Consider the following 57,671-nt stretch of genomic DNA (forward strand, 5'->3'; position numbering starts at 1 on the left):
GGGAAGCATTTGAGACTATTAGACGAGGTGCGGCTGAGGTTTGTATAACGGGTGGGGCAGAAGCCCCAATAACACCACTGTCTGTTGCAGGTTTTTGTGCGGCTCGGGCTCTTTCAACAAGAAACGATGAGCCAACCAAAGCAAGCAGGCCATTTGATGCAAAACGAGACGGATTTGTTATTGCAGAAGGTGCGGGAATAGTGGTTTTAGAAAGCTTTGAAAGCGCTGTAAACAGAGGAGCTCAAATTTATGCTGAGATAGTGGGTTATGGTGCTACAGGGGATGCCTATCACATGACGGCACCAGCTCCGTTTGGCGAAGGGGCAGCTCGTGCCATGCAAAAGGCAATTGATGGGTCGGGTTTGGACTTTAAAGAAGTGGATTATATAAATGCGCACGGAACATCAACTCTCTATAACGATGAATTTGAAACTTCGGCTATTAAAAAGGTTTTTGGGGAGCATGCCTACAATCTCTTAGTTAGTTCAACAAAATCTATGACCGGTCATACTTTGGGGGCAGCCGGGGGTATTGAGATGATTGCGTGTGCGCTTTCAATTGAAAAAAAAGTTATTCCTCCAACAATCAATTATGAATACGCCGATCCAAAATGTGACTTAAATTACGTTCCAAACAAAGCTATTAAAAAATCGGTTTCGGTTGTCATGTCGAATTCTTTAGGTTTCGGTGGCCATAACGCTAGTATAATAATGAAAGCAATTGAGTAACAGATTTAATGAATTTAGAAGATGATTTGCCGGGGATTGTACAGTATGTCTAAGAGCAGATTATTTAATTATAAAATTAAAATTCGGCACAGTGATTGATGAATTAAAAATTGAAAACTTAATCTTAAACAAGTTAAAATGAGATTTTTTTAATAATGGTGGTGGCAGATTGAATAACAACGAGGCAAGTAGGGCTGAGCAGTGCTTAGGCCTTGTTTTTTTTAATAAAAATTTACTCAAAGTTGCTTTAACCCACAAATCATTTACTGCAGAGACAAATGATGAAGTTGAAGTGAATGAACGATTAGAGTTTTTAGGCGACGCTGTTCTTGAACTTGTGATAACTGATTTTTTATACAATCACTATCCCAATCTTGAAGAAGGAAATTTGGCAATGCTTCGAGCTAATATTGTAAATGCAGAGGTATTAGCTAAATTAGCCAAAAACATAGGTCTCGGAAAATATATTTTTATGAGTAAAGGGACTGAACTTACAGGCGGTAGAAGACAGGTTTCAATTTTAGGTGATTGTCTGGAAGCAGTTTTGGGAGCTGTTTATTTAGACCAGGGGATAGAGAAAACTAAGGAGTTTATTTTAACGATTTTTCAAGAAGAAATAAAGAGGCAGGCTTCTAAGGAAAAATATTTAGATTTAAAAACAAATCTTCAGGAATATACAATGAAAAAATTTCAAATATTGCCTTTATATAAGATAACTCGAGAAGAAGGGTCTGTTCACGATAGAACTTTTTTTGCTGAAGTTGGTGTTGGAGATCATGTTTGGGGTAAAGGTAAAGGTAAAAGTAAAAAAAAGGCCGAACAAGAGGCGGCAAAAGAAGCCCTTCAAAAACTTCAGAAGCTACATGGTTAAAAACAAAAGAATGAAATTTGTTTTTAAGATATTGATTAGAGGATAGCGGACAATGTAAAGCAGAACAATGTTCTTGGTTTTTAATATTAATAACGATTGTTTTTTATACTGTTTGAGCAGGAATTTCGATGATTAAATCTCGTTATTATTTAATTTTTGCAGAAGTGTCATTATGTAAAAATAGTTTGAGATTAAAGGAGGAAGATATTTGTATCTTAAATCTCTTTCCATCAGGGGTTTTAAATCATTTGCCGATAAAACAACATTAAAATTTGAACCAGGAATTACAGTTATTGTTGGGCCAAATGGTAGCGGAAAAAGTAATATAAGTGATGCTATTTTATGGGTTTTAGGTGAGCAAAGCCCAAGGTCTTTACGTGGCGCTGCAATGGAAGATGTAATATTTACCGGGAGCTCGACACGTCCGCTACTTGGTATTGCAGAAGTTTCATTAACTCTTGATAACACAGATAAGCAGCTTCCAATTGAGTTTTCCGAGGTAACAATAACACGCAGAATGTCACGTTCAGGAGAGAGTGATTATTTTATTAATGGTTCTATCTGCAGACTTCTCGATGTTCAAGATTTATTGTCCGATTCAGGTTTGGGAAGACAAACTTACTGTATTGTAAGCCAGGGGAAGATTGAAGAAATATTAAACAGTAAACCTGAGGAAAAAAGACTTTTGATAGAAGAGGTTGCAGGTGTTTTAAAACATAGAAAAAGAAAAGAAAGAGCTATACGAAAGCTTCAGGCGATGGACCAAAATCTTTTAAGAATTCGCGACGTGCTTCGAGAAGTTGAGCGGCAACTTCGGCCCCTTCAAAAACAAGCCTCTGAAGCAGAAAAGTTCTTAAAATTATCACACCAGCTAAAAGACCTGAATATTGCTTTAGCTGCTACAGAGCTTAAAAAATTTCAAGACGATTGGAAAAGCGTAGCCAATGAAGATAATTGTTTAAACAACGAACTGACTGCTTTACGGAAAAGATTAAAGGATAAAAAAGAAGAAATTAATAAAATTCAGTTAGATCTTGAAGAAAAAGGCGACTACGTAGGCGATATTGGCGAATACCGACACAGGCTAAAAGGGATTATTGAAAGACTTAATACGGGGCTCTTGCTTTTGGAAGAGAAGGGTAAGCATCTTATTGAAAAAATGAGTGATATTAGAGGGCAAATTTACCAGGACGAGAGGCACAAAAACAACAAGTCTAAAGAGTTGGATGAAGTTATCTCTAGAATAAGCGAGATTAAGAAAGATATTGATGACGTTAGTGGTAAAATTATTCAAATAAAAAAAAGCAATGAGATATGGCAAAAAAATACAGAACAAACAGATAAAAAATTAATTGATTTTAAAAAGAAAAACGGTGAGAAAAATAAGCAGTTAGAAAGCAATGAGAAAGAAATCAAGGTTTTATCGGATTCACTTAACGCAAGTAAAATGGAAGACAAGTTTGTCATAGAAAAAGTAGCGGTTTTAGAAAACGAAAAGAACACTTTATTTAAGAGTTTGGAAAAAAAGGAAAAAGAAAAAGTTTCAATTGAATCTAAACTAACCGAATTAAATAATTTTCTTCATGAAACCGAAAACAGGGCTTCAAATTGTTTAGTTAATTTAAATGACCTTGAATCTCAGCTTAAAGAAAGAGAAGGGGATATTTACAAGATAAAAACAAAAATTTCCGCCTTAGAGGAAGTTGAAAAAAAATTAATTGGCTACCCGGAAAGTGTAACCTGGCTAATTCTTGAAAAAGAGACTTCAGGTTTAAACGGAATAGTGGGGGACCTGCTTGATATCGATAAAAGATACGAAAAAGCAATTGAGTCAGCGTTAAGTGAAAACATGTATGGTGTAATTGCAAATGATATTAGCGTAGCCAAGGATGTTATTAATGTTTTAAATCAGTCCGAGCAAGATATCGTTTCCATAATCCCTTTAAAAGGTTTTAAACGAGCCCCTGTGTCGCTGACTGGAGATTTTAAAGCAATTTCAGCGATGGATGTTGTTAAGTACCCAAAAAAGATAGAATCTGCGGTTCAAGCAATTTTAGGAAATGTGTTTATAGTTGACAATTTGGATATTGCAATAGATGCAGTCGAAAAATACTCTAACAACTCTCTGTTTGTTACTTTGTCTGGTGAAGTTGTTTCCCCTAAAGGAATAATAAAAGGTGGGAATCCACCTCGCACAACCCCACTTTACCGCAAAAGGATTTTAGCAGAATTAAAAAAAGACGAAAAAACTTTAGCAAACAGCTTAACGAAGATGAAGAAGAAAATACAACAGTCTCAATTAGACCTTGAATTGGCTGTTAATGAGAAAGGCAATCTCATAGAAGAGGTGCGGCTAGTAAAAGACAAAAGGCAAAATATGGTTAGCGATTTGTTGTATTTAAAAGAACTAATTACGAAGAAGACAAAAGAGATGGAAGATCTTTTATTTCAAAATGAGCAAGCGAAAAAGAAGATTTCTTTTGATATGAAAAAAATTGAGGTTTTGAAGGACAAAAATAAGTTGCTAAAGAAAGAAATTGCTGTTATTGAGTCCTCTATTAAAAAAGCAGAGGCCGATAAACAAAAGTACTTTGTTGAGAAAAATAAGCTTAGCAATGAACATGCAAGATTTAGAACTGAGAAAGAATCATTTTTAGAGCAGTTAACTTTTATTGAAAAACAATGCAAGGTTATTGTAGACGATATCAATGAATTTAATCAAACTCTTGAATCAAAGAATAAAACCGTTAAAATTATGGAGAATCTAAGGGAGCGGATTCAACCTCTTCACGAACTGTTTGTAACTTTATTTAACGAGGCTAAAAAATGGGATAAAAAACTTGAATCTCTTGTGCTTGACGAAAAAATGGATACTAAAAAATTACGTGAAAAATACAAGTTATTACAAACTGAAGTTATTCCATTAAGCAATGAAATTGATATTACTCAAAACAGAATTAAAGAAATTGAGGTTGAATGTGCTGAACTTAAACTCAAAATTACCGGATCAACCGATAAGATTGTTAATGAATATAATATCTCGCTGAAAAAAGCCTTAAAAGCTTGCCGGGAGAATTTAAATAAAAAAGAATGTAAAGAAAAAATAGAAAAAATTGAAGCAAAACTGGCAAGTTTGGGACCGACAAACCAAATTGCCGTTAGAGAATACTCAGCGCTTGAGGATAGGCATAAGTTCTTAAAAGACCAAATTTCTGACTTAAAAAAAAGTGGAAAAGCACTTGAAAGAGTAGTTAAAATAATTGAACAAAAAATGAAAGACAGATTTTTAGAAACCTTTAATGAGGTGAATGACAGCTTTCAAAATATTTTTTCATATCTTTTTTCGGGAGGAAGAGCCAGGCTTTTATTGACTGATGAAGAAAATCATCTAACAACGGGTGTCGAAATTGAAGTGCATCCTATGGGCAAACATCTTCAAAGGATGACTCTTTTATCCGGAGGGGAAAAATCGCTAGTTGCATTAACGCTTCTATTCGCGATTTATCACACGAAACCAAGTCCATTTTATCTGCTTGATGAAGTGGAGCCTGCTTTGGATGATGTCAATTTACAGCGTTTTATCGCTCTTCTTGATAAAGAGAAGAGCGATACGCAATTTTTAATAATTACTCATCAAAGAAGAACCATGGAGGTAGCGGATTGTCTTTATGGTGTTACCATGCAGGCAGATGGTGTTTCAAAACTTGTTTCTCAAAAAATGAATGATTTTGAAAGAGAAAACAAAGTTAGTTAAAGGATGGGAGAATTAAGTGTTCAACAAATTAAAAAACGGCTTAAAAAAGAGCAGAGAGGGCTTGCTGGGACAATTTACCGGCCTGTTTAGCCGGGCTTCAATTGATGAGAATTTTTGGGAAAATATAGAGGAAGCACTAATCCGAGCCGATATAGGAATCGGAGCAACTACAAAAATTCTAAATGAACTAAAAAATCAGGCTAAAAAACTAAATATAAAAAACCCGGAAGAATTGAAGGACTTATTTAAAAGAGAAATAGTAAAAATTTTAACTGTAAAGAATGATGGTGTTATAAATAAAGGCTCTTTAAATATTTTGCTCCTTGTTGGGGTAAATGGGGTTGGAAAAACCACCACCTTGGCTAAGATGGCAAACAAATTTATTAATTCCGGAGATAAAGTAATTTTTGCCGCAGCTGATACTTTTAGAGCAGCTGCAATTGAGCAGCTGCAAGAATGGGGAACACGATTGGGCGTAGACGTTATTAAGCACCAAAGAGGCGGCGATCCGGCGGCAGTTGTGTTCGATGCAATAAGTGCGGCGCGGGCCAGGGAAGCCGATATTGTTTTAGTTGATACAGCTGGAAGATTACATACTAACATTAACTTAATGGAAGAGTTAAAAAAGATAAAAAAAGTTACCTTGAGAGAGGCTTCTGATGGCACAGTTAAGACAGTTTTAGTTATGGATGCTACAACTGGCCAGAATGGAATCTCGCAAGCTAAACTTTTTAATGATGCTCTTGACCTTGATGCCATAATATTGACAAAGTTGGATGGTACCGCTAAAGGTGGTATAGTTGTAGCTATAGAAGAGGAACTTAATATTCCAATTTGGTTTATAGGGGTGGGAGAAAAACCTGAAGATTTGCAAGATTTTAATCCTCAAGAGTTTGTAGATGCCTTCTTTGAATAAATAATTTTGTTTGACAGACACCTTATCCTTTTGTAATATTTCAAGTTTGATAGCCAGGTAATTTTAATTTTTAGGAGAGTTAATGTTTGAAAGTTTATCCGCGAAATTGCAGAACATATTTTATAAATTAAAAACACATGGACGGCTTAATGAAAAACAAGTTGAAGAAGCTTTAAGAGAGATTAAGCTTGCTCTTTTGGAAGCAGATGTAAACTTTAAAGTCGTTAAAGACCTAATTGCAAAAATTAAAGAACGAGCTGTTGGGACTGAGGTTATGAAGAGTTTAGCTCCCGGCCAACAAGTTATTAAAATTGTTAATGAGGAGTTAACGGAGTTAATGGGTGGAGTACCTAGCAAAATTACTTTTGCCTCAAAATCGCCCACGATATATATGCTGGTTGGGCTTCAGGGTTCTGGAAAAACTACTTCGGCTGCAAAATTAGCCAGTTATTTAAAGAATATGGGTAAAATCCCCTTTCTTGTGGCTGCCGACATTTATCGTCCTGCGGCCATTGACCAATTAGAGAGTTTAAGCAAAGAACTGGGTGTTTTGGTTTATTCTGATAAAAAAAGTCGTAAATGTGAGGAAATTGCTCGTTCCGGTATAAAACAGGGAATTGCTCAGGGCAGTGATGTAATCATAATTGATACGGCCGGAAGACTTCACATTGATGATGGAATGATGGAAGAATTAAAAACCGTAAAAAAGACAGTGCGTCCACATCAAATATTGCTTGTTGTTGATGCTATGACAGGCCAAGATGCTGTAAATATTGCCGTATCTTTTCAAGAAAAGATAGATTTTGACGGATTAATTTTAACAAAACTTGACGGCGATGCCCGAGGTGGAGCAGCCCTTTCCATAAGAGCGGTAACGGGCAAGCCTATAAAATTTGTAAGTTTAGGAGAAAAACTTGATAGTCTTCAAACTTTTTATCCTGATAGAATGGCAAGCAGGATTTTAGGCATGGGCGACGTTCTTACTTTAATTGAAAAGGCGGAGACGACTTTTAATGAGGAAGAGGCCGCATCCCTAGCTGAAAAAATTCGAAAACAGGAATTTACCTTGGACGATTTTTTATCTCAAATACAGCAAATTAAAAACATGGGCTCTTTTGACCAAGTTTTGAGTATGTTGCCAAAATCTCCGGGATTGCCCAAGAATGCACTTAGTGGGCTTAATGAGAAGCAAATTAAGAAAGTAGAAGCAATAATAAAATCAATGACTTTAGATGAGCGAAGAAATCCAAAAATAATGAGTGGAAGCAGGCGGTTGAGAGTTGCCAATGGAAGCGGGACAAACACTAGAGAAGTGAATCGATTATTAAAACAGTTCAACGAAACAAAAAAAATGATGAAACAATTTAGTAATTTTGGTTCTCGTGCTAAAATTGGTAAAAAAATATTGCCCTTTTTCAATGTTTAAAAGGAGGTGAAGATTTGTCAGTTAAACTAAGACTAACTAGAGCAGGAAGCAAAAAAAAGCCCTTTTATAGAATTGTAGCAGCTGATTCCAGAATGCCACGAGATGGCAGATTTATTGAAATCGTTGGTCGTTATAATCCTAGAAACGAGCCATCTTTAATAGAGTTAAATAAAGATAAGGCGTTGAAATGGCTTTCTCAAGGCGCGCAACCTACCAATACAGTCGAAAAACTTTTGAATATTACGGGGATTCGCGAGGAATTCGAAAACAGTAAGTCCAAGTAGGGGGTATTGTGATGAAAGAATTGTTAGAGATTCTTGCTAAAGCTCTTGTTGATAAACCGGAAGAAGTAAAAGTAAGCCAAATAGAAGGTGAAAAATCTGTGATATTACAGTTACGGGTTGCTCCTGATGATATAGGCAAGGTTATCGGAAAAGAAGGGCGAATTGCTAAAGCGTTGAGAACGGTAATTAAGGCGTCTGCAACAAAAGAAGGCAAGAAAGCAATGGTTGAGATATTAGATTAGGAAAACGAATTTTTGGTTAAGGGGAGCCATTGAAACCAACCTTTTTAACAATTGGCAAAATTGTTGGGGCGCATGGGTTAAGAGGCGAAGTAAAAATTTTAAGTCTTACAGATTTTCCTGCTCGTTTTAAAGCAGGTTTATCAGTTTATATTTATCCACCGTCACCTGAAATCGACAAGTTAAAAATCGAATGGACCAAAGGGACCTCTAAAAATATTATCCTTAAATTTAATGGGGTAGATAATCGTAAAGACGCGGAGAAGCTTAAAGGGTTATTGCTCCAAGTTTTAGAGGAAAATGCGTGCTCTCTTCCAAAAGGGACATATTGGCAACATGAAATAATCGGACTAAAGGTTATAACTTTAAATAAGAAATTTATTGGTTATATAACCGAAATAATAAAAACCGGCAGCAATGATGTTTATGTTGTCAAATTTAAAGGCAAAGAAAAATTTATTCCTGCCATTAAAGATGTTGTCAAGGAGATCGATTTAAAGAATAAGCGAATGGTGATAGAGCCGTTAGAAGGCTTATTGGAGTGACTGAAATTGCAAATTGATATAATCACCATCTTTCCTGAAATTTTTAACTGTGCATTGAGTGCCGGAATTATCCCAATAGCTCTTAAAAAAAATATTTTAAAAGTTAACGTTCATAATCTCCGCGATTTTACACATGACAAACACAAACAGGTTGATGATGTGCCATACGGCGGTGGTCCTGGGATGGTTATGAAACCAGAGGCCTTTTTCGAGGCCGTTCAAGCAATTGCAGGGTGCAATTTAAACGATTTAAAGAGATTTTGCAGAGTTATTTTATTTACCCCACAGGGCGTAACCTTAAAACAAAAGAAAATTGTGGAATTTTCCAAAGAGAAAAGGTTGATTTTGCTTTGTCCTCGTTATGAGGGGATAGATGAGCGTGTGCGGGAGAATTTAGTAACCGATGAAGTTTCAATAGGCGATTTTATAGTTTCCGGTGGTGAATTACCTGCAATGATTTTTATGGACGCGGTGACTCGTTTGTTGCCGGGTGTTTTGGGAAGCGAGATGTCACTTAAAGAAGAGTCTTTTACCGATGGACTATTGGAATATCCCCAGTACACTCGCCCAAATAACTTTATGGGACTTAATGTCCCACAAATTTTATTGAGCGGCAATCATGCAGAGATTGCTAAATGGCGAAGGAAAAAATCATTGGAAAGAACACTAAAGAAACGTTCAGATCTTTTGGAAAAAGTGGTTTTAACTGAAGATGATAAAAAATTGTTAAGTGAGATAAAGAAAGAAAACTTATAAAATGTTGACATGAAAACCAACGGTTGTGTTATAATTTTTTTTTATGATTTTGAGGAGGTAGAAATGGCGAACATAATTGAATCTTTAGAGAATGAACAAATGCGTACTGATTTGCCAAATGTTCGAGTTGGTGACACAGTTAATGTTCACGTTAAAATAGCTGAGGGCGGGAAAGAAAGAATCCAGGTTTTTAAAGGGATAGTAATTCGTAAGCAAAAAGGCAAATCTAGAGAAACCTTTACAGTGAGAAAAATTTCTTTTGGCGTAGGGGTGGAAAAAACATTTCCTGTTCACTCTCCAAAAATTGTAAAAATTGAATCGTTAAGCAAAGGGCACGTTCGTCGCTCCAAATTGTATTATTTGCGAAACAGGATAGGTAAGCGTGCTAGATTAAAAGAAAAAAGAATGTAATTTGTAAGTCAGAATAGACGTTTAAAAACGAATAGATGTTTAAAAAGAACTCGAAATTAGCCAAATTAGGTAGAGTTCTTTTTTATTTTTAGTTAAAGTTTTTTCATAAGTTATAATGTTGAATTTTTATAGACAATGAGCCAATTAGAAAAACTTATGATTTAAAGAAGAGAACATGAGTAATTATAGTTTCGTTAAAAATGAGAGTATTTTGGGAAGCGCGTTTGTTATTTATTGACCATTTTATACGGTAAATTTGATATATTAATATTGCATCGATTTTCAGAAGGACGTTTTTGATATATATCGAATTATCATAATTAATAAGGGAACAAAAGTAATAACCAAAAGAGATGGACAATTCTCAATTTAGCAACTACGAAACGGACAGAGGAATGCCTGAAAACTTTAACGAACTTTTCAAATTCGAAAAACAATTACAGAAAGAAGAATTTTCACTAATAGCTGGTGCGGACGAAGTAGGCCGGGGTTGTATGGCCGGGCCATTGGTGGCCGCAGCAGTTATCCTACCCAAGGACGTTTATATTCCAAATCTTAAAGAGAGCAAACAACTTTCTCATAAGAAAAGAGTGCTCTTTTTTAATGAGATTAAAAAAATTGCAATTGCTACAAGTATAATCATTGTTCAACCAGAAGAAATAGATAGATTCGGTGTTCATAAAGCGAACTTAAAAGCTCTCGGACAAGCTATTTTAAGTTTAAATCCGGAGCCCGAGTATTCGTTAATTGACGGTTTTTCACCTCTTGGTTTAAACGGTTCTTTTCTTGTACTTAAAAAAGGGGATGAAAGAAGTATTTCAATTGCGGCTGCTTCAATTATTGCAAAAGTTACAAGAGACGAGCTCATGTGTGAGTATCATGAAAAGTATCCAAACTACGGATTTGATCGGCATAAAGGTTATTGCACCAAAGAACACTTAAACGCCATAATGAATTATGGGCTTTGCGATATACATCGAAAATCTTTTGCTCCTGTTCGGAGAGTTATCCTTCAACGCAGAGCATAAGGGTATTACGGGTTTGCCTGTGGGACTCCATAAACAAATTTCAAAAGGAGGATTTTTGAGCTTTCTGGGCAATAAAGGGGAAAAATTGGCTTGCCGGTATCTTAAGCGTAAAGGATATAATATCTTACAATGCAACTATCGCTGCAAAATTGGCGAGATAGATATAATTGCTCAAAAGAACGAGTATTTAATCTTTATCGAAGTTAAGACGCGTTCAAGCCGAGAATTTGGTGAACCTTTTGAGGCGGTAACAATTTACAAGCAAGAACGTTTGCGGCGTCTTGCTGAAAGCTATATAGTCAATAATCAAGATGATAAATTAAACTATCGTTTTGATGTAATTTCTATCCTTTTTGAAGACAAGAAACCTGCAATTGAACATATTGAAAATGCATTTTAAGGAGAGGGGCAACATTGTTAGCAAAAATTGAGAGTTGTTCGGTTCTAGGAATGGAAGCTATGTCAATCAATGTCGAAGTAGATATTTCAAAGGGATTGCCTGCCTTCAGTATTGTTGGATTGCCTGACACAGCTATACAAGAATCGCGTGAGAGAGTAAGGGCCGGAATTGCAAATTCCGAATTCGAATTTCCATTAAAAAGAATAACCGTAAATTTAGCCCCAGCTGACATTCGAAAAGAAGGTCCTTCTTTTGATTTACCTATTGCCTTAGGGATTTTATCAGCAACAAAGCAACTTTCAAGTGAGAAATTATCGGATTATTTATTTGTCGGAGAACTTTCTTTGACTGGCAAAATAAGGCCCGTAAATGGTGTTTTATCGATGGCTCTTTGTGCAAGAGAGGAAAAAAAGAAAGGGCTTATCGTACCAAAAGAAAACGCGAAAGAAGCAGCCTTAATTAAAGAGCTTGAGGTAATTCCCGTTTCATCATTGCGTGAAGTTGTTGATTATTTTTCCGGCAAAAAAGAAATTGTACCCATGAATGAAGATTTTGATGAATTTTTCAAAAGTTCTTTACAGTACGAATTAGATTTTTCTGATATTAAAGGACAAGAGCAAGCTAAACGGGCTCTCGAAATTGCAGCCGCAGGTGGCCATAACGTTTTAATGATTGGGCCGCCTGGTTCGGGCAAAACTATGCTGGCCAAAAGAATGCCCAGCATAATGCCGAACATGACTTTTGAAGAAGCAATTGATGTAACTAAAATTTATAGTGTTGCCGGAGCGCTCTTGTCAAAACAGGCATTAGTGGCCACGCGGCCGTTTAGGTCGCCTCATCATACAATTTCTACGGCAGGATTAGTAGGAGGGGGACAATATCCCCGCCCGGGGGAGATAAGCTTAAGCCATAACGGAGTCTTGTTTCTTGATGAATTTCCAGAGTTTAGTAGAAATGCTCTCGAAGTTTTACGTCAACCCTTAGAAGATGGCCTGGTAACTATTTCACGTGCGTCATCTACTCTGACTTTTCCGGCAAGTTTTATGTTAGTGGCGGCCATGAACCCTTGCAGGTGCGGATATTTAGGCGATAAGGTGAGAGAATGTAAGTGTTTACCTTCTCATATTAGACAGTATGTCGGAAAAATATCAGGGCCATTATTAGACAGAATTGACATTCAAATTGAAGTTCCTCGTCTTACAAAAAAAGAGCTTGTCCAAACTTTGGCTGGCGAATCATCAGAAAAAATTAGAAGGCGAGTTCAAAAGGCACGTGAGCGTCAACAAGTGCGTGCTGGAAAGACAAACATCACATGTAACGCTCAAATGAACCCTCGTATTATAAAAAACCATTGTAAGCCCTCAGACGCAGCGCAGGATTTTTTAGAAAATGCAATTGATAAATTAGGTTTAAGCGGTCGGGCTTACGATAAAGTTTTAAAAGTAAGTAAGACTATTGCTGATTTAGCGGGGGAAGAAATGATTGAAATTGAGCACCTGGCAGAAGCATTGCAGTACAGAAGTTTTGATAATATAACCAACTATTATAGTTAATTTTAGAGGACAATGAGATGGAAAAAAAATATTGGCTTGGATTAAAACTTATGCCTGTGTTGGATTCGAGGGTTTCAAAAGTAATAGATTATTTTGGAACAGCAGAAGAAGTTTGGTCGGCCAAAAGTAGTGATTTTCTTAAGATAGAGGGGATAAATCTTAAAGTAGCAGAGGCAATAATAAAAGAGAGAGCAGAAGTTGATTTGGATTTTTGGTGGCAAAAATATAAAAATTTGGGAATTGATATTTTAACAATTTTTGATAAAGACTATCCCGCGCTACTTAAAGAAATACACAGTCCGCCACCTGTTCTTTTTTTTAAGGGTAATTTAATAAAAAGTTATTCGCAAGCTGTGGCTGTAGTTGGTTCAAGACGTGCTTCTGCTTATGGGAGAGCGTTTGCCGAAGAGCTGGCTTCAAATCTTTCAGAAATGGGCATAACTGTAGTGAGCGGGGTTGCGAGAGGGATCGATAGTGCGGCGCACAGAGGAGCCCTAAGGGGCAAAGGGAGCACGATTGGGGTTTTAGGGTGCGGGCTCGATGTTGTTTATCCATCTGAAAACAAATTAATTTATGAAGCCATCTCTAAACAAGGTAGTTTAATTTCGGAATATCGAATTAAAACTAAACCTTTAAAATGGAATTTTCCAGCAAGAAATCGAATAATTAGCGGACTAACGCGCGGGATAGTTGTGGTCGAGGCGTCTGAAAAAAGCGGCGCCTTAATAACTGCTGATTTTGCTTTAGAACAAGGTAGAGAAGTTTTTGCTGTTCCGGGAAATCCGAAAAATAATTTAGCTCGGGGTCCGCATAAGCTATTAAAAAGTGGGGCTTGCCTAATTGAAAGCGCAGAGGATATTGTTGAAGCATTAGGTTTAAATTATGTTTTAACTCCAAAAACAAAATCTGTTAAAGAACTTAGTGAAAAAGAAGAGAAGGTTCTGGGCTATATAGGTTGGGATCTAAAGCATATTGATGAGATAACAAGAGAGTTGGGTTTAAGTTCTTCTGAGGCAGCAATTGCGCTTACAACGTTGGAAATAAAGGGTTTCGTTAAACACGATATTGGGAAGAACTATCTTAGAATTTCGTGAGATCAGTTGTTAGACCGATACATGACAGTTGACATCAATTCCAAAAAATTGGGAGCTTATGAACAAATTAATTGATACTTTTTTACAATATCTTTCCGCAGAAAGAAATATGTCGAGGCACACGATAAGTGCTTACGAGGCCGATTTAAAACAATTTTTGAGCTATCTACAAAGAGGAGGGCTTTCAATAAAGCAGGTTAATTATCTTTCTTTAAGAAAATATTTAGCCTATTTACAAACCTTAGGTTACGCTAGAACAAGTATTGCTCGCAAGCTTACTGCGGTTCGTTCACTTTTTGGGTTTCTTCAACGAGAGGGTTTGGTACAATCTAATCCGGCACCTTTAATTTCTTATCCAAAACTAAATAAAAAACTTCCTAAGTCACTACGCATGGAAGTAATAGAGATTCTTTTAAATGCACCTAATAGAAATAAATCTTTTGGGCAAAGGGACAAAGCCTTGTTAGAGATTCTCTATGGAACAGGAGTAAGGGTAAGTGAACTGGTTGGGTTAGATGTTGATGATGTTAATTTTAGTCAGCAAGAAATTAGGGTATTTGGTAAAGGAAGAAAAGAAAGAGTGGTTCCCATTAATCAAACAGCGCTAAACTCTGTCAAATATTATTTATCAAATGGAAGAAAGGAACTTTTAAAAAACAAGGAGAAGAAGGCACTTCTTTTAAATCGGTTAGGAGAGAGATTATCGGATGGAGCAGTAAGGCGAATTTTAAAAAAATATGTTAAACAAACTGGGGTTGAAATTGGGATAACTCCTCATGTTTTGCGGCACACGTTTGCAACGCATCTTTTAGAATCTGGAGCTGACTTGCGTTCAATTCAAGAGCTTTTGGGTCATGTTGATTTATCATCTACTCAAATTTATACTCAATTAAGCAAAGCTAAGTTAAAAGAGATTTATTTACAAACTCACCCAAGAGCTTAAATTTTAAATGGAGGGGTACGGTGGAAAAAAAAGAAAATTCTGCCATAGATGAAATTTGGTTTAAATATAAAGAAGAAAAGTCTCGAGACATTAAAGATAAATTAGTCTTAAATTATGCACCATTAGTTAAATATGTTGCTGGACGTGTTTCTATGGGTCTACCTCGAAATATTGAGAAAGCTGATCTTATAAGTTATGGAATGTTTGGGCTTATAGATGCCATTGAAAAATTTGACCCCACAAAAAATATTAAATTTGAAACATATGCTATCTCGCGAATTAGAGGAGCAATGATTGATGAGCTGCGTTCAATTGACTGGGTTCCCCGCTCAGTTAGACGTAAAGAAAAACAACTTGAAAAAATATACATTGACCTCGAAAACAAATTTAAACGTATGCCAACGGATGAAGAAGTTGCCGAAGAGATGGGGTTTTCGGTAAAAGATTTGCATGATACTTACACCCAGCTAAGCTATACTTCACAGATTGCTTTAGAAGAATTCTGGCATATTGATGGAACGAAAGATGACCAAGTAAATTTAATTAACACATTAAAAGATACTAAAAGCAACGACCCCCTAAAGGTGCTTGAATTAGAAGAACTCAAACAAGTTTTAACCAAAGTTATTGAGGGTTTACCTAAAAGAGAAAAAACAATTATTGCTCTTTATTATTATGAAGGATTGACCTTAAAAGAGATTGGTGAAGTTATGAGGGTTACTGAATCTAGAATATCTCAAATTCACACAAAAACCATAATACGATTGAAGGCACATTTAAAAGACACACTACCCCTTCTCCACCAAGATGAATAATTAATTCTTATCTGTTTTTCCTATGTTTCCGGGATTGTTTTATCTCCTGCCCAGCTTGACTGTTTGTAAAAAATTTGGTACTGTTTTTTAAGTTAAAAAGAACTCTTATCTAGAGAGGTGGAGGGACCGGCCCTGTGAAACCTCGGCAACCTACTCAATGAGTGTGGTGCCAATTCCTACAGAGGAACCTGAGAGATAAGAGGGAATTAAAAATTTGTAGAATTTATACAAATTGACAAAACCCTCTTTTTCTTTTGGAAAAGAGGGTTTTTTAGTTAAAAAAATAAAAAAAACTGAGGGGAGATTTAAATGAAGAAAAGGCATTATTTATTTACTTCGGAATCAGTAACAGAAGGGCATCCTGATAAATTAGCAGATCAAATCTCAGATGCTATTTTAGATGGTATTATTTCCTCCGACCCGATGGCCAGAGTAGCTTGTGAAACATTTTTAACTACCGGCTTAGTTGTCGTAGGCGGTGAGATTACAACAAATACTTATGTAGAAATTCCGGAAATAGTTAGGAATACAATAAAAGAGGTAGGTTATACAAGAGCTAAATATGGATTTGATGGCGATACTTGTGGCATTATGGTGACAATTGACCCCCAATCACCCGATATAGCACAAGGGGTGAATTGTGCTTATGAAGAGAGAGTCGGGAAAGCTAACGATAATAACTTAAACGATGTTGGAGCAGGGGACCAAGGCATGATGGTTGGATATGCGTGCAAGGAAACCCCAGAGCTTATGCCTATGCCAATCATGCTTGCTCATAAACTTGCGCATAGGTTAGCAGAAGTTAGAAAGTCTAAAATACTTCCTTATTTAAGACCTGATGGTAAAACTCAAGTAACTATGGAGTACGAAGACGGGAAGCCGCTTATGGTTAACACGGTTGTTATAGCTGCTCAGCATCGACCAGATGTTGAAGTGGACACAATTTTAACACCGGACATAATTGACCATGTATTAAAACCTGTCATACCTGAAGATTATATTGATTACGACAACGTTAAGATTTTTATCAATCCTACCGGAAAATTTGTATTGGGTGGCCCCTCTGCAGATACAGGATTAACTGGAAGAAAAATTATAGTTGACACATATGGTGGAGCAGCAAGGACAGGTGGAGGTTGTTTTTCCGGTAAAGACCCAACCAAAGTGGATAGGTCCGGTCATTACATGGCTCGTTATATAGCAAAGAATATAGTGGCAGCGGAGTTGGCCGACAAATGTGAGGTTCAATTGGCGTACGCTATTGGGGTTGCACGTCCTGTGTCAATTATGGCTGAGTGTTTTGGAACTGCTAAAATTGATCCCAATAAAATTGAGGAACTAATAGGTGAATATTTTGATTGTCGACCGGCTGCAATAATAAATAAATTTGATTTAAGAAGGCCAATTTACAAAAAAACAGCATGCTATGGTCACTTCGGGCGGAACGATAAGGATTTTGCGTGGGAAAAAACCGACATGGCCGATGTTTTAAGGAAAGAAGCCAATTTATAAACACAATAACCTGGCTAGTGGAACTATATACTTAGATTAAGTTAGGTAAACTTATATGCGAGTGAAAACCTTAAGCTAAACAAAGAAGGCTTAATTTAATGAATATATCTTGAGCTCTTTTGAAGTTTTTGGTGAAAAATCTCCTTTTAATGTAAAAAGGCCGGACTGAAAAAGTTGCAAAAAATTCAAACCGGCTTCAATGATGTTTTTAACGTGGGGCTTAAAAAGAATTGATGGCCTTATTGTTAATAATATAAACATTTTTCTTATAATTTGCTAAACTTGAGGTTAATAGGGGATGTAAAAGAATGAAAGGAGTATAAAGTGTTTAAGGGTAAAGAATCAAAAACAGTTACTAAAAATTCAAAAGCTACAATCAATAAAACTTTTGTTGGCCAACAACCAAAAATTTTCAATCGCGAGAAGCAAGAATATGCTCAGTTAATGAAATTTATAGCTATATCAAAACAAATTATCGATGAAAATTTCAGTGTTGATAAAATAGCAGAAAAAGTTTATCAATGGCTAAAAAAATATTATAAAAATAAAGAGAAAGTGCTTTTAAAATTAAACAATCAAGAACAAAAAATTCTTTTAAATAATCTAAAAAAATCGGATTCAGAAGAATGTAAAAGATTGGCGTCAATAATCGAAATTGAAACGCGAATATCCAAATAAATCATCGACGCCTTGTTTCCACAAAGCATTATATTGTGATATGAACTTTTTTGGGGAGGTTTCAATGAATGTTGCAGAAGAGCTTTTAGGCTCGAAAGTTAGGGCTAAATTGCTTGAAGTTATATTTTTAAATCCTGAAACACATTATTACGGCAGACTTTTACAGAAAATTACCGGCTTAGATCATAAAGCGATATGGAGAGAGTTAAATATACTTGAGAAAACAGGTGTTATAAAATCGGAGAATGATGGCCGATTAAAAAGATATAGCGTAGTTTCTTTTCATGGTTCAGAAGATCTTGCAAATTTTATACTTAAATCAAGTGGCAAATTAAGGACAACAAAGAAACGATTACAAAGTGGAGCAAAGGTAAAAACTAATAAGACTCAAGGGGAGCTACCTATAAAATCCCCCAAAAAAATAAAACAACTCACATTTGAATTAAATAAGGTTTAACCGAAAGTTTAGGTGAGAATTTGAGTTCAAAGATAGGCATTATCGGTGGAAGCGGAATATATGAAGTTAAGGAATTACAGAAAAAAAAAGAGGAAAAAATAAAGACTCCATATGGAGAAATTTTGGTTTCTCATGCCAAGTGGGGAGATAGCGATCTTTTTTTCCTTCCAAGGCATGGCAAAAATCACAAAATTCCTCCTCATAAAGTAAATTATAGAGGGAATATATACGCGTTAAAACTTTGTGGCGTTGATAGAATTTTGTCAACTTCTGCATCTGGAAGCTTAAACAAAAAAATAAAACCCGGTGAAGTAGTTTTTATAAATCAATTTATTGATTTTACAAAAAGTAGACCCTCTACCTTTTTTGATGAGGGTGATGTTTTCCATGTTGATATGAGTGAGCCGTATTGCCCTGAGCTACACAATCTTTTCATTAAAGTTGCAAGTGAATTAGATATGAAATTCCACCCCGAGGGAACTTATTTATGTACGGAAGGCCCTAGATTTGAAACGCCGGCTGAAATAAAAGCATTTAAAATAATGGGGGCTGATGTTGTAGGTATGACTAATGTTCCTGAGGTTATCCTTTCGAGAGAAGCAGAAATTTGTTATGCAAGCGTTGCGGTTGTGACAAATATGGCCGCTGGAATTGAGCAAAACAAACTTACCTCAGATGAAGTGTCGCAAGCAATGCAAGAGATGTCTCAAAGTGTTATTGAGCTTATCTTAAAGGTCATCAAAGAAATTCCAGCGAGAAGAAATTGCGCTTGTCGCAATGCTTTAAAAGGTTCTAAAATGTAATTCCTTTAAGCTTCTTTGAAAACAATCGAGCTTTGTTTAAAATCTTTTCTTCGTTACAGGTCAACAAATTGCAGTTTTCGACGATTATTTTGCCATCGATTATAACCGTATCAACATCTGAACCTTTGGCGGAATAGGCAAGTTGTGAGTGTGCATCATAGAGGGGGACCAAGTGGGGTTTATTCGTGTCAAGCAGAACAATGTCAGCTTTTTTATTTATTTCCAATGAACCTATCTCTTTGTCGAGTCCGAATGATTTAGCGCCTCCCATTGTTGCCATCCATAGTGCTTGTTTTGCGCTTATTACTGTTGGGTCTTTTCTTGCAATTTTATGAAGTCTTGCAGCTGTTTGTATTTCGCCAAACATGTCTAAATCATTATTGCTTGCGGCTCCGTCGGTTCCCAGTCCTACCGTTATTCCCATCTTTAAAAGGTCAGGAACAGGGCAAATTCCTGTTGCAAGTTTCATGTTACTTTGCGGGTTGTGGATGACTCCGGTTTTAGCCTCTTTTAATATTTCCATATCTTCCCTCGAAATCCAATTAACGTGAGCCGCGCTAGTTTTTTCTGAAAGGACAGTTAAATCATTTAAATATGCTACGGAGGTCATCCCTTTTTCGGAAATTATTTTTTCATTTTCCCATTTTTCTTCGGCAAGATGTATTTGAAGAGGCACATCGTATTCTTTTGACATCTCAGCAGCTTGTTTAAGCAACCCAGAAGAGCATGTGTAGGGAGAATGAGGCATAACTGCGGCCATAAGACGACTGCTTCCTTTTAAGCTTTCTATAAGCTTTTGTGCATTCTTTAAACCTTCTTCGGGTGATTTGCTGACTGGGGTTGGAAAATCGAGTAGGGGAACTCCAAGAATAGCCTTAATTTTAACATCTTCTAAAACTTCAGCAGCCACATTAGGTAAAAAGTACATATCACAAAAAGTTGTTGTTCCGCTTTTTAACATCTCTATTGCTGCGAGCTTTACGGCATTTCTAATGAATTCAGCATTTACGTATCGTGATTCAGCAGGCCAAATATGGTTTTCTAACCATTCTTTTAAAGGGAGATCATCAGCAAGTCCTCTAAAATAAACCATTGCAGCGTGTGTGTGCGCGTTTATCAAACCAGGAATAGCAATCTTATTTTTTGCAGAAACCGTTTTCCGGGCTCTATAAGCTTTGATTACATCCTCATTTTTTTCGATGTCAACAATTTTGCCGTCATCTATGGCTATTCCCGCATTTTCAATTACTGAGAAATTTTTATCAACGGTTACAGCCAAGCATCCTGAAATTAATAGATCAATTTGTTTTGGCATTTTGCCTCCATTTAAATGATTTTAAAACAAAATAAAAAATTCTTACAAAACTTCGAGACTTACGTAACACAGACCTCTGCTTGGAGAATAAATTTTTGAAAAAGCTGTCTTCGATAAATCAATAACCCTGCCCCGCGCATATGGACCTCTGTCAATTATTTTTACGGTTACTTGCTGGCCGTTTAAAAGATTTGTAACTCTTACCATTGTTCCTTTGGGAAGAGTTTTATGGGCAGCAGTTAATCCTGGAATATTATACCAGCTTGCCCAGCCCTTTTCGCAATTTTTTGTAGAATTTACGGGTTTTTCCAAGATTGGCACACTTTTTGGTGGTTTAATATATGTTTTTAAGTTTGAAAGAGCTATCTTTTCTTCGTTTAGTTCTTTCTTTAACTTTAGTTTCAGTTCGTTGGTTTGGGTCACCAATTTTTCCTGTTTTTCATAATTTTCTTGCAGTTTACTTAATTGTAATTGAATTTCTGATTTTGAAAGTTGGAATTCTTTTATTAGTTTAGCGTCTTTTTTTGAGATATTAATTAAGGCATTAAGAGTAAAAAAGAAGTCGTGAACATTATTGTTATTAAGAAGAGTCATTGCCGGTAAAAAATCATTTTGTTTGTAAAGGATTACAATTCTTGCACTTAGTCCATCTACTGATTTATTAAGATCACCCTCAGCATCGTTAAGACGGGTTTCAGTTTCAACCATTTCATTTTGAGATTTTATAAGATATAACATTGCTTCGTTGTATTTTTTTACGGTTTTGTCCAGTTGTCCTTCAATTTTTTTTGTATCAAGTTTTAATTTTTTAGTTTCTTCATTTTGAACTGCTAAAATTGTTGTCGGGGTTAAGCTTAAAATAATAATTAAAATAGTTGCCGAATAAAAAACTTTGGCTGGAAAATTTTTTGAGGAAAGTAACTTCAAATTAGTCTCACCCCTTGAATATCATAGGGCACAAATTTAAGAAAAATTATAGCATAGATGATAAGATTTGGAAGAATTGTTAAATGGTATAGATTTAAAAAATTTTATTTATGATTGCGTAGAGGTTAAATTGTCTAAAAAAATTGCTCAAATAATCATCGATATCCCTGTTAAAAATGTAGATCGTCCCTTCGAGTATTCAGTACCATCAAACATCGAGGGAAATATTAATATCGGCTCCTCGGTATTGGTTTCTTTTGGGTCACGCCTGCAGTTAGGTTATGTTGTCGGTTTTCTTGAAAAACCCACTGTAAAATATTTAAACCCAATTCTCGATTTGATAGAGAAAGAACCTATCTTTGATAAAAATATGATAAATTTGTGCCGTTGGATTTCGGAACATTATTTATCGACTTTAAGTGAGTCCTTAAAACTTATTTTTCCTCCAGGAAGACTTAGACGGTTGCAGCAAGTTTTAATTTTGCAAGATGAGGTGGGAAAAAAATTACCCACGGAACGTCAAAAAGAGTTTGTAAGTTTTCTCGAAAAAATGGGAGGAGAGGTTCCTCTTAATAAAATTCGAAAACGTTACCCGGTTGGCTTATCAAGTTTAATTGGGAATCTTGAAAAGAATGGTTTTTTAAAGAAAAAATATGTAATTTCTAAGCCCCGAATTAATACAAAAATAGAAAGGTATGCTGCTTTAAATCCTTCAATAGATGATCCGAAAAATTTAATTGCTTCCTTAGGCACAAGAGCACCTAAACAAAAAAAACTGATAGCGCTTCTTTTAGAAGAAAAAAGCATGCCGGTACATAAACTTCTTTCAATTACAGGTAGCTCGCATCAGTCTTTAAAATCTCTAACAAAAAAGAAAATTGTGGTCCTGAGCGAAAAACCGACATTCAGAGAGTCAGATTTCTTTTATCCCGAAAATTTTTCTCTTCCCATTCAATTGACCAACGAGCAAACTAAAGCGCTTAAGCGAGTAAAAGAGGCCATTAATAAAGAGATGTATCATGTTCAACTTTTACAAGGGGTAACCGGTAGCGGAAAGACTGAAATCTATTTGCAAGCTATAGTTGAAGTTTTAAATAAAGACAAGACGGCCATAGTTCTTGTTCCCGAAATTGCCCTAACTCCGCAAACGGTTCATAGGTTTCGCTCTCGTTTCGGTGAAGCAGTTGCGGTTCTTCATAGTGGCCTTGGACTTGGTGAACGGTTTGATCAATGGGAAAAAGTTAAACACGGGAAATGCAACATTGTTGTTGGTGCACGCTCTGCTCTTTTTGCACCTTTAAAAAATTTAGGGCTTATTGCTATCGATGAAGAGCACGAAATTAGCTATAAGCAAAATAGTAATCCTCGTTACCATGCAAGAGATGTCGCTAAAAAATTGGCCAAATTAAACAATGCTTTATTAATCTTAGGGAGTGCTACACCAAGCATAGAAAGCAAACATGAAGCCGAACAAAAAAACTACGAACTTCTTAGATTAACTAAAAGAGTTAAAGATATAAAATTTCCACAAGTTGAGATAGTCGATATGAGAGAGGAGAGCTCAAAGGAAAATTTTGGGATATTTAGCCCAACGCTCCTTACCGAAATGGAGAAATGCATATCTTCTAAGAAAAAAATGATACTTTTTTTAAATCGACGCGGTTATGCTAACTTTATTTTGTGTAGAGATTGCGGCTTTGTTTTAAAGTGCAAACGATGCGATGTTTCATTAGTCTATCATTTTAATGACAAAACAATGCGTTGCCATCACTGTGGTTATACTGTTTATTTTTCAAAGCTATGTCCTAATTGCAAGGGGCATCGAATAGGGTATTTTGGTTTAGGAACACAACGCGTTGAGAGCGAAATTAAAAAAATTTTCCCTGATGTGCCTTTAATCCGCATGGATGCGGATACGACTACGAAAAGAGATTCCCACCGTAAAAAATTAATCGAGTTTGAAAACTTAGATGTGGGAATACTTTTGGGAACCCAGATGATTGCAAAAGGGTTAGATTTTCCGGATGTAACGTTAGTTGGCGCAATAAACGCTGACACGGCTCTACATTTACCGGATTTTAGGGCGAGTGAGCGAACTTTTCAATTATTAATGCAATTGAGTGGCAGGGCAGGTCGAGGGGGATTTCCTAGTAAGGTAATCATACAGACCTACTGTCCTGATTCATACGCAATTTCTGCAATAGAAAAGTACACATATGATGAATTTTTTAAAGAAGAAATAAAAACAAGAGACGAGCTTAGCTATCCTCCATTCTCTCAATTAATTAACATTTTGTTCTTGGGTAAAGACGAAAAAAAAGTAATTGAAGAAGCTTATTCATTTAGCGATACTTTCACCAAAACCGGTGAAAAAAAATGGTTGAAGAGTTCTTTGGGTCCGGTGCCGGCGCCACTTTCAAAAATTAAAAACAAATATCGCTGGCATATGATTTTAAAAACTACTAATTCTGTTGAGGCGGCCAATTTTTTAAGAGAAAATTTAAAAACTTTGATTTCAAAGAAATATGCAAAAGATGTTAATATATTAATAGACGTAGATCCGATTTGGACGTTATAGTTCAGAAGATGAAATAAGATCTTGAAATAATTTTTTTGCAATATTTTAAATGACGGAGGTTTGTTGTGACAGTTTTAAAAATTAGAGAATTTGGAGATCCTGGGCTTAAAGAAAAATGTCACAAGATCGTCGTTGGAAAACAAAACCTAAACGAGCTTATAAAAAACATGGCGGATACGATGTATGGTGCGCCCGGAGTTGGGCTTTCTGCTCCTCAAGTGGGGATTTTGGAACAATTGTTTATTTATGATGTAGGTGACGGCCTTCAGGTTTACATAAATCCTAAAATTGTTGCTGTGGAAGGTGAAGATATAGACGAAGAGGGCTGTCTAAGCATTCCAAATATTCAAGTTCCGGTGAAAAGGGCCAAAAAAGTGAAAATTTCAACTTTAAACGCGAAGGGAAAGAACGTCACATTTGTGGCAGATGGTTTATTGGCACGAGTCATTCAACACGAGATAGACCATTTAAACGGGATACTTATTCTCGACAAAACAGACGTTGCAAATAGAAGGAATGCTTTAATGGAGCTTAGCAAAAAGATTGAGATAGATTAAAGTGGAGGAAAATTTGAAAATTATATTTGCCGGAACTCCAAAGTTCGCATTGCCATCTTTAAAAACTTTATTAAATTCTCACCATGAAATAATCGCAATAATAACTCAACCGGATAGACCAAGAGGAAGGCATTTAAAATTAATGGCTTCACCCATAAAAAAAATGGCAATTAGTTATAAAATACCAGTATTTCAGCCATTAACCCTAAATAATGAGGAGTTTAAAGAAAAAATAGTTGAACTTAAACCTGATATAGTTATAGTGGTTGCTTTTGGGCAATTAATTCCTCAGTGGTTACTTAACTTACCGAAATATGGGTGTGTAAATGCTCACGCATCTCTTTTGCCAAAATATCGTGGAGCGGCTCCAATTCAAAGAGTTATTATGGATGGTTCTTCTGAAACAGGTGTAACAACCATGTTTATGGATAACGAGCTTGATACAGGCGATATATTGTTGCAAACAAAGGTATCTATCTCTGATGATGAAACCGCCGGAGAGTTGCACGACAAGCTCGCCGAGCTAAGTTCCAATTTACTTTTAAAGACCATTGACGGCCTTGATGCGGGAACCATTAAACCGATAAGGCAAAATGATACTGAGGCCAGTTTTGCTCCAAAAATTAAAGACAATGAAACCAAAATTAATTGGGGCAATTCTGCCGAAAAAATTAGAAATATTATTCGTGCATTAAATCCAACTCCCGGGGCACACACTCTCTTTAAAGGTAAACGGTTAAAAATTTTTAAAGTCGAGACAGTTTCCCCAAAAAACCATTTCCCCCCGGGGACAATTAGCGAAGTGGAAAAGAATATTGGTTTTATGGTTAATGCTTCAGATAAGGCCCTTTTGATTCTCGAAGTTCAACCTGAAGGTAAAAGAATTATGGCTGCCAATGAATTTTGTAAAGGCCATAATCTTAAAAAGGGAGACAGGGTCGAGTAATGATTATATCAGCTAGAGAGTTAGCCCTAAATGTTATTTATAAAGTTCACACGGATAAAGGTTTTGTAAATCCTCTTCTATCTAAAGCTTTTACAAAAAGCAAATTATCACGTTTAGATAAAGCTCTTACAACAGAGCTTGTATATGGAACGCTGAGAATGGAAGGTTCGATTGATTGGATTATTTCTCAGTTTTCTTCCAGAAAAATTAATGAAATTTCTCCTAAAGCACTCGATATTTTGAGACTTGGAGTTTACCAAATTTTTTATTTAGATAAAATCCCCGCTAGGGCGGCTATTGATGAATCCGTAAAACTTGCTAAGAAAAATTTTCATCAAGGAATTGCAAACTTTACAAACGGGATTCTTCGCGAAATAGAGCGGAACAAAGATAAAATAATCTACCCCAAAAAGGAAGATGATTTAGTAACTTACATTTCCATAAAATATTCCCACCCTAAATGGCTGGTCCAAAAATGGATAAGGGAGATGGGGCCGGAGGAGACAGAGGATTTATGTAAGGAAAACAACGTGAGGCCAAAACTTAAACTACGAACAAACCTTCTAAAAAATACGGCCAAAAAATTGGCAAATTTGCTTAAAAAGAAAGGTATTACAACTTTTCCAAGTGATTTATTACCTGAGGGTTTGGTAATTGCTGACGGATTGAATTTAGATGAATTAGAGGAATTTAAAAAGGGTCTTTTCTTCGTTCAAGACGAAAGCTCAATGGTGGTTTCTCATGTTTTAAGTCCTCAAGAAGGTGAAACTGTCTTAGACATATGTGCTGCTCCTGGAGGGAAAACAACCCATTTGGCCGAGATTATGAAGAATAAAGGACTAATTATTGCCATCGATATTAATTCGGCGCGGTTGTGCCTTCTTGAACAGTCATGTAAAAGAATGGGTTGTGAAATAGCTTCTATTGTTGAGCTTGATGCGTTAAAGCTGGATAAGTTATTGCGTAAGCCGGTGGATAAGATCTTGCTCGATGCTCCTTGCTCGGGTTTGGGGGTATTAGCGCGAAGACCGGACGCGCGGTGGAGAAAAAATTCGCAACAAATCCGTGAACTTGCTATCTTACAACAAAAATTGCTCGAATCCGCCGCGCGTTTTCTTAAATGCGGGGGCAGGTTAGTTTATTCGGTTTGCACTATTTCAAATGAGGAAACACTTGATATAATTACTAATTTTCTTGATACTCATTCCGAATTCGAGCTTGAAGATATAAACGACCGGTTACCGAAACAATTAAAAACTGGAGATAAATGGATACAATTTTTACCGCACAAACACAAAACCGATGGAATGTTTATTGCAAGTTTAATTAGAATTAAATAACTGTGTATCTTAAGCAACGTTGAAGATTGTTTGGTTCAATGTTAAAATTTAACAAATTTATTCACAAAGGAATGATGATGAGAAAAGTTAAGATTGCTCCGTCAATATTATCGGCAAATTTTATAAAACTCGGAGAGGAAATAAAGCTTGCCGAGAAGGGCGGCGCCGACTACATTCACGTTGACGTAATGGATGGTCACTTTGTCCCAAATATTACAATTGGGCCCCAAATTGTCAAATCCTTAAACAAAGAAACATCAATTCCTTTAGATGTTCATTTAATGATAGAGAATCCAGAATTTTTTATTGATGATTTTGTTTCTGCTGGGGCCGATATGATATCGGTGCACGTGGAAGCTTGTACCCATCTTCACCGGATAATTCAAAAGATAAAGTCATTTCCAAACGTAAAAGTAGGAGTAGCTTTAAATCCAGCCACTGCCCTCACCAGTTTAGTAAACATCTTAGATGAAATTAATTTTGTCGTAATTATGTCGGTAAATCCGGGTTTTGGTGGCCAGAAGTTTATCCCGCAGACGATTGAAAAAATTAAGCTCTTGAAAAATATTATAAATGAGAGAAACATTCCTGTAGAAATTGAGGTTGATGGTGGAGTTAATGTTGAAAATGCGAATGAGATATTTAAAGCCGGAGCTGATATATTAGTGGCAGGCTCCTCGGTTTTTTGCAAAGATGATGCAAAGAAGGCCATTGCGGATTTACGAAAAGCGGCTACGGCTTAGTTGCGCTAACTGTTTTTATTTGGTAAAGTACTAACTAAATTTATATAATCTTCGAGAAAGGGTGACCTCAGAATTTATCTGGGGAATTCCCAACCGGCGGTAAAGCCCGCTAACCCCGCAAAGATTGTGGGGCCGATTCGGTGAAATTCCGAAGCCGACAGTACAGTCTGGATGAGAGAAGATCTATTGGTTAAACCAAGGACTTTTCTCCTTGGTTTTTTTAATTTTCAGAGGATATGATGGAATATTTAGATAATATTTATATGAAACGAGCAATTAAAATAGCAGAAAAGGGGAGGGGTCGCACAAGCCCAAACCCAATGGTCGGTGCAGTTATTGTAAAAAATGGTGTTATCATTGGAGAAGGATATCATGCCTGGGCCGGTGAGCCACATGCTGAAATAAATGCTCTAAAAAGTGTAAACGAAACATTGGAGGGTTCAACGTTATATGTAACCCTTGAGCCTTGTTGCAACTACGGGAAAACACCCCCTTGCACAGAGGCAATAATATCATCCAAGATAAAAAAGGTGATTATTGGTCTAACGGACCCAAATCCAAAAGTTAATGGCAAAGGGATTGAAGAACTTAGAAAAGCACAAATTGAAACTGAAGTAGGACTGTTTAAAAAAGAAATAGCAAAACAAAATGAAGTTTATATTAAATACGTAACCACTAAAAATCCTTTTATATTGATGAAAATGGCAATTAGTTTTGACGGAAAAACAACATCAAAAAATGGTCAAACAACTAAGATTACTGACGAAAAATCAAAAAAATATGTTCATGGATTGCGGGATAAATATGATGCAATTATGGTGGGCATAGGTACGGTTTTGGCAGATGACCCAATGCTGACAGCACGCTTAGATAAAAAAGAGGGCAGAAACCCTTTACGCGTCATTGTCGACAGTAAAGCAAGACTTCCCTTAAGCTCGAAAATTGTAAAGACAGCCGATAAAGTGCTCACTTTGTTAGTAACAACAAAAGGAGCCCCATTGGATAAATTAAAAGCTTTAAGTGAAAAAAAAGTTCAGATTCTAACGATACCCAATAAAAAGGATAAAGTTGATTTAAAATTTCTCCTCGAAGAACTTGGTAGGCGAGAAATTACAAGTGTAATTTTGGAAGGCGGGCCAAGATTGGTTTCATCCGCTCTAAGGGAGGAGCTGGTTGATAAGATGGTTTTTCTTGTGGCTCCAAAAATAATTGGTGGAGAAAGTTCACTTGATTTTGTTGCTGATAAAGAAATTTCATTTAACTTTAATTTTGAGAACCCTAAATTACTCGGGAAAGATTTATTAATTGAGGCGTACCCGGGGATTAATTAACCAATAAACTTTATAGATGGTGGTGTAATGTTTACAGGAATCATAGAAGAGCTGGGGAAGGTACGGTCATTTCGAAAATCTGGGAATGCTTGCTCAATTAAAGTTTTTGCCCCGATTATAAGCAAAAATATTAAAATAGGTGACTCTATCGCAGTTAATGGAGTCTGCTTAACTGTTATAAAACAACACAAGGATGGCTTAGAAGCGGACATCATGCCAGAAACTTTGAAACAAACAAATTTAGGCACGATGAAACAAGGTGAGATGGTAAATCTTGAAAGGGCTGTAAGACCATCTGATCGATTAGGTGGTCACATCGTCTCCGGTCATATAGATGGGGCAGGAAAAATAATTTCAAGCAACCGGGACAGAAACGCTATTATTTTAAAAATTAAAACAGAATCTCAAATTATGGAGTTTGTTGTGCCAAAAGGCTCAGTTGCAATTGATGGAGTCAGTCTTACGGTAACAAGTGTTTTAAAGAATTCGTTTTATGTCTCAATTGTTCCACATACTGCGGAAACAACAACTTTAGGCTTTAAAAAACGAGGAGAATCTGTAAATTTAGAAACCGATATAATGGCAAAGCACATTAAAAAGTTTTTTAACAAACAAAAGGAAAATATCGACACTGAAATGCTTAAAAAATTTGGATACTTAAAGGGGAGATATTGAAATGGTGTTTAGTTCAATCAAAGAGGCCTTAAAAGACATAAAAAACGGAAAACCGATAATTGTATGTGATGATGAAAATAGAGAAAATGAGGGAGATTTTATTGTTGCCGCTGAAAAGGTGACTCCAGAAATAATAAATTTTATGGCAAAACACGGACGTGGGCTTATCTGCATGCCTTGTTTAGGCGAGAGACTCGATGAACTTAAAATTCCCTCAATGATAAAGAACAATACATGCACAAATGAAACAGCTTTTACGGTTTCAATTGGAGCGAAGAATAAAATTACAACTGGAATATCTGCTTATGATAGGGCGGCTACAATTCTTGCAGTTGTTGATCCAAAAACAACTTCTGCCGAGATCTCAATGCCTGGACATGTTTTCCCGCTTCGAGCAAGAAAAGGCGGGGTGCTTGAGAGAGCGGGTCATACGGAAACCGCTGTTGATTTGGCAAAAATAGCTGGACTTTATCCTGCTGGAGTTATCTGTGAAATCATGAATGATGACGGAACAATGGCAAGGCTTCCACAATTAAAAAAAGTGGCTGAAGAATTTAGCTTAAAAATGATAACGGTGGCCGATTTAATTAAATATCGTCGGCAAACCGAGAAATTAGTTGAAAGAGTCGTGGAAATAAATTTACCTACGAGATTTGGTAAATTTAGGGCAGTAGCTTTTAAGAGTTTAATAGATAACGAATGCCATGTTGCTCTTATAAAAGGGGAGGTGAGCGGGAAAAAAGATGTGCTTGTCAGAGTTCATTCTGAATGCCTTACAGGTGATATATTTCATTCATTGAGATGTGATTGTGGTAGTCAGTTAGAAATCGCCCTTAAAAAGATTAACGATAACGGAGAAGGTGTCCTGCTTTATATAATTGGACAAGAGGGCAGGGGAATTGGGCTGATAAATAAATTAAGGGCTTATGAGTTACAAGAAAGAGGAAAAGATACTGTAGAGGCTAATGAATATCTCGGGTTCCCCCCAGATTTAAGAGATTATGGCATTGGAGCCCAAGTGCTAGTTGATTTAGGGCTGACGACTATTCGATTAATGACTAATAATCCGAAAAAAATTGTGAGCTTAGAAGGTTATGGTTTAAAAATAACAGAAAGAGTTCCTTTAGAGATAATTCCCAATAAAGAAAATGTTAAATATTTAAAGACAAAAAAAGAAAAAATGAACCATTTATTAGATAATGCCTAAAAATTCCAAGGAGGAATGTTATGAAAAGCTATGAAGGAAAATTGATTGCTAAAAACTTAAGATTTGGAGTTATTGTAAGTCGATTTAACGAATTTTTAACCACCAGACTATTAGATGGAGCCATAGACGCTCTCAAACGACATGACGTAAATCTTGACGATGTTGAGGTCGCTTGGGCGCCTGGCTCATATGAAATTCCACTTGTTGCAAAAAAAATGGCCGGTTCTGGAAAATATGATGCGATAATTTGTCTGGGAGCAATAATTAGAGGAGACACTCCTCATTTTGAGTATGTAGCCGGTGAAGTTACAAAAGGAATAGCTAAAGTTGGACTAGATTCGGAAATTCCGGTAACTTTTGGAATTATTACATCCAATGATTTAGAGCAAGCAATTGAACGCGCCGGGGCAAAATCGGGCAACAAAGGCTGGTCAGCAGCATTAGCAGCCATTGAAATGGCAAATTTAATTAAAAAAATGGCTTAATAAACATAGCGATAAGAATGAACAGGTCAGTCAAGTATAATCTCAGAGAAATGAGAATTAGCATAATTATTTGTGGTAAGAGTAACTTTTGGCAATCTTTTTCGTTTCTAAATAAGGAATGGTGAATGTGTCCCAAGATGACAATTTAAAGCATATTGTTGAAGAATCAAAAAAGGATCCGGAAGCTTTTGTTAAAGTTTATGATTTGTTTTTTAATAAAATTTACGGCTATGTCTACTATAAAGTGGGCAGTGTGGAGGACGCAGAAGATATAACGGAACAAGTTTTTTTAAAAGCTCTTGTGGCTATCGGGAAATTTAAATGGGAAGGCGCTTTTTTTTCATCATGGCTTTTTAAAATAGCGCACAATCAAATAGTTGATTATTTTAGAGCTCGAGCAAAAACAGTAAACAACAAAACAGTAAACAACATACCTGACGAACAAATGGATAAAATTCCGGATAAAGGGGAGTGTTTAGAAAGGATAGTTGAAACAAAAATGTCGTTAAGTTATATACAAAACGAAATCCTTAAATTAACAAAAGAGCAGCAAGACGTGCTTATTTTAAAATTTTTAAGTGGTTTTTCCAATATGGAAATAGCTAAGTTTCTTAACAAGACAGAGGGAGCGGTAAAAGCCCTTCAACATAGAGCGTTAAACTCCTTAAGAAAAATTTTAAAGGAGAGATATTAAATGAATCGGAAATTTGACGAGGCTTTAAATAATTGCATAAAGTTAATAAAAAACGGGGAAGAAGATATTGATGGATGTTTGGCAAAATATCCTAAATATAGTCAGAAATTAAAACCACTCCTCAGTACTTTTGTTGCTTTAAAAAATGTGCCAAAACCAAAATCATCGGCTCAATTTAAACAAACGGCTAGGTCAAGGTTATTAGAACAAGCAAAATTAATGAAAAGATCTTCTTTTTTCATTAATTTTGCTAAACCTAAGAAGTTTTCTTCAGCAATGCCAGTATTTCTTCAAGTGGCAGCTGCCATTCTTATCGTTGTCCTTTTAAGTGGGGGAACAGTTATGGCGTCGGCAAGTAGTTTGCCCGGAGATTTGCTTTATCCTGTTAAAATTGCAACTGAGGAAGTTCAACTTTTTCTTACTTTCAACAAAACAGCCAAAGCTGAGTTGCACTTAAAATTTGCCGAAAAGCGTTTGAATGAAATCAAAGCTATTGATCAAGATGAAATTGATGTTAATCTCGACAACATTGTAAGCTCTATGACTAAGCATTTAAATAAAGCTATGAATTTAACGAATGAGATGCAAGTTGAAGAAAGAGGGGAAGCACTCTTAAAAATATTGTATTTTATTCAACACGAGGAACCATTGTTGCAACAAGTTGCAAATAAAGTATCAAGCAAAGAAGGAAATGCTTTGAAAAATGCCATTAAGGCAACCTTAGAAGATAATTTTAACAATGAACTTAGATTTAAAAACTCGAAAACATTAATTGAGATTGAAAAAGAAGAGAAAAAAGAAAAAGAATTTGGCGAAACTCAAATCGAGACAAAAGATAATTTAAAGAACGACCTGAGCGATGACAATAACGATGGCAGTAGCTCTTTTGATTTAGAACAAAAAGATGGTGCTAATGATGAAGATGATTTCGAGAAAAAAATTCAGAAAAGATAAATCTTTAATTGGGAGTTAAGATTTTGAGCGCTGATGTCGATAATTATAATTGAGAGCCCCGAGGTTGCTGGGTGAGACTTGTAAAGAGTTAAATTGTAAAAGACCCTATGACAACCCCAAAGGGTTCTCTTTTTATGCGCTAATTTTTATTTGCCGATTTATTTTTAGACGAACTACCAGAAGGCGGTTCTTTTTTTATTTGAGATTTAGTTTTTGTCTGTTTCTTTTTCGAATCTGTTTTATAAAAACCCGTACCTTTAAAAATAATTCCTGCTGGATGATAAATTTTTTTAGTTTTTCCTCCACAAAGATTGCATTTAATTTCAAACTCTTCGTTTATCCCACGAATTACCTCAAAGCAGTTTCCGCACTTTTCGCATTTATAGTCGTAAATAGGCATATATTTTAACCTCATTATTATAATATAAGTCCCAAGTAACCGCTCTGTTGATTTTTTTAAGTTCATCTCTTCCGGTACGCGGGCTTCCTTGCCAAAAAAGCAATTTAGTTACCATGTACTTTCTAAGACAAATAAAAAACCAATTTGCAAGCTTCTTGGGACTTAATTAAATGTTATCAGTTAGTCGAGAAAAGTCAATAAATTACTTTTGGGAGAGGCTATAAAACATGATTAAAACAGGCTTCCAATTCTTCAAAGTAAATTTATTTTAGCAAGATAATCTGCGAATATTTAGTAAGTATTATAGTTAAACAATGGTTCTTGTGATAAAATTAATTAGTTAATTAAAATGTATATGATAATTTTTAATTACGTGGAGGAATAGTTGGTTTTTTGTAGAATTATTAATTATAAGGTATCGCGGGAGTAAATAGTGGATTTTAAAAACAAATTAATAGAACAAAAAGAATTTAACGCAATTCTTTCTAGTATTGCTGATGGAGTAATACTAACTGACCTTGAAGGAAGGGTTGTCCATTTAAGTCAGTCTGCTGAAAATATGTTAATGATTGAGGCAGATGAAGTTTTAGGAAAATGTATATCTATTTCTACTTTACTAGGGAAAGAAAGCCAAAGTGAAAAAGGTCTGGCTTTTTGTTGGGAAGAAAAGAACTGTAATGAAAAAATTTGTCCGGTTCACTCTAAAGACAACCCTCGTTGTTGGACAGTTTCAAATACCTGTCCTAATGGTGTTACACAAGGAACTTTTAGAGAGAAAATAAAACATTGCCAGACCTGCGAAATATTTAAACGAAATTCAAAAATACTTGAAGAACCAGCAGTAACAATGGTTAGTGAATTGGTAATAGATGGACCTCACAAAAAAATTCTTCAAATTAAAACAAATCCCGTTGTTGACGAGAGGGGAAATTTTCTTGGATTTGTAAGGACCTTGCACGATATTACGTTTCAACGAGAAATAAACACCATGAAAGACGAATTTGTTTCAACAGTGTCACATGATTTTCGCATCCCATTAACCTCGATAAAAGGTTACGTTGACCTTATTCTCGATGGCGAAGCTGGAAAATTTAATGATATGCAAAAAGAATTTCTGACAATTGTAAAACAAAACAGTGATCGCCTCATCAGTATGATTAATGATTTCTTGGATATCTCGAGAATCGAATCTGGGAAGATGAATTTTGATATTAAACCCGAAAATATAAAATCAATGATTCATGACGTTGTTAGTACTTTTCAGAGATTTATTAACGAGAAAAAGATGGAAATTGAAATAAAAGTTCCTGATAAGTTGCCGAATATTTTAGCTGACCACGATCGAATAATTCAAGTTCTTAATAATTTAGTGAGTAACTCAATTAAATATACTCCCCCTAATGGTAAGGTTGTAGTGGAAGTTTGTGAAAAAGGAAATTACATTGTTGTTTCAATTTCCGACACAGGAGTTGGAATTTCTACTAAAGACCAAGAGAAATTGTTCACAAAGTTTTATCGAGTAGATAGCTCGCTTATTCAAGAAACCGGCGGGAGCGGTCTGGGTTTATCAATTTGTAAAACTATAATTGAGCGGCATGGCGGAAAAATTTGGGTAGAAAGTAAAGAGGAGAAGGGCAGCAAGTTTAGTTTTTCGCTGCCAGCTTTAAAGGTAGAAGTCAAACCAGAACTAATAAAACAAGGGATGAGGATTCTTGTTGTTGATGATGAACCCGATATTTCTAAATTGATTCAACTTTATCTTGAAAAAGAAGGATATTACGTGATTAAGGCTTTTGATGGAGAAGAAGCCGTTAAAATGGCCAGAAAAGAACATCCGGACCTTATTACGTTAGATATTATGATGGGCAAGATAAGTGGGTTTGACGTTTTAAAAGAACTAAAAGAAGATGCTCATACGGCTTCTATTCCCGTAATTGTTTTATCGGTTATTTTAGATGAAAAAAAAGGATATCGGTTGGGTGCATCCGACTATCTTCCTAAGTCGGTTGATAGAAAAAAACTTATTGAAAGTGTTAATCGATTAGTTGGCAGAACTAATCAGCCTCAAAACGAAAAAATGGTTTTAGTTGTCGATGACGATAAAGATATTTCAAGTTTTATTGAATTCAACCTTAAGAAAGCAGGTTTTAAGGTAATTAAAGCTTTTAATGGAGTTAAAGCCCTTGATATTTTAAAGAAAGAAAAGCCCGATCTTATGCTTCTTGATCTCAGAATGCCTGAAATGGATGGCTATGAGGTAATGGAAAGAATAAAGAACAATAAAAAGTTATCTAAGATTCCTGTCATTATTATGACCGCTTACGATTTAGATCGCGAAAAAACCGAAATTTTAAATTTGGCTATTGATAAAATTTCAAAACCTTTTTCCATGAGAATGCTCACGTCAAAAATTAAAGAAACTTTAAAAAAATGAGAAGCTGGTAAAGACAATGGATAAAAAAAGATATTAGTTGTTGATGATGATTTAAACATATGTCGCTTAATTAAATTTAAATTAACTAATAAAGGTTATGAGTTAATGGAAGCGCATAATGGAGAGGACGCATTAATAAAAGCGGTTCTTTTTAAACCGGACTTAATTTTGCTTGACGTGATGATGCCCAAAATGAACGGCTGGGAAGTTTATGGAAAATTAAAAGAACACGCGGAATTAAAAGAAATTCCAGTAATAATGGTAACAGCAGTAAGCCAGTTAGATGAGTCATTTGAAAATATTAATGCGCAAAACATTAAAGGATATATAAAAAAGCCCTTTGATTTTTCAGAACTGATAAAAACAATAGAAAAGAACTTAGGACAAGCAGTTGACGGTAGTCCATTCGGCAGCCTAAGTTAGAACAGGTAAAACAGGAGAGACTGCATGAAGAAAGTTGATAACAATATAGCCGAAGCTATCCTTCTAAGTACGGCAGATGGATTAATTGCTTTTGATAAAGATGACAAAATAATTTTATTTAATCCTGTAGCTGAGCAAATATTGGGGGTTAAACAAGAAAAAGTTATCAACAAACCAATTAAAATGTCGGGTTTACTGGGAATAAAGAGATTAGATAAAGCTGAGGAACCATTGAAGTGTTGGGAGTATTTTGGATGCAAACATAAAAAATGCTCAGTATGCAATAAAAAAATTACCCGTTGTTGGCTTTATTCAAACACTTTTTGCAAAGGCACCTTTAAGGGAACATTTAAAGATAAGATTGATGAATGCAGAGAATGCGAGTTTTTCAAGTTAAATTCAAAAAGAGTAGAAGAAACAGGTATAGCTTCTGTCGAACAAGCTATCACTAATGGGTCTAACCGTAAAATTATACAAATCAAAACCAGTTCGATTTTAAATAAAAACAATGAATTTTTAGGTTATGTTAAATCAATACGCGACATAACTGCTGAGAAAGAAATTTCTCAGCTGAAAAACGAGTTTATTTCCACTGTTTCACACGAACTTCGAACGCCACTTACCTCAATTAAAGGTTATATTGATCTTCTTTTAGAGCAAGAGGCCGGCAATGTTAATCAAACACAGCGAGAGTTTCTGTCTATAGTGAAGCAAAACAATGATCGTCTTGTTGTTTTAATCAATGATTTGCTGGATATTTCAAAAATCGAATCGGGTCGAGTACACCTTAGAATTAAAAGTTATAATTTAGCTGAAATTTTAGCAGAAGTTGTTAATACTTTTAAAACACTTGCAAATCAAAAAAAACAAATTATAAAACTCCGTATTTCAAAAAATTTACCTAAAATTGCCGCAGACAGAGATAAGATGTCGCAGGTTATGGCCAATCTCATAAGTAATGCAATAAAGTATACGCCAACTGGCGGAACCATAAAGATTGGAACAAAGCGCAACGACTCCAGGGTTGAAATCTATGTAACCGATACAGGAATTGGAGTATCTCCAGAAGATCAAAAAAATCTTTTTACAAAGTTTTTTCGCGTTGACAATTCACTTACTCGTGAAATTGGAGGAACCGGTTTAGGGTTATCTATTTGCAAGAAAATAATTGAGTTACATGGCGGGAAAATTTGGGTAGATAGCGAACTAGGCAAGGGGAGCACCTTTACTTTATCTATACCTATTTATGAAATAATTGAAGAAGAAAAAACTAAGAGAAACTTAAGTAAATTCCTTAAAAAAGGATTTAGGAAGGGTAAAAAAATTCTTGTGGTAGACGATGAACCTGAAATTGCAATGTTGCTTCAAATTTATCTCGAAAAAGAGGGGTATAGCGTAATAAAAGCATTTAGCGGTGAAGAAGCGCTGGAAGTTGCAAGACAAGAAAGCCCGGATTTAATTACTCTAGACATAATGATGGATAAAATGGATGGATTTGAAGTGCTCCGAGAGTTAAAAGATAAGTCGGACACGGCCAATATTCCTGTTATTGTTCTTTCTATTGTTTCCGATGAGTACCGGGGGATAAAACTTGGAGCAGTAGATTATCTTACAAAACCAATTAATATTGAAAAGTTATCTAGGACAGTGAGCAATGCCCTTCGGTCTTCTGCCGGAGCTTCAAAAAAGGTTTTAATAGTAGATGACGATAAAGACCTTGTTGGGTTAGTTCAAGAAATACTTAACAATCAGGGTTATAATACAGTTGTTGCTTATGATGGCTTAGAAGGGATTATTGCCGCAAAAAAGGAACAGCCCGATCTCATTCTTTTGGATATAAAAATGCCCCAGTTAAATGGTTATGAGGTTGTGCAGAAACTTAAAAAAGCAAAGGAAACCTCCAAAATCCCAATTGTCGTTATGACAGCTTACGAATTTGACAAAACTAAGACTGAAATATTAAGCTTGATAGAACAGCAAATTTCAAAACCATTTTCAGTCGATATGATATATTCCAAAATTAAAGAAGTATTAAAAGAGGTATAAATTAAAAGAGGTATAAAAAATGTCAAAAGGTAAAATTTTAGTTGTCGACGACGAACCAGACATCTCTAATTTAATTAAATTTACCTTAGAGAGAAGGGGATATAAGATTATCTTAGCCAAAAATGGGCAGGATGCAATGAATATAGCAAAAAAAGAACAACCTAAATTAATTTTACTTGATGTGATAATGCCAGTTATCAATGGATATGAAGTATGCAGGTTACTAAAAGAATGTGCTGAAACAAAAGATATTCCGGTTATTATGTTATCGGGGAAAACTCAGAAAACAGAGATAGAACATGGATTAAAGGTGGGGGCTAATAATTATATTTGCAAGCCTTTTAGCCCTAAAGAATTTGCTAATACCATTGAAGAAATTTTTTCAAAAAATTAAAAATGTTAAAAATGCACACTATAGGTTGCTAAGCTCGTTTTAAATAGACAAAGCCAATAGAAGAAGTTTTTAATAAAAGAATAATTGTCACATAAACAAAAGGCAAATTAAGACAAGGACGTTAAGAATGGCCATAGATGAAACAGAAACATGGAAAAAAAATATCACACCAATATTTCCCTGGATTTTGCTGTTAATCGTTACAATAATCACACTATCCATCATAACTACTTCATTTAATGAGAATCCTAAAAATACCCAAGAAGCTGGGGTTGAAAAGAGCAAAGAAGTTAATTTAGAGGCGGAAGAGGACGATGAAATTACAGAAACAGAGAAAATCTCCGTTTCTGACAATAATGACCAAAAATATATTGGCAAAATAAGGATTCTTCTAAACGACCTAAATCTAAGAGATGAACCATCTATAACAGCGAGTGTGATAAAACAACTTAAAAAAGATACCATTTTTTTTGTAATTTCAGATGAAAATGGTTGGTATAAGATCACAGATGAAAAAGAAACGGAAGGTTATGTGGCCTCATCTTCTAAATATGTTGAATTAATTGAGGAATAAGTCTATGAAATCATTTGGTAGGGCGGATGAGTTTTATAGGGTTAAATTAATAACACTTTCAGAGACCCAGCCTGAAGAATTCGATTGGAAAGAAGATGTCCTTTATAGAAATCCGCCAAAAGAATTTACAGTATCTAATGAAATAGAATATCTGGTTATGATAGTTGATAAAAATACGGGTGAAAGTCATCACTCGTATTTTTATAAATTTAAACCAAAAGCTCAAAAAAAATTTGAGCTAATAAAGAAAGATTTAAAAGAGCTGACAAAAATGCAATTTCAAAAAAGATATCATATTTAAAAATATAACGTATGCCTAAATGTAGAAGTGAAAAAGTGAAAACAAGTGATATATAAAAAGATGGCTTAGTTTACATAAGATATATTATCAGGCCTAAAATTAAACATTAAAATACTTCTCTTGGTCTCCCCCTGTGGCAAATATGTCAACTAAACCCAGTAAAAGAATTATTACTGAAAATTTTATAGGGTTAAATTAATAATTAAATTAAAGTTTTCAAATACCCGTGCTGTTTTAGTATTACTAATCTCTCTCTTTTTTTTCTGATATCACTTTTATTTGTAAAATTGCAAACTCTCTCTTTTTATTACAAATAAGCTAGCGTGTTTAGTGTATTTAGCTGGTTAGACGCTCTGAGAGGCCGTTTAAGCGGTTTTTATTGCATTAACAATACTTGGGCTATACGGGTAACTCTTAATTTTCTAAACTACTATAAGCAAACAAGAGATTGACAGAGATCTAATTGCTCTCTTGTCCCAATAACAATTAAAATATCGCCCTCATTTATCTTTATTGATGTCGACGGGTTTGTGTTATAGCTTCCGTTTTTCTTGATAGCTAATACAAGGACTCCTGTTTTGTTTCTAATATTTGCTTCTTCGAGAGTTTTGCTTGCTATGCTTGAGCCACTTTTTACTTCAAGTTCTTCCAATTGAAATTTTAAATCCTCACCATGGGTAACTATGTCCAGATAATCAGAAGTTATCGGTTTAATCACTAGAGCCGCCATTCTTCTTCCGCCAATTATTGCAGGCGATATTACTCTATTTGCCCCAGCTTTTTTTAATTTTTCCTCTGATTCCTCAAAGTTTGCTCGTGCAACGATAAAAATGTTTGGGTTTAAGGCTCTTGCGGAAAGTGAAACAAAGACATTGTCAGCATCTGTATCTACAGCTGCAATTAATCCTTTTGCTTTAGCAATACCGGCCAATTCCAATACCTTGTCGTTTGTAGCATCTCCTTCAACAAATAATAAATTTTCTTCGTCAAGCTCGAAGATGGCCTCAGGATTATTTTCTACTACAACAAAAGGAATTTTTGTTTTCTTAAATTCTTTGACAACTTGACTGCCAACCCTCCCGTAACCACAGACAATATAGTGATTTTTTAAACTTTCAATTTTCTTTTTCATCCTTTTCTCCCCCACTATTCCTTTTAAATGACCTTCAACTAAAAATTCAATAGTTGCGCCTAAAGCATATATTCCCGTGCCAACGCCGCCAACTATTAAACACAGGGTAAATATTTTACCGGCTGCAGAGAGGGGCGCAACTTCGCGAAACCCAACTGTTGAAATTGTAATAATTGTCATGTAGAGGGCATCAAATAATGACCACCCTTCTATTGATGAATAGCCAAATACGCCTGAGATTAACACAATAAAAAAAATAATCAGAGCCAATCTTAACCTGGAAACTATATTTAAATTATTATGGTATTTATATTCCTGTACTCCCAAATCCGTTACTTCCCCTTATAGTGCTGTCAAGTTCAGAAACCACTTTAAAAGAAGGAGTTTCTACTTTTTGTATTACCAGCTGACAGATCTTGTCTCCTTTTTTTACGGCGAAAGTCTCTTTTTTGTCTGTATTGATGGCAATTACACATATCTCGCCCCTATACTTTGAATCAATCAAACCAGGCGTATTTAATATACTGAGCCCGTGTTTAATTGCCAAGCCGGAGCGTGGCTGAACAAATCCAGCATATCCACCGGGTATTGAAAGGGCAATTCCTGTGGGGACAAGAACTCTTTCACCCGGTTTTATATCGACATCGATTCTACTAAACAAATCGCAGCCAGCGTCGCCATCGTGTGCCGGTTTGGGTGTTTGTAAGTCCTTATCTAAAAGTTTAAGTTTTATTTCCATTAAAATATCTCCCATTAAATAATATTTATTAATTTTTACCCGCGTAATTCTGTCGGTACAAAACGAAGGCATTCCTCGGTTAAATTAATAAGCAGTTCTCTTTTGTATGGCTTTGTTTCCATCAATTTTGGGTCTAATGTTACTTTGGGATTATACTGTTGTAAATAATAGTGCTGCGCTTTTCGGTTGCCCAAATATTGAGCTATTTCAATTACATCTTCTTTTTCGGCTAGTTTAGGAACTACCGTAGTTCTGAATTCATGAGAAATGCCTGAATTTACTATTAAATCGATGCTTTTTTTAATTTTTTCGATATTGACGCTGACGCCAGCTGCTTTTGAATATTTTCTGAAGCTTGACTTAACATCCATTGCAATATGATCAACTAATTCTTCTTTAATCAATCGGGAGAGAACCCGAGGCCGGGTCCCATTGGTATCCAGTTTTACTGAATAGTCCATCTCTTTTAATATGGATAAGAAATCTTCTAATCCATATTCTATGGTAGGTTCTCCCCCGGTGATTATCACACCATCAAGCCACTTTTTCTTTGTTTCCAGATGTTGCCTTACTTTTTCCCACGAAAGCAAAGATTGTTTTTTTGGAGAAAGCACAAGTTCCGGGTTGTGACAAAAAGGACATTTAAAGTTACATCCTCCAACAAATAAAACGCATGCAACCCTCCCCACCCAATCAAGCATGGTAACAGGAACTATTCCCCTTAATTCAATTGATGAACTTTCTAAACAGGAACTTACTTTTAACATTTAAGACACATTTCTAAGCTCATCAATATTTGGGATAACACCCAACCAAGATTTCATTTCTTTTCCAATTTCATCCGTTACGACTATTGACGGAGCAGACATCACTCCATAAAAAGCAGCTTCAGCTAAACCATTAACTTCACCAATATCATAAAGTTCTACATCATTAAGCTGAGCGGCTAGCGCTTTGGCCTCCGGACACTTTGGGCAGTCCGCTTTCACAAAAAGTTTTATTTTCATCATTATTACCTCCTTCTAAATTAGTTCGAATTCTATCTTTGATTTCAGCAACTTTTCCCTTATTCCACGTGGAAACCTTTGAAAAGTATCCAACAATTCTAGTGATGCCATAAACGTTATCTGAATCACAAAGAGGACAATTTTTTAAAAGCCCCCTAGAGGTTTTGCAGCAATTATTACAAACTGTAAATTCAGGACTAAACGCAATTTGGGAAGCATTGGTATTTTTAAATGTTTTTACCACAAAACTCTTTATTGCAGCTGGGTCCGGTTCATGCTCGCCAAGCCATATATGCACTATTGCTCCAGCTTCAATTAAAGGATGAAAGAGACTTTGTTTTTCAACTCTTTCAATATAATCAACCTCTGCATCAACAGCAATGTGAACACTATTAGTGTAATAGTACTCGCCATTTTCAAGACTTCCCTTGATAACTTTTCGTGTTTGGCGAGGATAATATTTCATATCTAATTTTGCTAATCTATATCCGCTCGATTCGGCAGGAGATTCTTCAAGTATCATATTGATTCCATATTGTTCAGATAAATTTTTGCACTTTAAGTTCATATGAGAAATTACTTTTAATCCAAACTTTAAAGCTTCATCGGATTCATGAAGTTGTTTACCTGTATGAGCTTCAACCATTTCATTTAGCCCAAGGAGACCTACTAAATAAGTTAATCGTTCAATTTTTAAATATGGATCACCGTCTTTAGACGCACTCAGCATTGCAAGTGGACCATTTTTACCAAGATCAAGCAGACTTTTTATAAACTCCTTTTTTTGTAAGTGTGCTTTTGCAACAAGTTCAATGGCTTTATCGATCTCCATAAAAAACAGTTGATCATTATCTTGTGCTTTATAAGCTATTCTTGGCAGGTTAATCGTTACATTTTGAAGTGCGGAAAAACGCATTTTTTCAGGAGTTTTTGTTTCTTTTAAATCTGAACCTTTCAGTCTCAGTTTTAACCGGCAACACTGTGAAACAGTTACTTCGTCTCCTCTATCGAAAACAAAGTAAGTAATTCCTTGTTTACTTGCTAATTTACAAGCTAAATCTAAGAATTCTTCATGCCCTTCAGTTTCAAAAAAGTCTTTGTTTATGTGAAGTAATGGTTTAGGAAAGACAAAAGTTTTACCCACAGCATCGCCTTCCAGATAAATCTCAAACATGGCTTTTAAGAACATCTGAGCTTCTTTTTCGTATTCCTTATAAGTTTTACCCGTAAATACTCCTCCCGGGCCAACAGCTTTTGTATCTCTAAAATGAGCGGGTATATTCCAGTAAAGATTAAAGTCAGTAAATACAACCTGAGAACCTCTTGCGCCAGCCAATTGATTAAATTCGTAAATTAACATTTGAGCTAATTGCTTTATTTCATCATATGACCGGCCAACCATATAAGGAGCAAAAAACATATTTACAGCTTCCCACCCAATTGCACCGGCATAATGTGACTGTAACGAAGAGGCCATTTTCACCATATGTCCTATAAGAACTTCGGCATGTTTGGCTGGTTTTGAAGAACTGGTAATATTGGGAAGGCTTAGGCCATATTTTTTAATATATTCAAGTGAGTGCCCTCCGCAATACGGCCTCACAATAAAACCAAGGTCATGAATATGAATGTCTCCTACAAGGTGGGAAAGTGCCACATCTTCGCTATATACTCGTCTCAACGCAAACTCTTTAAGAATCGATTCGGCAATGGTTAAATTTATCGATTCCGGATTATGTGTCGTATTGCTGTTCTCTTTGTTTGGATTAAAGATGATTTGTTCAACATCATACATCGGAAGACCCAAGTGAGAATGTTTCTTGTGTGCAATAGTAAGGCCGCGTTGTATTAATTCAATGTCAATAAGTTCTCTAATAATACTCGTTGTTACCTCAGAAAGATTGCTGTTTAAAATCTTTTGCTCAACAACATCGGCAATTCCCTTAGCTAACTCGCTAGCTAAGTTAGTCTCTTTGATCAGGGATTCTATTATTTTCTCTTTGTTCCAGCCATTTATTTCCTGTTGTGATGCTGTGCTTACCAACAGTGCGATATCTGTGGTATCATCTGGTCTATCCGGCAAATTTTTTATTACACTGATTACTCTTTTCGACATAAGCAAATCCTCCCATAATATAATTTTTTTACTGTAGCTTTTCAAGTTCAGCCATAAACTCATCTATATCTTTAAACTCTCTATAAACCGACGCAAACCGAATATAAGCAACCTTGTCTATCTTTTTCAGATGTCTTAAAATCATCTCTCCCAGCTCTTGAGATGAAATTTCGTATTTAAATTCATTTTTGAGTTGTGTTTCAATATCCGATACCATTTTTTCAAGCCTTGATGCTGTAACATGCCTTTTCACTGTTGCTCGGCCCAATCCGGCAATTAGTTTTCCTCGATTAAACGGTTCGCAAGTTCCATCTTTTTTTATGACTGTAAGCGGAATTTCTTCTATTCTTTCAAATGTTGTAAATCGCTGAGAACATTTAACGCATTCCCGTCTTCTGCGAATTGCATCATCGGAATCTGTTGCTCTTGAATCAACTACTCTGGTGTCTAAACTTCCGCAAAATGGGCACTTCATGCTTTTCCACCGTTTCTCCACAATCTATCCACAATATATTGTGGATAGATTTCATAGAAATTCTATATATAGTATGTATTATCGGCAACTACTTGAAATTTGTACAGCTTTTTTTAATTTTTTTTTAATTTTGTATCTCTTGCCTACCATAATAGCCTTAAAAATTTTTTAAACCGAACGGATGTTTGCATATAAATTATTCTACTGTTATAATTTTTTAAAAAGTTAAAGGTGGTATTGGTGAATAACAAAAAATCTCTTACTAAAAGACAACAGCAAATACTTGATTTTATTTTGGCCGAAATCCATAAAAAAGGATATCCCCCATCTGTACGTGATATTGGCAAAGCTGTTGGTCTTTCATCAACCTCAACCGTTCACAGTCATCTCTCATCGTTAGAAAAAAAGGGATATTTACGTCGAGATCCAGCTAAACCAAGAGCTATCGAAGTTCTTGGTTTTAGAGAAGCGGAAATCGGGCTTCCCCCAAGTAAAATTAGAAGTGTTCCGGTTGTTGGTCGAATTGCGGCGGGCACACCGCTTTTAGCCGAAGAAAATATCGAAGATACCTTTCCTCTTCCTGCTGATATGGTTAAAGACAATGCATTCATCTTAAAAACAAAAGGCGATAGCATGGTTGGTGCTGGAATATTTGAAAATGATTATCTGGTTGTAAGACAACAATCTACCGCGCAAAATGGTGATATAGTCGTTGCCTTGCTTGGAGAAGAAGCAACTGTCAAAAGATTTTACAAAGAGAAGGACAGGATAAGACTTCAACCTGAAAATCCGGCTATGGAACCGATATTCAGCCAAGATGTAATTATTCTAGGTAAAGTAACTGCTCTGTTGCGACTTCTTTAAATTATTTGTTCGATGTTTTTATTTTCCCTTAAAAATTTTTTAAATCCGAGTAGGTAAATTTCTGGAATTTCAATCACTAAAATATTCCCGTCTGAAAATTTTTTCTTTGAAATGACCCTTCCTAATTGATATACCTTTTGAAAAATTTTGTTTTCATTGTAGGGTATTTTTAAAGTAATCTTCACAGCATTTTGAGTTATAATTTCGTCAATTTTCTTAAGTAAAATTTCAATATTTAAATTTTTAAGTGCGGAAATATACAGCGCATCGGGAAATTTTCTTTTTATCCTTTTTAGTAATCTTTCGTTAATAGCATCTATTTTATTAAAAACATTTATTTGTGGTTTTCCGGTTGCCCCTATATCACTTAAAATATTTTCAACTGCCGCTATCTGTTCTTCCATCATCGGAGAACTTAAATTTATTACATGCAAGATTAAATCTGTTTCCCTAATTTCATCTAAAGTTGATTTAAATGAAGCTATTAATTGATTGGGAAGATTGCTGATAAACCCAACCGTATCCGAGATAACTACTTTCTGTTTGCTTGGAAGAATAAGTTTTCGTGAAGTAGAATCCAAGGTGGCAAACAATCTATCTTTAACAAGGACGTCAGCACTGGTTAAAACATTTAAAAGAGTTGATTTGCCCGCGTTGGTGTAACCGACAATTGATATAAGAAAAATTTGATTTTTCTTGCGTTGTTTCCTTTGCAAAGAACGTCTTTTGTCGAGTTCTTCAAGTTCCTTTTTTAAGTGTTGGATTCTTTGGTTAATCTTTCTTCTATCAACTTCAAGTTTTGTTTCGCCTGGGCCGCGTGTTCCGATTCCCCCACCCAACCTTGAAAGTTCCATGCCTTTTCCTTTTAATCTAGGTAATCTATAGTTTAATTGAGCCAGTTCTACTTGAAGTTTTCCTTCGTTGGAGTGAGCGTGTCGAGCAAAAATATCTAAAATAAGAGCAGTTCGATCGATAATTTTTAAGTTAATTATTTCTTCTAAATTACCCTGCTGGGAAGGCGTTAGGTTATTATTAAAAATAATAGAAGTTGCTCCCAGCTTTTTAGACAGATTTGCTATTTCTTTTGCTTTTCCAATACCGATATAGGTTTTTGGATGGGGTTTTTCGCGTTGTTGAATTAACTTCCCCACAACTTTTGCTCTCGCGGTTGCCGAAAGTTGTTCTAACTCCCGAATAGAATCCTCAATTTCCCAAATTTTTTGACTTGGTTGCTGAAGCGTAACTAAAATAACTTTTTCTTTTAGGGTTTGCTGTGCTCCGTTAAACGATTTCATAACACCTTATTAAATTAATTATAATGAGTTCTCGATGCGTTTTAATGCTTCGATTAATCGATCATCCTTAACACTCAAAGAAATCCTTACATAGCCCTCGCCCGAGGGTCCGTAAGCATTCCCGGGGGAAATAACCACTCCAGCACTTTCCAAGATGTGGGTCGCGAAACTTGCAGAAGTATATTTATCCGGAACTCTGACCCAAACATATATAGTTGCTTTGGGAACTGTAAACCCTAAATTCATCTTTCTTAAAGCTTCAACCACCATATTGCGGCGCTTTGCATATAAAGAACATATCTGTTTAACACAATCCTGAGAACCTTCGAGGGCCGCTATTCCAGCATATTGAATGGCGTTAAAAATACCTGAGTCAACATTGGTCTTAACTCTTCCCAATGCTTCAATGCCCATTTTATTCCCAATAGCAAAGCCAATTCTCCAACCTGTCATATTGTAAGTTTTTGACAACGACTGAAATTCAATTCCAACATTTTTTGCCCCTGGAACCTCTAAAAAGCTTGACGGAACATATCCATCATAAGCAATTTCAGAATAAGCATTGTCGTGACAGACTAATATGTCGTATTTTTTTGCAAAAGCAACAACTTCCTCAAAAAATTCAAGCGACGCTGTCGCTGAAGTTGGATTATTTGGGTAATTTATAAACATTATCTTTGCCCTTCTTGCAACTTCCTTATTAATTTTTGTTAAATCAGGCAGATAATTATTTTTAGAAAGAAGGGGCATGTAGTAAGGCTTTCCGCCTGCTAAAATTGTCCCTACTTTATAAACAGGATAACCTGGATCTGGAATTAACGCTATGTCTCCGGGATCTATAAATGCTAAAAATATATGCGCTATCCCCTCTTTTGAGCCAATTAAGGGTAAAATTTCCGAATCGGCCTCAAAGTTCAAGTTGAACCTGTTTTTACAAAAATTGGCAATTGCTTCTCTAAATCCAGGCATTCCGAAATATGATGGATACCTATGATTTTCAGGGTTACGCGCTTGCTCACAGAGCATATCTATTATATGAGAAGGTGTTGGCTCAACAGGGTCACCAATACCCAAACTAATCACATCAACTCCTTCAGCCCTTTTTTGAGCTATTTTTTTATCAATTTCAGCAAATAAATACGGTGGTAAATTTTTAATTCGTTGTGCTTGTTTCAATTACAGTCCTCCTGGTTTAAGTAAATTTTTCCGGTAAATATTTCTTTAGCGGGGCCTATCATTGAAACATCATTATTCATAATTTCTATTTCAAGATCTCCCCCTAAAAGATGGACTGAAACTCGTTTTTGAGTTAATCCGAGCTTATTAGCTGCAACTACGGTTGCACATGCCCCTGTGCCACAGGCTAAAGTTTCGCCAACTCCTCTTTCCCATACTCTTAGTTTTATTTCACTTTTGTTAACAACTTGCGCAAATTCTACGTTTGTTTTATTTGGAAATATTTTCATGTTTTCAATTTTTGGTCCAATAATATCTATCGGAACATTAGAAACGTTCTTAACAAAAATTACACAATGGGGATTGCCCGTCGAAACACAAGTAATTTTAAGTTTTTGACTATCAACCTCAATTTCTTCATCAATAAGCTCTTTTTTTTCAATATTTATGGGAATATCAATCGCTTTAAAAGAGAAATTCCCCATATTGACCTTGGCGCCTGCAACTTCCTTGTTGTTAAAGATTAATTGAACATCTTTTATTCCACCCGGCGTTTCTATGCTAACGGTATCTTTAGTAATCAAACATTGATCATATAAAAATTTTGCAAAACAACGGATTCCGTTACCGCACATTTCGGCCATGGTCCCATCTGAGTTATAAAAAAGCATAAAAAACTCCGCTTTGGAACTCATCGGAGGCCTAACAAGTATCACTCCATCCGCCCCTATTCCAAAATGCCTGTTACAAAGCCAGCGTATTTTTTCAGGATTCAGCTCAATTATTTTTTTTAAATCGCTAATTAATATAAAATCATTGCCTGCTCCTTGTGATTTTATAAATTCCAAAACTTTATTCACTTTTCCTCCCAAAATCTAAATTATCTATAATTTCGTTCACAATCAACGATTGTTCCTTCCCGTCAGTATCTATCCACTTTATTCTTTTATCGCGTTTAAACCAGGTAAGTTGCCTTTTTGCAAAATTCTTTGTTCTTTGTTTAATTAATTCTTTAGCTTCGTCTAAGACAATTTGACCATTTAAATAACGGATTATTTCCTTGTATCCAAGCGCTTGAAGAGCTGTTGTGGATTTTAATTTACCAGACGAAACTAATTTTTCGACCTCTTCAACCAGTCCGTTTTTGAACATTTGTTCAACTCGTTTATCTATCTTAGCATAAAGTTTTTCACGATTTAAATTTAGTCCAAAAATTTTTACATTATAAAGCGAGCTCTCTTTTTCCCAATTTTTGTGATAGTCTGCGTATGATTTACCCGTAATGTTAACTATTTCAAGAGCGCGTATTAACCTTCTAATGTTATTTGGATGGATTTTTTTAGCTGCACTGGGATCAAGTTTTGATAATTGTTTGTGGAGAGATTTTGGGTCATCTTTAGCTTGTTTCTCTATATCTTGACGAAAAGTAGACTTCAGTGTTCCTTTGGGGAAACCAAGCTCATCGATTACAGCTTTTATATATAAGCCGGATCCACCAACCAGTATTGGCAGTTTGTCTCTCTGAAGGATGCTGAAAATTGCTTTACGAGCTAATTTCTGATATTCGGCCACACTAAAATTTTCAGTTGGTTCCGCAACGTCTATGAGATGGTGCTTGACTCCTTGCATCTCGTCAGAACTTAGCTTTGCCGTTCCAATAGACATTCCTTTATAAACCTGCATTGAATCGGCAGAAATAATTTCGCCATTATGCTTTTTAGCCAGTTCAATGGCAATTTTGCTTTTACCAACAGCTGTTGGGCCGACTATGACGAGAACTTTTTCCTTAATTGTTTCATCTATTTTCACGGTTCAGTGTTATACCATCTTTCAAAAATTAGATCTCTTTAATTAATTGAGTGCTTCAACTAATTTATCGACAATAATTCGGGCAATTTCCCTCTTTGTCATGCAGGGTAAAGCATCCGGTTTACCTTTCTTGCCAATGATAGTGATTTCATTAACGTCTTCCCCGAAACCAATTCCTGGTTTTGAAATATCGTTTGCAATAATTAAATCAAGATTTTTTTCTTCAAGTTTTTGTTTTGCGTTTTTTATTAAATTCTCAGTTTCTGCGGCAAAACCTATTAATATTTGTCTGTCCTTTATTTTACCTAATTCCCCAATGATGTCCGAGTTACGTTTTAATTTTAAATTAAAAGTAGTTGCCCCGTCTTTTTTTATTTTTTTTGTAGATATTTTACATGGACTAAAATCAGCAACCGCTGCCGACATGATAACCGCATCACATTTGTCGAAGTATCTCAACACTTCGCGGTGTATATCTAAAGCGGTGTTTACCGATATTAAATTGACATTTTGAGGAATCGGTAAACACGTAGGGGTACTTATAAGTGTTGTTTTTGCCCCTCGTTTTATCAATTCATTTGCAATTGCGTACCCTGTTTTGCCGGAGGATTTATTGCCTATAAACCTAACTGGATCAATTGGTTCTCGTGTCCCACCTGCCGTAACTATGATTGAGTAATTTTCAAGATCTTTGCCTCTAGCCAACTCAAACTTAACAGCTTCAACAATAGATTCAACTTCTGCTAATTTGCCTATCCCCTCTTCACCGCAGGCCAATTTGCCATATGCCGGTTCGATTATTCTACAACCAAGACTTTTTAATTGATTTAAACTTTTCTGAGTCACCTCGTTTAAAAACATCTTGTTATTCATTGCTGGGGCAAAAATTATAGGTACGTTTGCGGCAAGGATTGTGGTTGAAAGAAGGTCGTCTGCCACTCCATTAGCTACTTTATTTATAATATTACCGGTTGCAGGAGCAACTAAAATAATATCGGCTTCATCGCTAAGCGAAATGTGATATATATCTTTTTCAGAATTTTCTTTAAATAGTTCAATTGCGACCGGTTGATTTGTTATTGTTTTAAAAGTCAATGGAGTTATAAATTTTGTGGCAGCTGAAGTCATTACTACTTTTACTGTGGCACCATCTTTAATTAATTTTCTTGCTATCTCAATTGCTTTATAAGCTGCAATACTTCCACTTACACCGAAAATAATTGTTTTTTCTTTAAGCATTAGATTACCTTACATCCAGCTAAATATTTAAAACAAATTTTTATTATTTAATTCCGTCTTTTAAACGCTTATAAGTTACTTTTCCTTCGACAATTTCTTTGAGAGCAATATCCAAGGGTTTATATGACTTAAGTTTTTCATTAGCCGGAGCTAAAGCATCTAAGCCCATTCTGTAATCAGAGCTAAGTAATTCATTTATCTGCCTGGCTCGTTTTGCAGATAATATAACCAGCGTATATCTGCTGTCAACTTTTTCAAGTAAATCGTTGAGATTTGGACATAATAACATTCTTTTAATTCCTCCAAATATTATAAAATTATAGTAGTTTTTTTTCTTCGTTCTTGTTCAATAATTTTTACAAGTTTTTCAGTTGTTTTTTTTAAATCTTTATTTACTATTACATAATCATATTTATTCGCAAACTTCATTTCAATTTTAGCTATATTTAAACGGTGTTTAATATCTTCTTCTCCCTCAGTTTTTCTATTGATTAATCTTTCTCTTAATTCTGCAAAGGAAGGTGGCTTTATAAAAATTAAAATCGAGTTAGGGATCTTCCTCTTGATTTTTAATGCTCCCTGAACATCAAGCTCAAGAATTACATCATTTCCGTCTCGAAGATGATCCCTAACCGTGTCTTTAAGTGTTCCATATTTTTTAGAATGAACAGTTGCCCACTCTAAAAACTCATCATTTTTTATTTTCTTATCGAATTCCTCTTCGGATAAGAAATAATAATTTAAATCTGGTCGCTCGCCGACCCGCTTCTTTCTAGTGGTTGATGAAACCGATAGTTCAATATCATCAAACTTTTTCATTATTTCTGAAATTAACGTTCCTTTTCCTGTACCCGAAGGACCAGAAATTACAAATAATTTTCTATCAGCTTTCATTAAGCAAGTTCTTTAGTTAGTTGCTCTTTTTGACGAGACCCAAGTCCAGCAATTCTCCTTGTGCTGCTAATTTTTAATTGCTCCATAATTTTTTGGCTTCTTACTTTACCGATTCCCGGAAGTGAATTTAACAAATCTAAAACCTTCATTCTTCCAACAATAGGGTCTGAGGATTTGTTTAAAACCTCACTTAACGAAACGTTCCCTTTCTTGATTTTTGCCTTTAGCTGCGCTCTCTTTTGACGAGTTTCAACAGCTTTTTTTAATGCTGCCTTGCGATCAGCGTCAGAAAGTTGTGGTAATGCCATAATGTTTCCTCCTTTAGTTTTTTAACTACCAGCGATATTATACATATAACTTTTTAAGATGGCAACCATTAACCTGCTTAAATAAAAATTTTTTCTATTTGCATATTTGCATAAAATTTATACACTATGTAATCCTCTGCTTCCCGGGCTCGATAAAGGTATCTTTTTTTTGCAAAGAGGGCATTGTTTTGGCTCGTAAGATGATGCGGAAATTTTAGCAAGCGAATGAACCGACCCTGTAAAATTTTTTTTCTCACCCCTATCAACCAAGCATGTTATTCCCACAACTTCTGCATTAAAATCATTTACTAAATCGACAATCTCTTTAATTGAGCCACCTTTGGTAATAACATCATCAACGATTAAAACTTTTTCGCCTTCGCGAATTCGAAAACCTCTTCTCAGAACCATCTTATCTCTTACTCTTTCTGCAAATATAAATTTTTTGTCTAAGGCTTGAGCAACTGCAAATCCGAGAACTATACCACCCACGGCCGGCGCCGCAACAACATCAATGGGCAAATCAAAATATGGCTCACTCATAGCGATAGCAACTCGATTAGTGAATGATGGGTATTCAAGCACTTTCATACATTGTATATAGGTATCACTATGATAGCCTGACGATAATTTAAAATGGCCGGTCTTTAATGCCCCATAACTTTTTAATGCTTCTAATAATTCTTCTCTCTCAATCACCTTTTTTAACCCCCTCGATTTCATTTAATATTTTTTTGGCCTTAATTTTGGGATTTTCATCTTTAATAATCGGCCTGCCAATTACCACATAATTTGCCCCAGCAGCTATGGCCTCCGAAGGAGACATTACTCTTTTTTGATCTATTGCGGCTTCACCTTTTGGCCTTATTCCCGGAACAACAATTATTTTATCTTTCCCAATGGCCTGTCTTAAATCTAAAATTTCATTAGGCGAAGACACCACTCCGTCTAAACCGGCCTTCATGGCCATAGTAGCAAGATTAACCACTTGCTCATTAACCTTTTTTTTAATTCCCATATCTGTTAGGTCATTATTGTCTAAACTTGTTAAAATTGTAACGCCTAAAATCGCTGGTGGGCTTATTTTTAACCTTAACGACTCTTCTTTTGTTGCTTCTGCGGCCCATTTCATCATATTAAAGCCTCCTTGGGTGTGAATTGTAAACATGCCAACACCCATCTTGACAATTTCTCTACAAGCTCCAGCAACTTGATTGGGTATATCGTGAAGCTTTAAATCCAAAAAAACATTAGCTCCTGTTTCTTTAATTGCTTTTACTACACCGGGCCCTTCCGCCAAAAAAAGCTCTAAGCCAACTTTAAATAAATCAACTTGATCTTCAAGTTGATGGCAAATTTTTAAAGCTTTGTCTTGTGATGAAACATCAAGCGCCACAATTAAAGGATTTTTTTTCATACTTTCACTTGCCCCACTATATCTGATATATCACTAATATCTTTTATTGTTAAAAATTCTTCGAGTTCTTCTATTAGTTTAATTGTAGCTTCCGGGTCTATAAAATTGGCAGTTCCAACAGCTACTGCTTTTGCTCCTGCCAGGAAGAACTCCAACGCATCATAACAATTCATTATACCGCCCATACCAATTATCGGAATATTTATTGCTTTCGATATCTTCCAGACCATCCCCACCGCAACGGGCTTTATAGCTGGCCCAGATAAGCCACCTACAATATTTGCAAGCTGCGGTTTAAATGATTGGGGATCGATAGCCATTCCTAAAATTGTATTTATTAAAGATACGGCATCAGCTCCCGCGTCTTCAACACCCTTGGCAATTTCGTCAATATTACCAACATTGGGAGACAATTTAACAATAAGCGGAAGCTTTGTTGTCTTTCTGACTGCTGAGGTTAATTTTATAGCTGATTTGACATTTAAGCCAAAAGATAATCCGCCGGACTTTACATTTGGACATGAAACATTAAGCTCAATGCCTTTTACCACATCTTTCTCTGAAAGTTGTTCGACAACGGCAACATATTCTTCAATCGTGTTTCCGGCTACATTAACTATTACCGGTACATTAAATTTTTTAAGAAATTCCAAGTCTTCGGCAATAAAATTTTTGACACCTTTATTTTGAAGTCCTATTGAATTTAACATTCCACAAGGGGTTTCATAAACGCGCGGTCCAGGATTTCCCGTTTGTTTTTTAAGAGTTACCCCTTTTGTTACAATTGCGCCAAGTTTTGACAAATCAATAAAGTTTGAATATTCCAATCCACTTCCAAATGTACCAGACGCAGTCATTACTGGATTTTTCATTTTAATTCCGGCAATTTCTACCCTTAGGTTTGGTTTCAAATTCATACCTTTCTAATCCCAAATAATTTCAGAAGCATCAAAGACTGGTCCGTCGGCGCAAACCCGCTTATAACCATTTATAGTGTTACAAACACAAGAAAGACAGGCTCCTATTCCACAAGCCATCCGTTCTTCAAGAGATATAAAACAAGGTACCTTATTTTGCTTCGCAATTAAAGCAACTTGTTTCAACATTGGTTCCGGCCCGCAGGCAAAAATCGTATCAGGTTTTTTGCTCTGCTTTAAGTAATCTAAGAGCAACTCAACAGTCGTGCCCTTTAACCCAAGACTACCATCATCTGTTGAGTAATGAATTCTATCAGCAATCTTTTCTTGTAACGAAAAATCAATAACTTTTTTATAATTGGCAAAACCAATTAACATATCAAAAATGATTTCTGTCGAATAAAGTTTCTCCGCCAAAAAAGTCAGGGGAGCAATTCCTATTCCACCCGATACAAGGAGCACTTTTTTGCAATTATTGGAAAGTTTAAATCCATTGCCAAGAGGGCCAATTATATCTAAATAACTATTAACTTCAGCTTCAGCAAGCGACTCGGTCCCCTTGCCAACAACTTGAAAAAGAATTTCAAAAGTCTCCTTGCTTGCTTGTCTGTACACGCTGAAAGGCCTTCGTAAAATAAAACTCTTTCCTTTTCCGCATTCAACATGCACAAATTGACCCGGGATTGCACTCGATGCAATTTCCGGGCACAAAAGCGACAACTTAAAAATACTCGGCGCTACCTGTTCTTTATTTAAAATTTTAGCTTTCACATGAGCCATCAATTAACACCAGCGTTATAATAATTTTGAATTTCCTTAGCGTCAACCTATCCATCTTTTCTAAGCTGCAAAATAGCTTCTTTTTTACGTTTACTTATCTGGGTCTTCGTTAATTTTAAACAATTAGCCTTCTGTTTTCGACAACTACATTTCCTTTAACAATTAAATAGTCAGCTGCTCCATTAAGCTCCCAGTTATTAAAAGGTGAATTTTTGCTTTTAGACAGGAAGGTATTTGTATCAATCTTAACTTTAGCCTCACTATTTATAATTGTAATATCTGCATCGCTTCCAATAGATAGTGTCCCTTTGTCTATATTTAAAATTTTGGCGGGCATAACTGTTAATTTAGAAATAAGATCCGATAAATTCAATATATTTTTTCCTACAATTTTGGTTAACATTAGAGGCAGAGTAGTTTCCAATCCAATCATACCAAAAGGAGCAAGCGCAAACTCAACATTCTTTTCGTAAATTGCGTGTGGGGCATGGTCGCTCGCAATAGCATCTATCACGCCCTCTGATAGTGCCCTGTTAAGAGCTTCTAAGTCATCCTTCCCTCGCAACGGCGGATTAACCTTATAGTTGGTATCATACTCAAGCAGTGTCTCGTCCGTTAAGATTAGGTGATGAGGTGCCGCATCACAAGTAATTTTTAAACCCCGTTCTTTCGCTTCTTTAATCATTCTAATCGACCCTTTAGTGCTAACATGGGTAAAATGAATTTGAGCATTTGTGAGTTCGGCTAATATTATGTCTCTCGCAATTGAAACCTCTTCAGCTGCTGACGGTATTCCTTTTAATCCCAGAATTGTCGAGTAATAGCCTTCATTGACTTGACCTCTTTTGGATAATTCTTGGCACTCCGGGTGTGAAATTAACGAAATGTTAAACATCTTGCTATACTCAAGAGCCCGGCGCATAACTTCACTATTTTGTACGCAATTACCGTCATCAGAAAAAGTTATCGCACCCGAACTTTTAAGTATTGCCATTTCTGCTAATTCTTTGCCCTCGAGCTTTTTTGTTATAGCTGCCACAGGATAAACATTAATTAAACCTACTTTTCTTGCCGTTTCAAGTATCATTTCCGTAACTGCCGGATTATCATTTACAGGTTCCGTGTTTGGCATACACGCAATTGAAGAAAAACCTCCCACCGCAGCAGCCTTACATCCACTTTCAATTGTTTCTTCATCTTCTCTTCCCGGTTCTCTTAAATGAACATGCATATCAATTAGCCCGGGTGAAACAATTTTTCCTTGAGCGTCAATTATTTTATGACCATTAGCTTTTATATTTTTTCCGATGGATGCTATCTTCCCGTCTTCTACTAAAACGTCTAAAACATCATCGATGTTATTTGCAGGGTCAATTACTCTCCCCTTTTTAATTAGTAATTTTTTCAAATTCTCCGCCTCCTAGTAAAACATAAAGCACGGCCATTCTAACTGCTACACCGTTAACAACCTGATCTGTAATAACAGCTTGTGGCATATCTGCAACTTCGTAAGAAATTTCGATTCCCCTATTCATCGGGCCCGGATGCATTATTAAAACATTTTTTTTGGCTTTTTTGAATCTATTAAAATTTAAACTGTATAAATTTGTATATTCCCGTATGGATGGGAACAAACTTTCCGTTTGTCGCTCCAATTGAATTCGCAACATATAGATAATGTCGAATTTACCGATAACTTTATCAAAATCGTATTCAACCTTTGCTCCCATGGCCTCTGCTTCCATGGGAATTAATGTTGGAGGGCCAACGAGAGTGACCTTTGCTCCCATTTTAGTTAAGGCTAGCGTATTTGACCGAGCGACCCTACTATGAGCAATGTCTCCGACAATTCCTACATGAAGACCGTTAATTCTACCAAGCTTTTCTTTAATGGTATACAGGTCAAGCAATGCTTGAGTAGGGTGTTCGTGAGCTCCATCACCAGCGTTTATTACATTAGCGTTAA

At 35.7% G+C, this 57,671-nt stretch carries 61 protein-coding genes and 2 riboswitches (2 of these 63 cut by a window edge); of the genes, 38 read left to right on the plus strand and 23 right to left on the minus strand.

All coding sequences use genetic code 11. From position 1 onward, the window contains the following. From fabF to mtnP, 20 genes are all read left to right on the plus strand, one after another. Nucleotides 1-728, plus strand: partial view of a beta-ketoacyl-ACP synthase II gene (gene fabF / locus Q7U95_RS00395; protein WP_308751295.1) — the 3' portion only. Its footprint begins 511 nt before the window's first position; 728 of the gene's 1,239 nt are visible here — the last part of the coding sequence; the start codon falls outside the window, past its left edge; the stop codon is at nucleotides 726-728. Between the two features lie 169 nt (nucleotides 729-897). After that, entirely contained in the window at nucleotides 898-1,599 is a 702-nt protein-coding gene (gene rnc / locus Q7U95_RS00400; protein ID WP_308751296.1) for a ribonuclease III, read from the plus strand. Between the two features lie 208 nt (nucleotides 1,600-1,807). Continuing rightward, entirely contained in the window at nucleotides 1,808-5,353 is a 3,546-nt protein-coding gene (smc, locus tag Q7U95_RS00405) for a chromosome segregation protein SMC (protein ID WP_308751297.1), read from the plus strand. Nucleotides 5,354-5,369: 16 nt separating this feature from the next. Beyond that, a complete protein-coding gene (gene ftsY, locus Q7U95_RS00410) occupies nucleotides 5,370-6,269 on the plus strand; it encodes a signal recognition particle-docking protein FtsY (RefSeq protein ID WP_308751298.1) in 900 nt (299 codons plus the stop codon). Nucleotides 6,270-6,351: 82 nt separating this feature from the next. Beyond that, nucleotides 6,352-7,695 (plus strand): signal recognition particle protein, encoded by a 1,344-nt coding sequence (gene ffh / locus Q7U95_RS00415; protein WP_308751299.1) that lies wholly within the window; start codon nucleotides 6,352-6,354, stop codon nucleotides 7,693-7,695. A gap of 14 nt (nucleotides 7,696-7,709) precedes the next feature. After that, nucleotides 7,710-7,979 (plus strand): 30S ribosomal protein S16, encoded by a 270-nt coding sequence (rpsP, locus tag Q7U95_RS00420; RefSeq protein WP_308751300.1) that lies wholly within the window; start codon nucleotides 7,710-7,712, stop codon nucleotides 7,977-7,979. Between the two features lie 11 nt (nucleotides 7,980-7,990). Continuing rightward, nucleotides 7,991-8,221: a KH domain-containing protein gene (locus Q7U95_RS00425; RefSeq protein WP_308751301.1), complete on the plus strand. Its 231-nt coding sequence runs from the start codon at nucleotides 7,991-7,993 to the stop codon at nucleotides 8,219-8,221. Nucleotides 8,222-8,250: 29 nt separating this feature from the next. After that, entirely contained in the window at nucleotides 8,251-8,763 is a 513-nt protein-coding gene (gene rimM / locus Q7U95_RS00430) for a ribosome maturation factor RimM (protein WP_308751302.1), read from the plus strand. Nucleotides 8,764-8,769: 6 nt separating this feature from the next. Then, on the plus strand, nucleotides 8,770-9,519 hold the full coding sequence (gene trmD, locus Q7U95_RS00435; RefSeq protein WP_308751303.1) for a tRNA (guanosine(37)-N1)-methyltransferase TrmD: 750 nt from the start codon (nucleotides 8,770-8,772) through the stop codon (nucleotides 9,517-9,519). 63 nt (nucleotides 9,520-9,582) lie between these two features. Next, nucleotides 9,583-9,930, plus strand: a complete 348-nt coding sequence (rplS, locus tag Q7U95_RS00440) for a 50S ribosomal protein L19 (RefSeq protein ID WP_308751304.1) — start codon at nucleotides 9,583-9,585, stop codon at nucleotides 9,928-9,930. 353 nt (nucleotides 9,931-10,283) lie between these two features. Continuing rightward, entirely contained in the window at nucleotides 10,284-10,958 is a 675-nt protein-coding gene (locus Q7U95_RS00445; RefSeq protein WP_308751305.1) for a ribonuclease HII, read from the plus strand. A 55-nt stretch (nucleotides 10,959-11,013) separates the two neighbouring features. Beyond that, nucleotides 11,014-11,358, plus strand: coding sequence for a YraN family protein (locus tag Q7U95_RS00450; protein WP_308751306.1), 345 nt, complete (start codon nucleotides 11,014-11,016; stop codon nucleotides 11,356-11,358). Between the two features lie 14 nt (nucleotides 11,359-11,372). Next, nucleotides 11,373-12,911 carry a YifB family Mg chelatase-like AAA ATPase gene (locus tag Q7U95_RS00455; protein WP_308751307.1) on the plus strand — a complete coding sequence of 513 codons (1,539 nt, stop codon included), beginning with the start codon at nucleotides 11,373-11,375 and terminating at the stop codon, nucleotides 12,909-12,911. 17 nt (nucleotides 12,912-12,928) lie between these two features. After that, nucleotides 12,929-14,005: a DNA-processing protein DprA gene (gene dprA / locus Q7U95_RS00460; protein WP_308751308.1), complete on the plus strand. Its 1,077-nt coding sequence runs from the start codon at nucleotides 12,929-12,931 to the stop codon at nucleotides 14,003-14,005. A gap of 58 nt (nucleotides 14,006-14,063) precedes the next feature. Then, nucleotides 14,064-14,948, plus strand: a complete 885-nt coding sequence (xerD, locus tag Q7U95_RS00465; protein ID WP_308751309.1) for a site-specific tyrosine recombinase XerD — start codon at nucleotides 14,064-14,066, stop codon at nucleotides 14,946-14,948. A 20-nt stretch (nucleotides 14,949-14,968) separates the two neighbouring features. Next, a complete protein-coding gene (gene whiG, locus Q7U95_RS00470; RefSeq protein ID WP_308751310.1) occupies nucleotides 14,969-15,763 on the plus strand; it encodes an RNA polymerase sigma factor WhiG in 795 nt (264 codons plus the stop codon). Between the two features lie 102 nt (nucleotides 15,764-15,865). Next, nucleotides 15,866-15,965: riboswitch (SAM riboswitch) on the plus strand. Between the two features lie 107 nt (nucleotides 15,966-16,072). After that, nucleotides 16,073-17,275, plus strand: a complete 1,203-nt coding sequence (metK, locus tag Q7U95_RS00475; protein ID WP_308751311.1) for a methionine adenosyltransferase — start codon at nucleotides 16,073-16,075, stop codon at nucleotides 17,273-17,275. 324 nt (nucleotides 17,276-17,599) lie between these two features. Next, on the plus strand, nucleotides 17,600-17,953 hold the full coding sequence (locus Q7U95_RS00480; protein WP_308751312.1) for a hypothetical protein: 354 nt from the start codon (nucleotides 17,600-17,602) through the stop codon (nucleotides 17,951-17,953). A gap of 64 nt (nucleotides 17,954-18,017) precedes the next feature. Continuing rightward, a complete protein-coding gene (locus Q7U95_RS00485) occupies nucleotides 18,018-18,410 on the plus strand; it encodes a winged helix-turn-helix domain-containing protein (RefSeq protein WP_308751313.1) in 393 nt (130 codons plus the stop codon). 20 nt (nucleotides 18,411-18,430) lie between these two features. Next, nucleotides 18,431-19,213: an S-methyl-5'-thioadenosine phosphorylase gene (gene mtnP / locus Q7U95_RS00490; RefSeq protein WP_308751314.1), complete on the plus strand. Its 783-nt coding sequence runs from the start codon at nucleotides 18,431-18,433 to the stop codon at nucleotides 19,211-19,213. Here the strand turns inward: mtnP and Q7U95_RS00495 are convergent. Further along, entirely contained in the window at nucleotides 19,203-20,528 is a 1,326-nt protein-coding gene (locus tag Q7U95_RS00495) for an amidohydrolase (RefSeq protein WP_308751315.1), read from the minus strand. The two genes, mtnP and Q7U95_RS00495, sit on opposite strands and share 11 nt — an antisense overlap. A 42-nt stretch (nucleotides 20,529-20,570) precedes the next feature. Further along, the gene (locus Q7U95_RS00500) at nucleotides 20,571-21,455 is read right to left on the minus strand and encodes an RlpA-like double-psi beta-barrel domain-containing protein (RefSeq protein ID WP_308751316.1); all 885 of its coding nucleotides are present in this window, start codon (nucleotides 21,453-21,455) and stop codon (nucleotides 20,571-20,573) included. A 67-nt stretch (nucleotides 21,456-21,522) separates the two neighbouring features. Between Q7U95_RS00500 and priA the strand changes: the two genes are divergently transcribed. The 11 genes from priA to Q7U95_RS00555 all read left to right on the plus strand — a co-directional run bounded on the left by priA (nucleotide 21,523) and on the right by Q7U95_RS00555 (nucleotide 32,965). Then, complete coding sequence (priA, locus tag Q7U95_RS00505) at nucleotides 21,523-24,033, plus strand: primosomal protein N' (RefSeq protein WP_308751317.1); 2,511 nt, start codon at nucleotides 21,523-21,525, stop codon at nucleotides 24,031-24,033. Nucleotides 24,034-24,098: 65 nt separating this feature from the next. Further along, on the plus strand, nucleotides 24,099-24,590 hold the full coding sequence (gene def, locus Q7U95_RS00510) for a peptide deformylase (RefSeq protein ID WP_308751318.1): 492 nt from the start codon (nucleotides 24,099-24,101) through the stop codon (nucleotides 24,588-24,590). Between the two features lie 13 nt (nucleotides 24,591-24,603). Then, nucleotides 24,604-25,536 (plus strand): methionyl-tRNA formyltransferase, encoded by a 933-nt coding sequence (gene fmt / locus Q7U95_RS00515; protein ID WP_308751319.1) that lies wholly within the window; start codon nucleotides 24,604-24,606, stop codon nucleotides 25,534-25,536. Further along, nucleotides 25,536-26,876, plus strand: a complete 1,341-nt coding sequence (gene rsmB / locus Q7U95_RS00520) for a 16S rRNA (cytosine(967)-C(5))-methyltransferase RsmB (RefSeq protein WP_308751320.1) — start codon at nucleotides 25,536-25,538, stop codon at nucleotides 26,874-26,876. The genes fmt and rsmB overlap by 1 nt, the downstream gene beginning before the upstream one ends. A 38-nt stretch (nucleotides 26,877-26,914) precedes the next feature. Continuing rightward, nucleotides 26,915-27,619: a ribulose-phosphate 3-epimerase gene (rpe, locus tag Q7U95_RS00525; RefSeq protein ID WP_308751321.1), complete on the plus strand. Its 705-nt coding sequence runs from the start codon at nucleotides 26,915-26,917 to the stop codon at nucleotides 27,617-27,619. Nucleotides 27,620-27,662: 43 nt separating this feature from the next. After that, nucleotides 27,663-27,806: riboswitch (FMN riboswitch) on the plus strand. Nucleotides 27,807-27,858: 52 nt separating this feature from the next. Beyond that, nucleotides 27,859-28,950, plus strand: coding sequence for a bifunctional diaminohydroxyphosphoribosylaminopyrimidine deaminase/5-amino-6-(5-phosphoribosylamino)uracil reductase RibD (gene ribD / locus Q7U95_RS00530; RefSeq protein ID WP_308751322.1), 1,092 nt, complete (start codon nucleotides 27,859-27,861; stop codon nucleotides 28,948-28,950). Between the two features lie 27 nt (nucleotides 28,951-28,977). Further along, a complete protein-coding gene (locus tag Q7U95_RS00535) occupies nucleotides 28,978-29,625 on the plus strand; it encodes a riboflavin synthase (RefSeq protein WP_308751323.1) in 648 nt (215 codons plus the stop codon). A 1-nt stretch (nucleotide 29,626) separates the two neighbouring features. Then, nucleotides 29,627-30,832: a bifunctional 3,4-dihydroxy-2-butanone-4-phosphate synthase/GTP cyclohydrolase II gene (locus Q7U95_RS00540; RefSeq protein ID WP_308751324.1), complete on the plus strand. Its 1,206-nt coding sequence runs from the start codon at nucleotides 29,627-29,629 to the stop codon at nucleotides 30,830-30,832. A gap of 20 nt (nucleotides 30,833-30,852) precedes the next feature. Beyond that, the gene (ribE, locus tag Q7U95_RS00545) at nucleotides 30,853-31,317 is read left to right on the plus strand and encodes a 6,7-dimethyl-8-ribityllumazine synthase (protein ID WP_308751325.1); all 465 of its coding nucleotides are present in this window, start codon (nucleotides 30,853-30,855) and stop codon (nucleotides 31,315-31,317) included. A 127-nt stretch (nucleotides 31,318-31,444) separates the two neighbouring features. Beyond that, the gene (locus Q7U95_RS00550) at nucleotides 31,445-32,011 is read left to right on the plus strand and encodes a sigma-70 family RNA polymerase sigma factor (RefSeq protein WP_308751326.1); all 567 of its coding nucleotides are present in this window, start codon (nucleotides 31,445-31,447) and stop codon (nucleotides 32,009-32,011) included. Nucleotides 32,012-32,089: 78 nt separating this feature from the next. Next, a complete protein-coding gene (locus Q7U95_RS00555; protein ID WP_308751327.1) occupies nucleotides 32,090-32,965 on the plus strand; it encodes a DUF5667 domain-containing protein in 876 nt (291 codons plus the stop codon). A 139-nt stretch (nucleotides 32,966-33,104) separates the two neighbouring features. Here Q7U95_RS00555 and Q7U95_RS00560 read toward each other — a convergent pair whose 3' ends face one another. Then, nucleotides 33,105-33,431 (minus strand): FmdB family zinc ribbon protein, encoded by a 327-nt coding sequence (locus Q7U95_RS00560; RefSeq protein WP_308751328.1) that lies wholly within the window; start codon nucleotides 33,429-33,431, stop codon nucleotides 33,105-33,107. 367 nt (nucleotides 33,432-33,798) lie between these two features. Here Q7U95_RS00560 and Q7U95_RS00565 point away from each other — a divergent pair, with 367 nt between their 5' ends. The 6 genes from Q7U95_RS00565 (at nucleotide 33,799) to Q7U95_RS00590 (ending at nucleotide 39,537) form a co-directional block, all read left to right on the plus strand. Beyond that, nucleotides 33,799-35,799, plus strand: coding sequence for a response regulator (locus tag Q7U95_RS00565; protein WP_308751329.1), 2,001 nt, complete (start codon nucleotides 33,799-33,801; stop codon nucleotides 35,797-35,799). A 30-nt stretch (nucleotides 35,800-35,829) separates the two neighbouring features. Beyond that, nucleotides 35,830-36,222: a response regulator gene (locus tag Q7U95_RS00570; RefSeq protein WP_308751397.1), complete on the plus strand. Its 393-nt coding sequence runs from the start codon at nucleotides 35,830-35,832 to the stop codon at nucleotides 36,220-36,222. Between the two features lie 24 nt (nucleotides 36,223-36,246). After that, entirely contained in the window at nucleotides 36,247-38,268 is a 2,022-nt protein-coding gene (locus Q7U95_RS00575) for a response regulator (protein WP_308751330.1), read from the plus strand. Nucleotides 38,269-38,287: 19 nt separating this feature from the next. Next, nucleotides 38,288-38,662, plus strand: a complete 375-nt coding sequence (locus Q7U95_RS00580) for a response regulator (RefSeq protein WP_308751331.1) — start codon at nucleotides 38,288-38,290, stop codon at nucleotides 38,660-38,662. Between the two features lie 127 nt (nucleotides 38,663-38,789). After that, the gene (locus Q7U95_RS00585; RefSeq protein ID WP_308751332.1) at nucleotides 38,790-39,236 is read left to right on the plus strand and encodes an SH3 domain-containing protein; all 447 of its coding nucleotides are present in this window, start codon (nucleotides 38,790-38,792) and stop codon (nucleotides 39,234-39,236) included. Nucleotides 39,237-39,240: 4 nt separating this feature from the next. Beyond that, nucleotides 39,241-39,537, plus strand: coding sequence for a hypothetical protein (locus tag Q7U95_RS00590; protein ID WP_308751333.1), 297 nt, complete (start codon nucleotides 39,241-39,243; stop codon nucleotides 39,535-39,537). A 430-nt stretch (nucleotides 39,538-39,967) separates the two neighbouring features. On the opposite strand, the gene Q7U95_RS00595 is transcribed toward Q7U95_RS00590, so the two are convergent. Genes Q7U95_RS00595 through nrdR form a run of 6 tightly spaced genes read right to left on the minus strand, consistent with a single transcriptional unit; the run spans nucleotide 39,968 to nucleotide 45,006 of the window. Next, nucleotides 39,968-40,996 (minus strand): potassium channel protein, encoded by a 1,029-nt coding sequence (locus Q7U95_RS00595; RefSeq protein ID WP_308751334.1) that lies wholly within the window; start codon nucleotides 40,994-40,996, stop codon nucleotides 39,968-39,970. Continuing rightward, nucleotides 40,977-41,408: a dUTP diphosphatase gene (gene dut / locus Q7U95_RS00600; protein ID WP_308751335.1), complete on the minus strand. Its 432-nt coding sequence runs from the start codon at nucleotides 41,406-41,408 to the stop codon at nucleotides 40,977-40,979. Before dut ends, Q7U95_RS00595 begins: the two co-directional genes overlap by 20 nt. Before the next feature lie 35 nt (nucleotides 41,409-41,443). After that, nucleotides 41,444-42,175, minus strand: a complete 732-nt coding sequence (locus tag Q7U95_RS00605; protein ID WP_308751336.1) for an anaerobic ribonucleoside-triphosphate reductase activating protein — start codon at nucleotides 42,173-42,175, stop codon at nucleotides 41,444-41,446. Then, nucleotides 42,176-42,418 carry a thioredoxin family protein gene (locus tag Q7U95_RS00610; RefSeq protein WP_308751337.1) on the minus strand — a complete coding sequence of 81 codons (243 nt, stop codon included), beginning with the start codon at nucleotides 42,416-42,418 and terminating at the stop codon, nucleotides 42,176-42,178. Continuing rightward, nucleotides 42,342-44,531, minus strand: coding sequence for an anaerobic ribonucleoside-triphosphate reductase (nrdD, locus tag Q7U95_RS00615; protein WP_308751338.1), 2,190 nt, complete (start codon nucleotides 44,529-44,531; stop codon nucleotides 42,342-42,344). Before nrdD ends, Q7U95_RS00610 begins: the two co-directional genes overlap by 77 nt. A gap of 28 nt (nucleotides 44,532-44,559) precedes the next feature. Then, nucleotides 44,560-45,006 carry a transcriptional regulator NrdR gene (gene nrdR / locus Q7U95_RS00620; protein WP_308751339.1) on the minus strand — a complete coding sequence of 149 codons (447 nt, stop codon included), beginning with the start codon at nucleotides 45,004-45,006 and terminating at the stop codon, nucleotides 44,560-44,562. A 240-nt stretch (nucleotides 45,007-45,246) separates the two neighbouring features. Between nrdR and lexA the strand changes: the two genes are divergently transcribed. Next, nucleotides 45,247-45,870, plus strand: a complete 624-nt coding sequence (gene lexA / locus Q7U95_RS00625; protein WP_308751340.1) for a transcriptional repressor LexA — start codon at nucleotides 45,247-45,249, stop codon at nucleotides 45,868-45,870. On the opposite strand, the gene hflX is transcribed toward lexA, so the two are convergent. The 14 genes from hflX to Q7U95_RS00695 all read right to left on the minus strand — a co-directional run. Continuing rightward, complete coding sequence (gene hflX, locus Q7U95_RS00630; protein WP_308751341.1) at nucleotides 45,867-47,165, minus strand: GTPase HflX; 1,299 nt, start codon at nucleotides 47,163-47,165, stop codon at nucleotides 45,867-45,869. The genes lexA and hflX overlap by 4 nt on opposite strands. A gap of 18 nt (nucleotides 47,166-47,183) precedes the next feature. Continuing rightward, entirely contained in the window at nucleotides 47,184-48,341 is a 1,158-nt protein-coding gene (locus Q7U95_RS00635; protein WP_308751342.1) for an LL-diaminopimelate aminotransferase, read from the minus strand. Further along, complete coding sequence (gene dapF / locus Q7U95_RS00640) at nucleotides 48,338-49,201, minus strand: diaminopimelate epimerase (RefSeq protein ID WP_308751343.1); 864 nt, start codon at nucleotides 49,199-49,201, stop codon at nucleotides 48,338-48,340. The genes Q7U95_RS00635 and dapF overlap by 4 nt, the downstream gene beginning before the upstream one ends. Further along, nucleotides 49,194-50,150, minus strand: a complete 957-nt coding sequence (gene miaA, locus Q7U95_RS00645) for a tRNA (adenosine(37)-N6)-dimethylallyltransferase MiaA (protein WP_308751344.1) — start codon at nucleotides 50,148-50,150, stop codon at nucleotides 49,194-49,196. Before miaA ends, dapF begins: the two co-directional genes overlap by 8 nt. 42 nt (nucleotides 50,151-50,192) lie before the next feature. Then, on the minus strand, nucleotides 50,193-51,389 hold the full coding sequence (gene coaBC / locus Q7U95_RS00650; protein ID WP_308751345.1) for a bifunctional phosphopantothenoylcysteine decarboxylase/phosphopantothenate--cysteine ligase CoaBC: 1,197 nt from the start codon (nucleotides 51,387-51,389) through the stop codon (nucleotides 50,193-50,195). 43 nt (nucleotides 51,390-51,432) lie between these two features. After that, complete coding sequence (gene rpoZ, locus Q7U95_RS00655; protein WP_308751346.1) at nucleotides 51,433-51,678, minus strand: DNA-directed RNA polymerase subunit omega; 246 nt, start codon at nucleotides 51,676-51,678, stop codon at nucleotides 51,433-51,435. 20 nt (nucleotides 51,679-51,698) lie between these two features. Next, nucleotides 51,699-52,283 carry a guanylate kinase gene (gene gmk, locus Q7U95_RS00660; protein ID WP_308751347.1) on the minus strand — a complete coding sequence of 195 codons (585 nt, stop codon included), beginning with the start codon at nucleotides 52,281-52,283 and terminating at the stop codon, nucleotides 51,699-51,701. Next, nucleotides 52,283-52,591 (minus strand): integration host factor, actinobacterial type, encoded by a 309-nt coding sequence (gene mihF / locus Q7U95_RS00665; protein ID WP_308751348.1) that lies wholly within the window; start codon nucleotides 52,589-52,591, stop codon nucleotides 52,283-52,285. The genes gmk and mihF overlap by 1 nt, the downstream gene beginning before the upstream one ends. A 117-nt stretch (nucleotides 52,592-52,708) precedes the next feature. Beyond that, the gene (gene pyrE, locus Q7U95_RS00670; protein WP_308751349.1) at nucleotides 52,709-53,290 is read right to left on the minus strand and encodes an orotate phosphoribosyltransferase; all 582 of its coding nucleotides are present in this window, start codon (nucleotides 53,288-53,290) and stop codon (nucleotides 52,709-52,711) included. Next, nucleotides 53,283-54,008 carry an orotidine-5'-phosphate decarboxylase gene (pyrF, locus tag Q7U95_RS00675; protein WP_308751350.1) on the minus strand — a complete coding sequence of 242 codons (726 nt, stop codon included), beginning with the start codon at nucleotides 54,006-54,008 and terminating at the stop codon, nucleotides 53,283-53,285. The genes pyrE and pyrF overlap by 8 nt, the downstream gene beginning before the upstream one ends. Beyond that, nucleotides 54,005-54,925: a dihydroorotate dehydrogenase gene (locus Q7U95_RS00680; protein WP_308751351.1), complete on the minus strand. Its 921-nt coding sequence runs from the start codon at nucleotides 54,923-54,925 to the stop codon at nucleotides 54,005-54,007. Before Q7U95_RS00680 ends, pyrF begins: the two co-directional genes overlap by 4 nt. A gap of 6 nt (nucleotides 54,926-54,931) precedes the next feature. After that, complete coding sequence (locus Q7U95_RS00685) at nucleotides 54,932-55,705, minus strand: dihydroorotate dehydrogenase electron transfer subunit (RefSeq protein WP_308751352.1); 774 nt, start codon at nucleotides 55,703-55,705, stop codon at nucleotides 54,932-54,934. 115 nt (nucleotides 55,706-55,820) lie between these two features. Continuing rightward, complete coding sequence (locus Q7U95_RS00690) at nucleotides 55,821-57,113, minus strand: dihydroorotase (RefSeq protein ID WP_308751353.1); 1,293 nt, start codon at nucleotides 57,111-57,113, stop codon at nucleotides 55,821-55,823. Further along, nucleotides 57,094-57,671, minus strand: partial view of an aspartate carbamoyltransferase catalytic subunit gene (locus Q7U95_RS00695; RefSeq protein WP_308751354.1) — the 3' portion only. Its footprint extends 364 nt past the window's final position; the window shows 578 of its 942 coding nt (coding positions 365-942); its start codon lies off the right edge, out of view; its stop codon occupies nucleotides 57,094-57,096. The genes Q7U95_RS00690 and Q7U95_RS00695 overlap by 20 nt, the downstream gene beginning before the upstream one ends.

This window comes from Candidatus Oleimmundimicrobium sp., from assembly GCF_030651595.1.
Lineage (GTDB): Bacteria > Actinomycetota > Aquicultoria > UBA3085 > Oleimmundimicrobiaceae > JAUSCH01.

Excerpts from the sequence above, each read along its gene's own strand:
- ffh (WP_308751299.1), top strand. The coding sequence starts at position 6,352 with ATGTTTGAAAGTTTATCCGCGAAATTGCAGAACATATTTTATAAATTA.
- Q7U95_RS00425 (WP_308751301.1), top strand. The coding sequence starts at position 7,991 with ATGAAAGAATTGTTAGAGATTCTTGCTAAAGCTCTTGTTGATAAACCG.
- rplS (WP_308751304.1), top strand. The coding sequence starts at position 9,583 with ATGGCGAACATAATTGAATCTTTAGAGAATGAACAAATGCGTACTGAT.
- Q7U95_RS00445 (WP_308751305.1), top strand. The coding sequence starts at position 10,284 with ATGGACAATTCTCAATTTAGCAACTACGAAACGGACAGAGGAATGCCT.
- dprA (WP_308751308.1), top strand. The coding sequence starts at position 12,929 with ATGGAAAAAAAATATTGGCTTGGATTAAAACTTATGCCTGTGTTGGAT.
- xerD (WP_308751309.1), top strand. The coding sequence starts at position 14,064 with ATGAACAAATTAATTGATACTTTTTTACAATATCTTTCCGCAGAAAGA.
- metK (WP_308751311.1), top strand. The coding sequence starts at position 16,073 with ATGAAGAAAAGGCATTATTTATTTACTTCGGAATCAGTAACAGAAGGG.
- Q7U95_RS00485 (WP_308751313.1), top strand. The coding sequence starts at position 18,018 with ATGAATGTTGCAGAAGAGCTTTTAGGCTCGAAAGTTAGGGCTAAATTG.
- Q7U95_RS00495 (WP_308751315.1), bottom strand. The coding sequence starts at position 20,528 with ATGCCAAAACAAATTGATCTATTAATTTCAGGATGCTTGGCTGTAACC.
- rsmB (WP_308751320.1), top strand. The coding sequence starts at position 25,536 with ATGATTATATCAGCTAGAGAGTTAGCCCTAAATGTTATTTATAAAGTT.
- rpe (WP_308751321.1), top strand. The coding sequence starts at position 26,915 with ATGTTAAAATTTAACAAATTTATTCACAAAGGAATGATGATGAGAAAA.
- ribD (WP_308751322.1), top strand. The coding sequence starts at position 27,859 with ATGGAATATTTAGATAATATTTATATGAAACGAGCAATTAAAATAGCA.
- Q7U95_RS00535 (WP_308751323.1), top strand. The coding sequence starts at position 28,978 with ATGTTTACAGGAATCATAGAAGAGCTGGGGAAGGTACGGTCATTTCGA.
- Q7U95_RS00540 (WP_308751324.1), top strand. The coding sequence starts at position 29,627 with ATGGTGTTTAGTTCAATCAAAGAGGCCTTAAAAGACATAAAAAACGGA.
- ribE (WP_308751325.1), top strand. The coding sequence starts at position 30,853 with ATGAAAAGCTATGAAGGAAAATTGATTGCTAAAAACTTAAGATTTGGA.
- Q7U95_RS00560 (WP_308751328.1), bottom strand. The coding sequence starts at position 33,431 with ATGAACTTAAAAAAATCAACAGAGCGGTTACTTGGGACTTATATTATA.
- Q7U95_RS00575 (WP_308751330.1), top strand. The coding sequence starts at position 36,247 with ATGAAGAAAGTTGATAACAATATAGCCGAAGCTATCCTTCTAAGTACG.
- Q7U95_RS00580 (WP_308751331.1), top strand. The coding sequence starts at position 38,288 with ATGTCAAAAGGTAAAATTTTAGTTGTCGACGACGAACCAGACATCTCT.
- Q7U95_RS00585 (WP_308751332.1), top strand. The coding sequence starts at position 38,790 with ATGGCCATAGATGAAACAGAAACATGGAAAAAAAATATCACACCAATA.
- Q7U95_RS00590 (WP_308751333.1), top strand. The coding sequence starts at position 39,241 with ATGAAATCATTTGGTAGGGCGGATGAGTTTTATAGGGTTAAATTAATA.
- dut (WP_308751335.1), bottom strand. The coding sequence starts at position 41,408 with ATGGAAATAAAACTTAAACTTTTAGATAAGGACTTACAAACACCCAAA.
- Q7U95_RS00605 (WP_308751336.1), bottom strand. The coding sequence starts at position 42,175 with ATGTTAAAAGTAAGTTCCTGTTTAGAAAGTTCATCAATTGAATTAAGG.
- Q7U95_RS00610 (WP_308751337.1), bottom strand. The coding sequence starts at position 42,418 with ATGATGAAAATAAAACTTTTTGTGAAAGCGGACTGCCCAAAGTGTCCG.
- nrdD (WP_308751338.1), bottom strand. The coding sequence starts at position 44,531 with ATGTCGAAAAGAGTAATCAGTGTAATAAAAAATTTGCCGGATAGACCA.
- nrdR (WP_308751339.1), bottom strand. The coding sequence starts at position 45,006 with ATGAAGTGCCCATTTTGCGGAAGTTTAGACACCAGAGTAGTTGATTCA.
- hflX (WP_308751341.1), bottom strand. The coding sequence starts at position 47,165 with ATGAAATCGTTTAACGGAGCACAGCAAACCCTAAAAGAAAAAGTTATT.
- coaBC (WP_308751345.1), bottom strand. The coding sequence starts at position 51,389 with ATGCTTAAAGAAAAAACAATTATTTTCGGTGTAAGTGGAAGTATTGCA.
- rpoZ (WP_308751346.1), bottom strand. The coding sequence starts at position 51,678 with ATGTTATTATGTCCAAATCTCAACGATTTACTTGAAAAAGTTGACAGC.
- gmk (WP_308751347.1), bottom strand. The coding sequence starts at position 52,283 with ATGAAAGCTGATAGAAAATTATTTGTAATTTCTGGTCCTTCGGGTACA.
- mihF (WP_308751348.1), bottom strand. The coding sequence starts at position 52,591 with ATGGCATTACCACAACTTTCTGACGCTGATCGCAAGGCAGCATTAAAA.
- pyrF (WP_308751350.1), bottom strand. The coding sequence starts at position 54,008 with ATGAAAAAAAATCCTTTAATTGTGGCGCTTGATGTTTCATCACAAGAC.
- Q7U95_RS00680 (WP_308751351.1), bottom strand. The coding sequence starts at position 54,925 with ATGAATTTGAAACCAAACCTAAGGGTAGAAATTGCCGGAATTAAAATG.
- Q7U95_RS00685 (WP_308751352.1), bottom strand. The coding sequence starts at position 55,705 with ATGGCTCATGTGAAAGCTAAAATTTTAAATAAAGAACAGGTAGCGCCG.